This is a genomic window from Acinetobacter soli (assembly GCF_000760595.1).
GTDB lineage: Bacteria > Pseudomonadota > Gammaproteobacteria > Pseudomonadales > Moraxellaceae > Acinetobacter > Acinetobacter soli.
In genome coordinates, this window is the sequence record NZ_BBNM01000011.1 from 1 (window position 1) to 56,359 (window position 56,359).

69 protein-coding genes and 3 pseudogenes are annotated in these 56,359 nt (G+C 39.5%); 24 read left to right on the plus strand and 48 right to left on the minus strand.

Annotated elements, in window-relative coordinates; translation table 11 throughout:
* The 28 genes and pseudogenes from Aso01_RS12425 to Aso01_RS12560 form a co-directional block, all read right to left on the minus strand.
* Positions 1–190, minus strand: a pseudogene (locus tag Aso01_RS12425) (CotH kinase family protein); the annotation flags it as partial.
* 59 nt (positions 191–249) lie between these two features.
* Positions 250–1,107: a phage/gene transfer agent baseplate hub protein gene (locus Aso01_RS12430; protein WP_004938175.1), complete on the minus strand. Its 858-nt coding sequence runs from the start codon at positions 1,105–1,107 to the stop codon at positions 250–252.
* On the minus strand, positions 1,104–1,745 hold the full coding sequence (locus tag Aso01_RS12435; protein ID WP_004938180.1) for a DUF2460 domain-containing protein: 642 nt from the start codon (positions 1,743–1,745) through the stop codon (positions 1,104–1,106). Before Aso01_RS12435 ends, Aso01_RS12430 begins: the two co-directional genes overlap by 4 nt.
* Before the next feature lie 9 nt (positions 1,746–1,754).
* A complete protein-coding gene (locus Aso01_RS12440; protein WP_004938184.1) occupies positions 1,755–4,727 on the minus strand; it encodes a hypothetical protein in 2,973 nt (990 codons plus the stop codon).
* Positions 4,728–4,854: 127 nt separating this feature from the next.
* On the minus strand, positions 4,855–5,160 hold the full coding sequence (locus Aso01_RS16085) for an NINE protein (RefSeq protein ID WP_004938186.1): 306 nt from the start codon (positions 5,158–5,160) through the stop codon (positions 4,855–4,857).
* A 242-nt stretch (positions 5,161–5,402) separates the two neighbouring features.
* A complete protein-coding gene (locus Aso01_RS12450) occupies positions 5,403–5,594 on the minus strand; it encodes a hypothetical protein (RefSeq protein WP_306386472.1) in 192 nt (63 codons plus the stop codon).
* Between the two features lie 68 nt (positions 5,595–5,662).
* A complete protein-coding gene (locus Aso01_RS12455) occupies positions 5,663–5,974 on the minus strand; it encodes a hypothetical protein (RefSeq protein WP_004938189.1) in 312 nt (103 codons plus the stop codon).
* 5 nt (positions 5,975–5,979) lie between these two features.
* Positions 5,980–6,747 carry a hypothetical protein gene (locus Aso01_RS12460; protein WP_004938191.1) on the minus strand — a complete coding sequence of 256 codons (768 nt, stop codon included), beginning with the start codon at positions 6,745–6,747 and terminating at the stop codon, positions 5,980–5,982.
* Positions 6,748–6,804: 57 nt separating this feature from the next.
* Positions 6,805–7,248: a hypothetical protein gene (locus Aso01_RS12465; RefSeq protein ID WP_004938194.1), complete on the minus strand. Its 444-nt coding sequence runs from the start codon at positions 7,246–7,248 to the stop codon at positions 6,805–6,807.
* Positions 7,238–7,720 carry a phage virion morphogenesis protein gene (locus Aso01_RS12470; protein ID WP_004938196.1) on the minus strand — a complete coding sequence of 161 codons (483 nt, stop codon included), beginning with the start codon at positions 7,718–7,720 and terminating at the stop codon, positions 7,238–7,240. The genes Aso01_RS12465 and Aso01_RS12470 overlap by 11 nt, the downstream gene beginning before the upstream one ends.
* Before the next feature lie 7 nt (positions 7,721–7,727).
* Positions 7,728–7,922 carry a hypothetical protein gene (locus Aso01_RS12475; protein WP_004938198.1) on the minus strand — a complete coding sequence of 65 codons (195 nt, stop codon included), beginning with the start codon at positions 7,920–7,922 and terminating at the stop codon, positions 7,728–7,730.
* A gap of 9 nt (positions 7,923–7,931) precedes the next feature.
* Positions 7,932–8,312 carry a DUF4054 domain-containing protein gene (locus Aso01_RS12480; RefSeq protein ID WP_004938201.1) on the minus strand — a complete coding sequence of 127 codons (381 nt, stop codon included), beginning with the start codon at positions 8,310–8,312 and terminating at the stop codon, positions 7,932–7,934.
* 7 nt (positions 8,313–8,319) lie between these two features.
* On the minus strand, positions 8,320–8,700 hold the full coding sequence (locus Aso01_RS12485) for a hypothetical protein (RefSeq protein ID WP_004938203.1): 381 nt from the start codon (positions 8,698–8,700) through the stop codon (positions 8,320–8,322).
* A gap of 13 nt (positions 8,701–8,713) precedes the next feature.
* Entirely contained in the window at positions 8,714–9,688 is a 975-nt protein-coding gene (locus tag Aso01_RS12490) for a DUF2184 domain-containing protein (protein ID WP_004927709.1), read from the minus strand.
* Between the two features lie 6 nt (positions 9,689–9,694).
* A complete protein-coding gene (locus tag Aso01_RS12495) occupies positions 9,695–10,168 on the minus strand; it encodes a structural cement protein Gp24 (RefSeq protein ID WP_004938205.1) in 474 nt (157 codons plus the stop codon).
* An 11-nt stretch (positions 10,169–10,179) separates the two neighbouring features.
* On the minus strand, positions 10,180–11,391 hold the full coding sequence (locus Aso01_RS12500) for a DUF2213 domain-containing protein (RefSeq protein WP_004938208.1): 1,212 nt from the start codon (positions 11,389–11,391) through the stop codon (positions 10,180–10,182).
* Positions 11,392–11,448: 57 nt separating this feature from the next.
* Entirely contained in the window at positions 11,449–12,063 is a 615-nt protein-coding gene (locus Aso01_RS12505; protein ID WP_004938211.1) for a RipA family octameric membrane protein, read from the minus strand.
* A 38-nt stretch (positions 12,064–12,101) separates the two neighbouring features.
* A complete protein-coding gene (locus Aso01_RS12510) occupies positions 12,102–12,914 on the minus strand; it encodes a phage head morphogenesis protein (RefSeq protein WP_039909954.1) in 813 nt (270 codons plus the stop codon).
* A complete protein-coding gene (locus tag Aso01_RS12515; RefSeq protein WP_004938216.1) occupies positions 12,865–14,196 on the minus strand; it encodes a DUF1073 domain-containing protein in 1,332 nt (443 codons plus the stop codon). The genes Aso01_RS12510 and Aso01_RS12515 overlap by 50 nt, the downstream gene beginning before the upstream one ends.
* A gap of 8 nt (positions 14,197–14,204) precedes the next feature.
* Complete coding sequence (gene terL, locus Aso01_RS12520; RefSeq protein WP_004938218.1) at positions 14,205–15,731, minus strand: phage terminase large subunit; 1,527 nt, start codon at positions 15,729–15,731, stop codon at positions 14,205–14,207.
* The gene (locus Aso01_RS12525; protein WP_004938221.1) at positions 15,709–16,185 is read right to left on the minus strand and encodes a DUF2280 domain-containing protein; all 477 of its coding nucleotides are present in this window, start codon (positions 16,183–16,185) and stop codon (positions 15,709–15,711) included. Before Aso01_RS12525 ends, terL begins: the two co-directional genes overlap by 23 nt.
* A 60-nt stretch (positions 16,186–16,245) precedes the next feature.
* Positions 16,246–16,887: a putative metallopeptidase gene (locus Aso01_RS12530; RefSeq protein ID WP_004938225.1), complete on the minus strand. Its 642-nt coding sequence runs from the start codon at positions 16,885–16,887 to the stop codon at positions 16,246–16,248.
* A complete protein-coding gene (locus Aso01_RS12535; protein WP_039910072.1) occupies positions 16,856–17,323 on the minus strand; it encodes a hypothetical protein in 468 nt (155 codons plus the stop codon). Before Aso01_RS12535 ends, Aso01_RS12530 begins: the two co-directional genes overlap by 32 nt.
* 42 nt (positions 17,324–17,365) lie before the next feature.
* Positions 17,366–17,632, minus strand: coding sequence for a DUF6953 family protein (locus Aso01_RS12540; RefSeq protein WP_004938229.1), 267 nt, complete (start codon positions 17,630–17,632; stop codon positions 17,366–17,368).
* Between the two features lie 3 nt (positions 17,633–17,635).
* Positions 17,636–17,839 carry a YodC family protein gene (locus Aso01_RS12545; protein ID WP_004938232.1) on the minus strand — a complete coding sequence of 68 codons (204 nt, stop codon included), beginning with the start codon at positions 17,837–17,839 and terminating at the stop codon, positions 17,636–17,638.
* Positions 17,840–17,978: 139 nt separating this feature from the next.
* The gene (locus Aso01_RS12550) at positions 17,979–18,635 is read right to left on the minus strand and encodes a hypothetical protein (RefSeq protein WP_004938236.1); all 657 of its coding nucleotides are present in this window, start codon (positions 18,633–18,635) and stop codon (positions 17,979–17,981) included.
* A 233-nt stretch (positions 18,636–18,868) separates the two neighbouring features.
* Entirely contained in the window at positions 18,869–19,108 is a 240-nt protein-coding gene (locus tag Aso01_RS12555) for a hypothetical protein (protein WP_004938239.1), read from the minus strand.
* Positions 19,109–19,184: 76 nt separating this feature from the next.
* Positions 19,185–19,478 carry a hypothetical protein gene (locus Aso01_RS12560; protein ID WP_004938242.1) on the minus strand — a complete coding sequence of 98 codons (294 nt, stop codon included), beginning with the start codon at positions 19,476–19,478 and terminating at the stop codon, positions 19,185–19,187.
* 358 nt (positions 19,479–19,836) lie between these two features.
* On the opposite strand from Aso01_RS12560, the gene xseA reads away from it, so the two are divergent.
* From xseA to Aso01_RS12575, 3 genes are read left to right on the plus strand one after another with little or no spacing between them, the layout of a single operon-like run.
* Complete coding sequence (gene xseA / locus Aso01_RS12565; RefSeq protein ID WP_039909956.1) at positions 19,837–21,099, plus strand: exodeoxyribonuclease VII large subunit; 1,263 nt, start codon at positions 19,837–19,839, stop codon at positions 21,097–21,099.
* On the plus strand, positions 21,092–21,289 hold the full coding sequence (gene xseB / locus Aso01_RS12570; protein ID WP_004938247.1) for an exodeoxyribonuclease VII small subunit: 198 nt from the start codon (positions 21,092–21,094) through the stop codon (positions 21,287–21,289). The genes xseA and xseB overlap by 8 nt, the downstream gene beginning before the upstream one ends.
* Before the next feature lie 18 nt (positions 21,290–21,307).
* Entirely contained in the window at positions 21,308–22,306 is a 999-nt protein-coding gene (locus Aso01_RS12575; RefSeq protein ID WP_004938250.1) for a hypothetical protein, read from the plus strand.
* 4 nt (positions 22,307–22,310) lie between these two features.
* Here the strand turns inward: Aso01_RS12575 and Aso01_RS12580 are convergent, their stop codons facing one another.
* Genes Aso01_RS12580 through Aso01_RS12600 form a run of 5 tightly spaced genes read right to left on the minus strand, consistent with a single transcriptional unit; the run spans position 22,311 to position 24,843 of the window.
* Positions 22,311–22,829, minus strand: coding sequence for a hypothetical protein (locus tag Aso01_RS12580; protein ID WP_039909957.1), 519 nt, complete (start codon positions 22,827–22,829; stop codon positions 22,311–22,313).
* Entirely contained in the window at positions 22,810–23,226 is a 417-nt protein-coding gene (locus tag Aso01_RS12585) for a DUF559 domain-containing protein (RefSeq protein ID WP_004938254.1), read from the minus strand. The genes Aso01_RS12580 and Aso01_RS12585 overlap by 20 nt, the downstream gene beginning before the upstream one ends.
* Positions 23,223–24,158: a helix-turn-helix domain-containing protein gene (locus Aso01_RS12590; RefSeq protein ID WP_004938258.1), complete on the minus strand. Its 936-nt coding sequence runs from the start codon at positions 24,156–24,158 to the stop codon at positions 23,223–23,225. The genes Aso01_RS12585 and Aso01_RS12590 overlap by 4 nt, the downstream gene beginning before the upstream one ends.
* A 10-nt stretch (positions 24,159–24,168) precedes the next feature.
* On the minus strand, positions 24,169–24,618 hold the full coding sequence (locus Aso01_RS12595) for a phage regulatory CII family protein (RefSeq protein WP_004938261.1): 450 nt from the start codon (positions 24,616–24,618) through the stop codon (positions 24,169–24,171).
* Between the two features lie 39 nt (positions 24,619–24,657).
* Positions 24,658–24,843: a Cro/CI family transcriptional regulator gene (locus Aso01_RS12600; protein ID WP_039909959.1), complete on the minus strand. Its 186-nt coding sequence runs from the start codon at positions 24,841–24,843 to the stop codon at positions 24,658–24,660.
* A 102-nt stretch (positions 24,844–24,945) separates the two neighbouring features.
* On the opposite strand from Aso01_RS12600, the gene Aso01_RS12605 reads away from it, so the two are divergent.
* From Aso01_RS12605 to Aso01_RS12650, 11 genes are all read left to right on the plus strand, one after another.
* Positions 24,946–25,593, plus strand: a complete 648-nt coding sequence (locus Aso01_RS12605) for a LexA family protein (RefSeq protein ID WP_004938262.1) — start codon at positions 24,946–24,948, stop codon at positions 25,591–25,593.
* 49 nt (positions 25,594–25,642) lie between these two features.
* Positions 25,643–26,791, plus strand: a complete 1,149-nt coding sequence (locus Aso01_RS12610; RefSeq protein WP_004938264.1) for an ABC-three component system protein — start codon at positions 25,643–25,645, stop codon at positions 26,789–26,791.
* A 10-nt stretch (positions 26,792–26,801) separates the two neighbouring features.
* On the plus strand, positions 26,802–27,284 hold the full coding sequence (locus Aso01_RS12615) for a three component ABC system middle component (RefSeq protein ID WP_004938269.1): 483 nt from the start codon (positions 26,802–26,804) through the stop codon (positions 27,282–27,284).
* A complete protein-coding gene (locus Aso01_RS12620; RefSeq protein WP_004938272.1) occupies positions 27,281–29,191 on the plus strand; it encodes a DUF3732 domain-containing protein in 1,911 nt (636 codons plus the stop codon). The genes Aso01_RS12615 and Aso01_RS12620 overlap by 4 nt, the downstream gene beginning before the upstream one ends.
* A 112-nt stretch (positions 29,192–29,303) precedes the next feature.
* Positions 29,304–29,489, plus strand: coding sequence for a hypothetical protein (locus Aso01_RS12625; protein ID WP_081401052.1), 186 nt, complete (start codon positions 29,304–29,306; stop codon positions 29,487–29,489).
* 6 nt (positions 29,490–29,495) lie between these two features.
* Complete coding sequence (locus tag Aso01_RS16050; RefSeq protein WP_004938275.1) at positions 29,496–30,089, plus strand: hypothetical protein; 594 nt, start codon at positions 29,496–29,498, stop codon at positions 30,087–30,089.
* Positions 30,090–30,100: 11 nt separating this feature from the next.
* Positions 30,101–30,817: an ERF family protein gene (locus tag Aso01_RS12635; RefSeq protein WP_039909962.1), complete on the plus strand. Its 717-nt coding sequence runs from the start codon at positions 30,101–30,103 to the stop codon at positions 30,815–30,817.
* A gap of 196 nt (positions 30,818–31,013) precedes the next feature.
* Positions 31,014–31,157 (plus strand): hypothetical protein, encoded by a 144-nt coding sequence (locus Aso01_RS15890; protein ID WP_169740420.1) that lies wholly within the window; start codon positions 31,014–31,016, stop codon positions 31,155–31,157.
* Positions 31,158–31,263: 106 nt separating this feature from the next.
* Positions 31,264–31,560, plus strand: a complete 297-nt coding sequence (locus tag Aso01_RS12640) for a hypothetical protein (RefSeq protein ID WP_004938280.1) — start codon at positions 31,264–31,266, stop codon at positions 31,558–31,560.
* Positions 31,561–31,730: 170 nt separating this feature from the next.
* Positions 31,731–33,593 (plus strand): DEAD/DEAH box helicase, encoded by a 1,863-nt coding sequence (locus Aso01_RS12645; protein WP_004938283.1) that lies wholly within the window; start codon positions 31,731–31,733, stop codon positions 33,591–33,593.
* The gene (locus tag Aso01_RS12650) at positions 33,590–34,024 is read left to right on the plus strand and encodes a hypothetical protein (protein WP_004938286.1); all 435 of its coding nucleotides are present in this window, start codon (positions 33,590–33,592) and stop codon (positions 34,022–34,024) included. The genes Aso01_RS12645 and Aso01_RS12650 overlap by 4 nt, the downstream gene beginning before the upstream one ends.
* Before the next feature lie 536 nt (positions 34,025–34,560).
* Here Aso01_RS12650 and Aso01_RS12655 read toward each other — a convergent pair.
* Positions 34,561–34,770, minus strand: coding sequence for a cold-shock protein (locus Aso01_RS12655; RefSeq protein WP_004938289.1), 210 nt, complete (start codon positions 34,768–34,770; stop codon positions 34,561–34,563).
* A gap of 509 nt (positions 34,771–35,279) precedes the next feature.
* Here Aso01_RS12655 and Aso01_RS12660 point away from each other — a divergent pair.
* Positions 35,280–35,555 carry a hypothetical protein gene (locus tag Aso01_RS12660; protein WP_004938290.1) on the plus strand — a complete coding sequence of 92 codons (276 nt, stop codon included), beginning with the start codon at positions 35,280–35,282 and terminating at the stop codon, positions 35,553–35,555.
* Between the two features lie 51 nt (positions 35,556–35,606).
* On the opposite strand, the gene Aso01_RS12665 is transcribed toward Aso01_RS12660, so the two are convergent.
* The 5 genes and pseudogenes from Aso01_RS12665 to Aso01_RS12685 form a co-directional block, all read right to left on the minus strand.
* On the minus strand, positions 35,607–35,801 hold the full coding sequence (locus Aso01_RS12665) for a hypothetical protein (protein ID WP_004938292.1): 195 nt from the start codon (positions 35,799–35,801) through the stop codon (positions 35,607–35,609).
* A gap of 23 nt (positions 35,802–35,824) precedes the next feature.
* Positions 35,825–36,070, minus strand: a complete 246-nt coding sequence (locus Aso01_RS12670; RefSeq protein ID WP_004938295.1) for a hypothetical protein — start codon at positions 36,068–36,070, stop codon at positions 35,825–35,827.
* Positions 36,071–36,585: 515 nt separating this feature from the next.
* Positions 36,586–36,831 carry a hypothetical protein gene (locus Aso01_RS12675; RefSeq protein ID WP_004938298.1) on the minus strand — a complete coding sequence of 82 codons (246 nt, stop codon included), beginning with the start codon at positions 36,829–36,831 and terminating at the stop codon, positions 36,586–36,588.
* Positions 36,832–37,189: 358 nt separating this feature from the next.
* Positions 37,190–37,699 (minus strand): DMT family transporter, encoded by a 510-nt coding sequence (locus Aso01_RS12680; protein ID WP_042065501.1) that lies wholly within the window; start codon positions 37,697–37,699, stop codon positions 37,190–37,192.
* An 8-nt stretch (positions 37,700–37,707) separates the two neighbouring features.
* Positions 37,708–37,875 (minus strand): annotated as a pseudogene (locus tag Aso01_RS12685) (DMT family transporter); the annotation flags it as partial.
* On the opposite strand from Aso01_RS12685, the pseudogene Aso01_RS12690 reads away from it, so the two are divergent.
* Positions 37,876–38,463: pseudogene (locus Aso01_RS12690) on the plus strand (substrate binding domain-containing protein); the annotation flags it as partial. It lies immediately after the preceding pseudogene.
* A 61-nt stretch (positions 38,464–38,524) separates the two neighbouring features.
* Here the strand turns inward: Aso01_RS12690 and Aso01_RS12695 are convergent.
* Both Aso01_RS12695 and Aso01_RS12700 read right to left on the minus strand, forming a co-directional pair.
* Entirely contained in the window at positions 38,525–38,959 is a 435-nt protein-coding gene (locus Aso01_RS12695) for a hypothetical protein (protein ID WP_004938312.1), read from the minus strand.
* A 130-nt stretch (positions 38,960–39,089) separates the two neighbouring features.
* A complete protein-coding gene (locus Aso01_RS12700) occupies positions 39,090–39,590 on the minus strand; it encodes a hypothetical protein (protein WP_004938316.1) in 501 nt (166 codons plus the stop codon).
* Between the two features lie 540 nt (positions 39,591–40,130).
* On the opposite strand from Aso01_RS12700, the gene Aso01_RS12705 reads away from it, so the two are divergent.
* Entirely contained in the window at positions 40,131–41,801 is a 1,671-nt protein-coding gene (locus Aso01_RS12705; RefSeq protein WP_004938318.1) for an OFA family MFS transporter, read from the plus strand.
* Between the two features lie 52 nt (positions 41,802–41,853).
* Here the strand turns inward: Aso01_RS12705 and Aso01_RS12710 are convergent, their stop codons facing one another.
* A complete protein-coding gene (locus tag Aso01_RS12710; protein ID WP_004938320.1) occupies positions 41,854–42,963 on the minus strand; it encodes a beta-ketoacyl-ACP synthase III in 1,110 nt (369 codons plus the stop codon).
* Positions 42,964–42,990: 27 nt separating this feature from the next.
* Complete coding sequence (hrpA, locus tag Aso01_RS12715; RefSeq protein ID WP_370736356.1) at positions 42,991–46,818, minus strand: ATP-dependent RNA helicase HrpA; 3,828 nt, start codon at positions 46,816–46,818, stop codon at positions 42,991–42,993.
* A 378-nt stretch (positions 46,819–47,196) separates the two neighbouring features.
* On the opposite strand from hrpA, the gene ahpC reads away from it, so the two are divergent.
* A complete protein-coding gene (ahpC, locus tag Aso01_RS12720) occupies positions 47,197–47,760 on the plus strand; it encodes an alkyl hydroperoxide reductase subunit C (protein WP_004938324.1) in 564 nt (187 codons plus the stop codon).
* A gap of 418 nt (positions 47,761–48,178) precedes the next feature.
* On the opposite strand, the gene Aso01_RS12725 is transcribed toward ahpC, so the two are convergent.
* The 4 genes from Aso01_RS12725 to Aso01_RS12740 are packed head-to-tail and all read right to left on the minus strand — an operon-like array spanning position 48,179 to position 51,770.
* A complete protein-coding gene (locus Aso01_RS12725) occupies positions 48,179–48,961 on the minus strand; it encodes an SDR family oxidoreductase (protein WP_004938326.1) in 783 nt (260 codons plus the stop codon).
* 16 nt (positions 48,962–48,977) lie between these two features.
* Positions 48,978–49,646 carry an iron-containing redox enzyme family protein gene (locus tag Aso01_RS12730; protein ID WP_004938329.1) on the minus strand — a complete coding sequence of 223 codons (669 nt, stop codon included), beginning with the start codon at positions 49,644–49,646 and terminating at the stop codon, positions 48,978–48,980.
* 11 nt (positions 49,647–49,657) lie between these two features.
* Positions 49,658–51,109: an AMP-binding protein gene (locus Aso01_RS12735; RefSeq protein WP_004938330.1), complete on the minus strand. Its 1,452-nt coding sequence runs from the start codon at positions 51,107–51,109 to the stop codon at positions 49,658–49,660.
* A complete protein-coding gene (locus tag Aso01_RS12740) occupies positions 51,099–51,770 on the minus strand; it encodes a thermostable hemolysin (protein WP_004938333.1) in 672 nt (223 codons plus the stop codon). The genes Aso01_RS12735 and Aso01_RS12740 overlap by 11 nt, the downstream gene beginning before the upstream one ends.
* Positions 51,771–52,126: 356 nt before the next feature.
* On the opposite strand from Aso01_RS12740, the gene Aso01_RS12745 reads away from it, so the two are divergent.
* Positions 52,127–52,489 (plus strand): cupin domain-containing protein, encoded by a 363-nt coding sequence (locus Aso01_RS12745; protein ID WP_004938336.1) that lies wholly within the window; start codon positions 52,127–52,129, stop codon positions 52,487–52,489.
* A gap of 263 nt (positions 52,490–52,752) precedes the next feature.
* On the opposite strand, the gene Aso01_RS12750 is transcribed toward Aso01_RS12745, so the two are convergent.
* On the minus strand, positions 52,753–53,187 hold the full coding sequence (locus Aso01_RS12750) for a hypothetical protein (RefSeq protein WP_228127981.1): 435 nt from the start codon (positions 53,185–53,187) through the stop codon (positions 52,753–52,755).
* 206 nt (positions 53,188–53,393) lie between these two features.
* Between Aso01_RS12750 and Aso01_RS12755 the strand changes: the two genes are divergently transcribed.
* From Aso01_RS12755 to Aso01_RS12775, 5 genes are all read left to right on the plus strand, one after another.
* On the plus strand, positions 53,394–53,705 hold the full coding sequence (locus Aso01_RS12755) for a hypothetical protein (RefSeq protein WP_004938341.1): 312 nt from the start codon (positions 53,394–53,396) through the stop codon (positions 53,703–53,705).
* The gene (locus tag Aso01_RS12760) at positions 53,702–54,346 is read left to right on the plus strand and encodes a hypothetical protein (protein WP_004938344.1); all 645 of its coding nucleotides are present in this window, start codon (positions 53,702–53,704) and stop codon (positions 54,344–54,346) included. Before Aso01_RS12755 ends, Aso01_RS12760 begins: the two co-directional genes overlap by 4 nt.
* A gap of 161 nt (positions 54,347–54,507) precedes the next feature.
* Positions 54,508–54,807, plus strand: coding sequence for a hypothetical protein (locus Aso01_RS12765; protein ID WP_370736355.1), 300 nt, complete (start codon positions 54,508–54,510; stop codon positions 54,805–54,807).
* 15 nt (positions 54,808–54,822) lie between these two features.
* Entirely contained in the window at positions 54,823–55,200 is a 378-nt protein-coding gene (locus tag Aso01_RS12770; RefSeq protein WP_004938347.1) for a hypothetical protein, read from the plus strand.
* A 602-nt stretch (positions 55,201–55,802) separates the two neighbouring features.
* On the plus strand, positions 55,803–56,093 hold the full coding sequence (locus Aso01_RS12775) for a hypothetical protein (protein ID WP_004938349.1): 291 nt from the start codon (positions 55,803–55,805) through the stop codon (positions 56,091–56,093).
* The last annotated feature ends 266 nt before the right edge of the window (positions 56,094–56,359 follow it).

Sequence of the window (56,359 nt, forward strand, 5' to 3'; positions counted from 1 at the left end):
AATTTGCTGGCACATTGGTTTTGTCTGCATCAAATAAGGCCATGGTTGCATAACTATAGTTGCCGCCTTGGGCCTCAATTAAATCAATCGACATTTGGCGAATATGGGTTAACAAAACAGTTAATGCATTTTTAAACTGTGATTCGGTGATGGTGTTCCCGATAAAATCGTAATCGCTCGGTACAGTCATTGGGTTACCCTCAAGAACAAAAAACCCCGCGAATGCGAGGCTTAGAAAGTTAAAATTTATTAAACAGACGTTTCCGGAATCGGAATAAACGGCGCACCACGGAAACGGGAAAAGTTATTAAAGCGGTTCTGGCAAGTTTCCAGACGCTTGTCGCAACCCGGATAAACCTTGATTCTCTGCCCCACCTCAGGATTTTCAAGTAATGGCAATGTAAGAAGCAGCACATCAAGCTCATGCAAACGAATCGTTCGTTTAAGGCCCTTATTACCACCTTCTAAAAATTCGATCACGCCTTGAGTGAACCAGCCCTGCGGCTGGTTGATATCACATAGAATCCGCGATGCTGTACTGCCAGCAGCAATCGTAGTTTCAAGCGCATAATTTTCACGATTCAAACCACAGGCGTGATCAAACAGTGTATTGCTGCAGCTTGGCTGGTATAGATTACGCGGCATCTGCACGTTCAGTTCATCCAGATCTGATGCAACACTGGCTTGTATCGTATTGCGATCAAACTCAGGTTCAATAATCCGGCCTTCAAACAACTTGATCGTTCCTGCACTGGTATCAGTAGGTGTGGATGCATCCATAAAAATACGTTCAAGCTTGAAACGTGCACCATCCATCTGACCATTGTGAAAAGCCTGAACAATACGCAGACTTTCAAAAGTTTCTTCATCAGTAACGTCAATGGTTACAGACAGATTATCCACTTCCACACCCAATGATAATGTGATGCCATCCCGACTAATGATGGGACCATCAGAATGATAAAGCTCACCCGCAACAATGAGATCAAAGTCATAATTGGTGTATCTATAGATATCATTCTGGATCGTCGTGATCGTATATAGATCAGCCATCACGAACTGATTAGCATCAAGTAACGCGATCAGTTTTTCCGAAGCTGCTCTCATACTTTATTCCCCAGTGAGCCTACCATCTCAACTTTTCCCGCTTTCCAGAGTTTGCTCATAAAATTGGTGTACTGCTGTTCATCATCTGCAAAGCGGCAGCGATAATAATAGGTGCCGGTGATTGTGATAGATTCACCTGCAGCTAACGGAATAGGCATTTGCAGCAAACCATTATTAGTAATACCAAACTGAAGTAACCACATTTGATCATCAGGATCTGACCACATCGGTTTTGATGCAACTTCATCCCACATCAATGGATCTTTACTCTGTTCCGCTTGCGTATGTTGCAAAGGGATCTGAGTGATATTGATCTGCTTATAAAGCTGGAATGACGTTTGAACACCATCGCCAATGAATGTGCACTGAAATTCATTGTCCTCAGGCATCTTGAAAAGGAATGAACCAAATGAGCCACGGCGTTCAAGAAAAAAACCCTCAAGCTGCTGGAATTCTTTACGTCCTTTGCTTTCACGAAGGAATGCAAAGGACATGCTGATTTGATACTTGGGCACTGCTTGATAGCTAGCCCGTAGCTCGCGGCCGTTTACGGACTGCATGATCTTGGTATTGAACATTGGGGTTTTGGTGAGATCCCACTCCAAACCCGGCAATTCAGGAAACAATACGTCTGACATGAATCCTCCTTATTTACCAAAATTTCGGCTATAACCTTTCAAGCTGTTTGCTACAGCTTTACCGTTTCTCTTCAGCCATCGATCAGCGCCTTTGGTGTCTAAAAATCCAAGATTAAAGTGATACGAATCACCACCAGATGCAGCAGCAGGATCAGCAAAACCACCATTGGCCATAGATTTACCCAACGCACGAATTGTATTGGCATGCTGTTTCGGCAATACCATTTCTTCTTCGTGCAATTGCGTCATAGGGTTCACACCAGCTGGAATATCGTAACCGCCACGTGCAGAGGCCACCTTACCAACCAATGCAGCTACGCCCGCAAAAGCAGCAACACCCAAGGCAATATTCACAGGGAATGGAATGGATGCCATAGTTTTGGCCATAGCCTCCCATGCCGACATCATGATCGATTTGATGGTTTCCATGATTTTTAAACCAATACGCGCAAAGACACCAACACTGGTCGCAGCAGTCTTGGCTCCTTCACCAGCTACAACAGCACCGGTCTGTGCAGCTTGGCCAGCAACCTCGGCAGCCGTTTCAGTCTGAATGAAACCCATTTTAATGGCCATTCTTCTGGATAGACCGATCATGTACTCACGTAGCGGCTCAGTTACCATTTTCTGAATAAAGAAGCCGGCCATCTCAGTCATGATTGCATTGCTTGCGTTTCGCCAAGTCAAAGTACCATTCATCATCGATTGAATGCCTTTGTCCCATAGGCTTGAAATACGATCAGTAAGGCCACCAAACTTTTTCTCGAAATCCTTCATCTGGGCTTCAGACATGAGATTAAACGATTGCGTATTGGCGACCTTCTGATCAGTATCCAGATTTGCAATATCATTGGTGATACGGCTCTGATTGCCACCTTTACCCGAGATCGATGAGTACTGCTCCTCAAGTTTTAAACGCTCTTCCAGACCATTGCGCTTGATTGCCCGAAGCTGATCCTCAAGTTGCTTCTCCATCTGAACTTTTTGAGCGTTCGAGATTTTATTTGCATCTAAAAGTGCCTGAATACGGGCTTTTTCAATATCAAAGATGCGCTGCGCTTGTTCAATTGCGTTTGCAATTTCCTGCTCACGAATCTCTTTAATTTTCTCGAACTGTTCTGTACGCAAAGCCTTGATCTTGTCGCTGGCCACTTTCTCAGCCTTGATTCTTAGCTGTGCTTTTTCAGCATCGGGAATTTTGGCCTTCTCGATATCCTCCAAGGCTTTTTTTAGATCTAGCTGGATTTTTTCCTCTTCAGTAGCATACTTGTAGCGGATATCAGCGATTGCCTTGGCTTCCCGCTCGGCCTCACGTTCTGCATCAGATTTCCCTTTCTTCGGTTTTTTCTCCTTCTCATCCTTTTTACCCGTACCTATGCCACGATTTGCATTGAAAGTTGGTAATGGGCTGGGTTTTGGGCTTTCATCTGTTGCATTTGGATCTTTGAGAAAAAGCAACTGAAGTTTTTTACCCCCCTTTTCAGACGCACCTGATATATTTTCCCAAGCAGTCTTCCAGGATGTTCCTGCTTTTGTTGCAGCTTCATTCCATGCATGCCTTACCTCAAAAGCGCGATCTCTCATTTTAGTGGTGTACTGGTCTGTGATTGATCCAATTTTTGCAAGACCATTATTCCAATTGGCTGATGCACCAGAGAAATCAAAGCTCAAGATACTTTTAACAGTGTTCCCGAATGTCTGAAACTTAATGCTTAAAACATCAAGACCATACTGAATCGTATCTCTAAAACCACCAAAAGCATTTAAGGCAACATTGATTGATACAGCAATAGCCTGGCATACAGTCGATATCACAGCACGAATTCCTTCAAATGCAATATTAATTCCAACCTGTAAGCCGACTGCAGCGGCACCGAAACCTTTAAGTGCCCCTGATACCAGATCCATAAAACCAATCTGCTCAAGACTGCCATCACCGATGTCAGAAGTTAAATCACTCCAGATCCCGCCTACTGTTGCAAATAGATCCTGCGAAATCTGTGCCCAACTCACAAAAATCGTGATAATTGCAGTTACAGAATCATCGATTCCATCTCTGGATCTAACTGCAAAATCTAAAAAATCATTTGCTAGTTTTGTAAGAAACGGCGCTGCTTGAGCTGCCATACGAGTGAATACACCCTGCATGGTTGCCTGTATGGTCTCAAGTGAATTATTAAATTCTTTGGTTTTAGCAATTGCATCCTGATCCATGATTACACCCAGATCATGAGCCTGCTTAGCATATTCTTTTAATTTTTCACCATTGTTTTCAAGCAACGGGGCTAGCAGCATTGCATCATTGGCAATCGCTTCCATATAAAATGTCATTTCAGCTTGCGATACGTTAGCCTTCTTCAGTGTGTCATAGTATTTCCCGAGAATCTGAGGACCAGATAAGCTTTGAAATTCTTTTGCAGTCACACCGACTTTTGGTGCAATCTTCTCGAAGAAATCTTTCATTTCTCCGCCACCTGTCTGCATGAAATCACCGAACTTATCGTTCACGTCTTTCATAATGTCAGAGAGCTTATCCTGTTCTACACTTACACTTTTTGATGCAAAAGCCCATTCTTGAAATTCGGTTGTGGTTGCATTGGCCAGACGGGCCTGATTTTCAATTTGCTTTGCCGTTTCACCTACCTTAGTGACAATATCTGGTAATGCTGCAATACCATCTGCAACGCCACGGGCAATCTGCTCACCAATCCCTAAAAAGAATCCACCTCTAACTAGAGACAAGCTACTGGTTAATGACTTGGATAAATTGTCACCAACATTGCGAGCTTTACGTTGTATATCATTTGCAAAGTTATCAAACTGAGATTTCACGCCAGAAAAATCAAAAGTAAACTTCATATTTTTTGTAGAAGCTTCGATCCCTTTAACTGATTTATCTACAATTTTTTCAGCATCATTCATACCAGATTTAAGCTCTGAGGTCTTAGCACTGACATGAACTTCGATTTTGTTATTTGCCATTCTCTTTTCCTCAGGCGTAAAAAAACCACCCGAAGGTGGTTGATATTATTTATTTGATGGTATGACTTACTAGCTAAAACTACTCTTCAAAACTTTAATATTTTTGAACTCAAATTAACTTAATGGATTATCCATACTTTTTAGCAAAGTTTTCATCTGATGTACAAAAATAAATTATTGCCTCAAAGAATGCGATAATAGCTGGTATAAATGTCCAAAAAAATAATAAATACAAAATACCCTGACCAACTTTACCAAGATAAAATTTATGGACTCCAAATCCACCTAGAAACAAAGCTAAAACACCAGCAGCAATTTTACTTTTATTACCAGTAACTTTAACATCTGTTTGTCTTACACCACATTTGGGGCATATTTCAGCGCGAGTATCAATTTGCTGACCACACGCAAAGCAAAATTTTGTTGCAACCATTTAAAGCTACCTTTTAAATTTATTTTCTTTTAAAAAATTATATGGCTTTTTAGTTAGGAAAAAATACTGCATTATCTTGATTTAAATCTTTATTAATAACAAAAAAGATTTTTATAGTGTTATCAAAACAACTTCACTAACTATCCAAACTGCCAAACTCAATACATAATTTACTACAATTTTTATTTTTTATAAAAATTTTATCTGAATCCAATTGGAATCATAAATCAATCAGGGCAGCCTTAACCACCCTGTGGGAAATTCATAAGATCATCCATCATTTTGTCATCATTGGATTCAATATCATCAAAACTCGGGTTATCTTCAATCCCCATGAATGCTTCAAGAATCCGACATAGACGCTGGATACCGACTTCGGCGGGAGGATACTGTTTTTGATACGCATTCAGAGCATTTAATCTCGGAAAATCCAACTCGTTAAGAACGTAGTCATAGTCTTTACCGAGCGTAAGTACTAAATGCGCATACAGCTCCTCCCAGTTTATTCCCCCGATGACTCACCAGCATCCGCTTTACCAGCAAGACCCGATACAGTCATGACCGCGCCCATGACTTCTTGAAGCTGGTCCATGTAAAGCATATCTGCTACATCTTCGCGTGTGATGTCAGGATAATTACGCTTAAGAGACTTATGTGCCACATCAATCACTGTCCCAACATCACTTGGCTGAAAGCCCTGTAATGCCGGTAAGAGTTTTTCGACTGCACCAAGCGACAACGGCGCGAAAACAAAAGGCTGGCCATCAATAATAATGGTCGTACCACGCGGGTTTTCTACTTGTTTAAATTGCATGTGTGTTACTCCGAAGTGGTCCATTTAAATACGCGGTTCAGGTCATCGGCCATTGGCTGAAATTCAAATTCAGGCAGATCGTAGTCGTCCTGTTTTGAACTGAACGCCAGCTTGTTGCTCACGCAGCGGAAGAACTCCATTCCAAAGAACTTGCCCTTGTAGTCGCGCATCAGATCGACAGCAAACTCTGGCGTATACCCCATATCCAGATTTGTTACCGTTCCTGACTTGGCACCCGCCACACTGGTAGAGTACTTAAAGCTGATAAATACCGTCTTGTTGGCATCGGCAGTGGCAAACGTATATACGCCTGTTGTTTCATTGACGCTGTACTGACCTGCTACCGGTGCGCTGGCCACACGCTTGAGCGGAATTGCCTTGCCATCGGTGACGCCCAGATCTTTTTTGAAAGTACCGCTGTTAGGAACAGTTGGCGTTACAGATCCACCAGAAGAAATGACTTCACCATTAATCGTTTGCGTAACCACATCAAGACCACCTTCGGCAATAATCCCACCAAAGAAGATCGAGTTAAGTAACGCACCATTGATACGGCCAAAGGTGGCTTTGCACTTAATAGAGCCTTTACCGCGTGCAGCATCAACCGCAAACTGACCACGGCCAAACAGTTCTTTTAAATCGTAACTGATATCAACCGATACAGACTGCATCACACCTACTTCAACCGGGGTGGCATTACTGATCGGCTGCCCATAGACATCCTGAATTGGCGTAGCAAATACTTTGCCTGCACCAAATAAATATTGAGCCATAACGACCTCTTAAAAATGAAAAACCGCCATTCAGGCGGTCATAAAGTAGTTGAGAAACTATTGGGTGGTTAATATCCGGATCGGGATAATGGCAATGCCTTGATCATCAAGCATGTTTTCAACCGCCTCATAAACTTCAATCGTTCCATCGATCCAGCAATGCTCAACCAGACCACCAAGCGTCTGGTATTCGGACATTTCAGGAAACTCAGGCTTAATTGCCTGTCTGAGCTTATCAATGTACAGATTAAGCTGAGTCGAAGGCGGTACGGCGCTATCAGATTCACTGATGTAAAGATAAATCTCAGCAGCCAGTTCAACCTTTGCATTCAGTCCATGTACAGCCATTTCCTGCTGATTGCCCTGAGTAATAAAGAGCGCTGGACGTTGTTCCACTGGTACGTTGTTAAAATGCCGTAAACGGCGGCTGATCGTAACCACACCATCCATCTTGGACTTAAGCCGCTCAAACAAAGCGGCATATATTGCTTCACTGTCCATTCAGACCTCGCTCAATTGCTGCATCGATATTTCTTGGAAGAATTTTGGCAATCAGATCCAGCGAATCACGCATGTAGCGCCGTTCTCTTAGATTGACCTTACGTGAATGAGCCTTCACATTGACCTGTGTCGGTGTAATTGATTTGCCAAAGGCCTGCTTGATCATTCTCAGATGAGCCTTGATCCCCACGGAACCTGTTAATCCAAACTCATGTACAAATGCATACGGAACCAAGGCACCGCCAGCGCCCACAGTGCCCTCGATCCAGTCCTTACCCTCTTCAACTCTGGATGAGATTGAGCCACGTAACCGACCTGATTGAACGTTGAGCCGCTGACCGGTCAGCATATCTTCCTGAACAGTGCACTGTAACTTTAACGTCAAGGCATTAATCGTGCGTCTGATTTCAAACCGGATACGATCATTCATATCGTTAAAATTGACGTTTACATCAACTCGGGTATCGCTCATGGCTCACCTATTCGGCTATTGCTTTGGTCGTGGGCTTCTTTGTTTCTGGCTGCTCGATGAAACGCTCGAAACCCAGTGGCTTAAGCATGTGAATGATGTCTGTATCAGTCGTGATTAAACCGTTCGATAACTCGAATGTCTGTCCACCGATTTCAATCGAGGTGGCTTTGTAGCCAGCCGGTGCCTGATATTTAAAAAGCATATGTCTCTCCTAAACCACAAATGCACCAACACTCAATGAATTAGGGTTGGTACCATCTGCAGTGGGAATTGAATTTTTTAGCGCCAGATAGCGCTGGCCATAAATGCTCTGGTTATAAAATGTTTCAGTGTTAGAGCGCGAATAACTCACGCTCTGACCTGCAATCGACATACTTGAAGCATCTGAAAAGCCGTTACCTGACTTGGTTTTGAGTGCAACTTTTAGGATATGTGCTGCATAAAGACCCGCAGCACGCTCTTTCAGCTCACCAAATTCAACCGAACTCACCACCAGATCTGCTTCTTCGAGTGCATCTGCAATCTCTGCATCTGGCAAATTTAGCAGTGCTGTGTCGTATTTAAATTTCTGTTTAAATGCTTGCGGGTCCATACATCACCTATTCTTTTGCTTGAGATAGTTTTGCCTGTAACTGCTCCAGGCTTTCGTCCTCGCTAAAGGTAATACCTAAACCAGTCAATTCAGACTTTACGGCGGCCAGAGCTGTTTCACCGGCTGCTTTGGCTGCATCCGTTGCAGCATTGTTTTGTTTGCCCCCTTTACCACCACGGCCAGATTTAGGCGCTGCTTTAGGCTCATCATCGGCGATCTCCTCGACTTCAAGCTCACCGGTTTCAAGCAAATGCTTGGCAAACTTGTTCTTTTGAAGTTGCTTGTGCACATCTTCATCCACCAGTGCCGCAACACCGTTGGAAAAAGTGGCAAGGCCAGAAAAAACAAAAGCGGCATTAGAGCCGCTATAGAGATAAGAATATTTCATGATGATTCAAGCCTTATACATGATCCAGATAGCGAAGCGAATCGACACGCTTCAACCAAACACCCTGATATTTATAGTGACCAGGTACTTTTACATCCAGCCCATCTGGTTGTGCCGCAAGGAAAGACACATCGTCACACTTCATCTGGATACATGAAGGATCACGGCGGTAAATAATCGAGCGGTCTGCACCTGCAGTGCCCTTGCCATTGGAACGGCCTAAACCGCGAATGGTGAGCGGCTTTGACTGTGTAGCAAAGATATTGTTTTCTTCAATAAATTTCAGGAAAGTTTTACCGCCTGAATCTGGTACCACTCGATTCGATAAGCTTGAGTACTGATTCGAAGCCATCAGATACGTATCAGGCTGTACCGAGATATCGCCGTCAAATAGATCTTCTGAATCGGACAAACTGGCATTAAAGTCAGACAGGATCTGTTCAATGGTTGCCGTGGCCCAGTCGTGCTGTGCTGTGACCACCGTGACACCGGTCTGGTTCAGAAAGCCTTTCACTCCCGTCAAGCTGTTGCCATACCATGCAATCTGGCTTAGGTGCTTTTCAGCAGCCAGTCGTGCTGCCTGCACCTTGTCACCTTCGAGCTGAATTCCCATTTGCTGGGCTGCTGCAACTTCCATAATCGAATACTGGTACGAGATGACACCCACTTTAATTGGCAACGAAACCGTATCGTATTCAACTTCAGCGAGCGGTAGATCACCACCTGTGCCCGAATAATCTTTACCAATGCCAACGCCCCATTTACGTGACAGTACTTCACCGCCACCAAATACACCGTTCACATTGGTGACCGGAATATATTTGGCATAGTCCATGACCTGCTCAAGCTGAGGTGTCATGTTGTTGGTTTCTTCGATTTTAACGAAGAGCTTTGCCAGTGAATCGAGGTTGAATGCATCCCCGATTGTGGCCTGAATCACCTGAGCTACGGGGGTTAAGCGTAGCTTCATTTGTGCAAGTTTACTCATAGCGTGTTATGCCCCACGTAAGCGAACAATGGCATGGCCCTGTTCATTAGAAATTGATTCCCAAGATGCATTGGGTAACTCGGTACCATCGGTTGCACTGGATGAAAGTGAACCTAACGGCGCGTTGGTGGTGCCATTGGCTGTTTTTACATAGACCTTGGCATTGATATTGGTAACTGGTACTGTTGTTTTTACCCAGATTGCACCAATAGTCATGACCGGCGCGACATCCGTGGCTTGGTATGCTTCATTGCCCGCAGATGTTTTACCCGATTTACCCACCCCGTGACGCACGATAATGCCAAATCGGGTGTTGCTTGCTCCTGCAACTGCTGAAACCGTTTTACCATCGGTATTGATCACCACGACATCACCGTCATTGACCAGTGTTGCACCAGAGACCGGGATGGAAAGAATGTCCTCAGGACTAACTAGCCGGGCTCGAACGCCTGGCAATGTGTCATATTGTTTGACTGACATGATTCACCGCCTTAAATGGTTTTGTATGCATCGGCTTTGCTATAAGCCTGCTGCTGTTGATTGTTATTTCCCTGACCACCTTGACCGCCCTGATCGCCAATATTTTGGCGCTGCTGATGGTCCAGCTCGTCGCCTACGGGATTACTGGCAATCTTGCCTTTTACGGCTGATAACGCACGGAATACGGTATCAATCTGCTCAGGCTTGGCATCACCCACACTGATGCTGCCCAGAACCGCACCCACCAGTGCATCACCGGCTTTGGCTGCAATCACATCACGTTTGATCTGCTCACAACTGCAACCATCCGTTTTAACTGTTGGTACCAAGGCTTTGGCATCGGCAATCACTGTTGCGCGTTCCGCTGCGGCCTGCTCCATTTTTTCAGGGGTCATCTGGTTCTTTTCCAGATCGCCGACTTTCTGCTTAAGCTGTGCATTTTCCGTCTGCAAGGTGTCTACTACTGCCTGAACCGCTGGTAATTCGTCACCGATGGCAAACTGTTTGTCACCTACTTTTAGCTTTGCGGCTTTCAGGTTTTCAAGCTGCTGTTGTTGTAGCTTCAAGGCATCCGCAAGTGGCTTGTTATCGCCAATATCAAAACGAATCCCGTTTACAATGACTTCCATTGTGTTTTCCTCTTGTGGAGTTGGTTTTTGGTCACCGATGCGGCAATCACCACCGCAGCGACCGTATTTCAACAGCGCGACATGATTGCCATAAAAATTAATAAATTTGGCCTGATACGGCGTGCCGTCTTCTGCGACACCAGGTTCAAGCACCAGATTGGCCGCATACCCCAGCGACATTTCGACACGCTCATTGCTCTGGATCAGATCAATACTGGTCTTGTCTTTAATGAGCAGATCACCGACTAGATACTCACCTTCCTGGCGAACATTCTCACAATATCCAATGTGATACTCCTTCCAGTTAGAGGCGTTAATCTCGTTTTTTGGTGGGTGATAGTCGGTTAGATCCACATCCTGAAAGCTGTTAATGCTTTCGGGTTTAAATAGCTCATCCGCTGGTGTGTAAACGTTAATGACCTGATCTGGCGTATATCCTTCGAGTGAAGGAAACTCATAGGCATAGTACTGGCGTACCTGAGGCGCTTTGGCCAGACGTACATTTACACACTTTAGATAGCCTTCTTGTGTAAATGAGCGGGATGACTCGCTGGGTGCAAAGTCACCAATCTTGATGTGATAGATAATTTTCATAAATTGGGCTCATAAAAAAACCGCCTTAAAGGCGGTTAATATCTATATAGAGATACTTCATTTTTGAGGAGTAAAATAATGTCCATCTAGTATTTTAATGCTACTTACAGTTGAACCTAATGAACTCCAATGGATGGTGCTTAGAAACAAAACAGTCCATGTGAGCATAAGGATTAGCCCACTTCTGATTGGCACGCGACTTACAGAGTATTTTCTTAATATGAGCATATTGATGATAGAATCGATCAATCCTGAACTTTTATTTATCTTAGCTATTACTTTATTACTCTGCTCCTTATGATTTATTTCATTGTCAAGATCGAAAAGAGAAATAAAATGATCAACCCCCATAGCATTCTTTAATTGTTCTTCAATTTCACTAGTCTTCAACTCCCACCATTCTTGCCAATATTTAGCTCCAGCTGCTACACCAACCTGATGCCAAGAAATGAAAATTCCTGTCAAACAAATAACAAATTCAACAAATGGTTTACTAGCTTGATTACTAAATACGGCAGCTAAAAGCACACCCTGAAATAACATAAAAAAATTATTTCTATTAATTAATTGATGGATTTCAAAATTCCTAGTTTCAATTGCTAATTTATAAACAGCTTTTAATTCAGAAAAGTTATCTGGCTTATTTTCAGCTTCACACATTTTTTGATTCATAATTGTTTCATTAATTCAATAATATTAAATAAGAAAAATTATTCAACCAAAATATCTTCATAATTTGGCAACGCCGTGCATCGACATCGAATGGGTTCACCTGGATGACCACCAGTTGGCGGATCATCCCAACGAAAAGTTTTACCCTGTTTATGCTGATGATCCTTCCGCACCCGTTCATCTTTGGCAGTTTGCCAGACATACGTCTCAACACCCATGGAAAGCTGACGCGCTTTATTGATCTGGCCATTTATCTTCCCCATCTGATCAGCAGCAATCAGCCGAGCGCGTGAATCTGTGCTTTGCCCTAGTTGAGCAATCGCCTTGGCTAGATCTTCATTAGTCTGCCCTGTTTGAAAGGCATTCATAACCAGTGCTTCAAGCTTGTCCACATACTGATTTGGAATAGATTTGATCAGGGCAACGTTTGCCGCAATGTTGGTGTCTACAATATCCTGAATGTCAGAAGCCCGATAAAACGGCGTAAGATCCACACCAATGATCGATTTGGTATGCTCTGCAATCTGGGCATCCACTTCCTTTTGTGAATCTTGCACCACTTTAGTTGCTAGCGGTCGTGAAACCTGTGTGGTGTACTTCACCAGCTTCTCACGAAGTTTGGCAAAGATATCGGTAATCCAGCTATCTCCGATATTCTGGCCAACAGTGGGTAGTACGATTTTCTTGGTCTGATCCTGACAGTATTTTGAAATAACCAGAAGCTGGCGCGTGTAGTACAACTCAAGACGGCGATTTACTTTTACAGATCTCGGCTTGGTTGCCTTACGTCCCCGCTTACGCTTATTCGCTTCCTGCAGGTGGGGTTTTAACATCTGGATTATTGTTGTCATCGATATTCACCATAATTTCCAGTTCCTTGATATGCTGGTCATCAATCACCGAGTAAACCCCATCAATCACAAGCTGCTTGGCAATCTGAGGCTCAGTCAAAATACCCATATTGAGATACTTCTCATCACGCTCAGCATTAAATTTCTCAACCTCGGCCCGTATCTTGCCACTGAGTTGCCAGAGTGGGTTAAAGACCACGTTTAGATCAGAAAACTGGCGACCAAACGTAACCTGACAGATCACGGCGAGAAACTTCATTAAAATAGGTTTAAGGTGCCATTCTTGCTTGGTGGCAATACTGTCGTAATAGTTACGTGTATCGTGCTCACCTGTGGCATTCATACCGGCTGGCGATTGACCAAACAAAATCGTGTAAGGAATTTCAGCAGCGCCCGCCGTCTGTATAGAAAACTCACTCATCAAGTCAGGTAGTCCGGCAAAGTTATACGTCTTCGAGTCATATTCTTCATCCTTGTCGAGTACCAGCATGCCGTTTAGGCCTTTGAGTAAACCCACGCTTAGAAAACGCTCAACAACTGCCTTCACATCTTCTTTGATTTTATCGACCAGATTTGGCGTTCTGATCACATCAATCTTGGATTCATGAACCAGACTAGCAGTGCCTTTTTTTACTGCGGCATGATCAAGTAGATCTTCATAAACTTCCTGCAAAATGCTTTGCGGTTCTTCATTCACTACATCGGCATAGCGAAATGCTATGAGGCGTGTGTAGTGAATCTTCTTCGCTGCTTTGCCGTCATTTAACTGTAGATCGTAAAACTCAGGCTGCTTGAGCAATCCATTCGATTCAGACAAAGATAGATAAGTATTTTTATCTGCTCTCAGGTATTTCTTTTTGAGCACAGTGAAGAATTCAAGCCGCCCAGTTCCAAGTTTAGTGATATCCAAAGGCTGGTTCAGATCATTACCGTCAGTGGTACCCAGCAAAACGTAAGCTTCACCGTATAGACGCGATAGAATCAAACCAGACAGCAAGATGTCATTAAGACGGAATTTCTTGCACGCCTCTTGAAGCTTCTTTAAATCACCATCCTGAATGCCTTCATAAAACCAGCCAGCACGCAGCATGTCGCTTGCTGGGCGGTTCACAATACGTTTTGCCAGCCAGTGCTGATATACGGCTTCAAGCTGATCATCTGGTATGTCACGGCGAACAAAGTGCCCATGGGCTGCTTTATCTCTCGATGTGCCAATATTTGACACAAAATTGGTATATGCCCCCGCATCGCCGATTGCATCGGGCTTTTGAGTTTCAGCCATAATTTTTCCTAATCAAATACAGTCGGCTTTTTGGCCACAGTGTCATTGATTGCGTCAATTGTTGGGTCCCACTGGTCGTCATGATCATGTGTCATGTCTGCGGTGAGTCCTTCAATCTCTTCAATGTAGTTCAGTAGCCACGGTGCTTCCGCTGGTAGCATGACCATCTGGTCTTCAACATAAAACACTACATCCATGGTCCGCGTAAGCTTGTCAGTGCTTCGCTGGATTGCACGGATCGGTAATGTAGTTTGTCTAGAAATGGTCTGGATGAGCGTGGTACCTGAGAACTTATCCTCAATAGCCATATAGCGCAGCTTGCCGATTTCGGTATTGCTTTCCTTGTGCCTGTTGATGAATAACTTGGCTTGTTTGATCAGTTCCGGCGCTTCCCACTTACCACGCTTCACATCGATAATGTAAAGCTTGCCGTCATATCCTAGTCCACCACATAAGAACACAGAGTAATCATTATGCTCTTTGGTCTTTTGCGCAGTATCGACCCAGATTGCACGCCATTTGAGTACCGGTAGTTTAATGTATCGTCCGAACCACTCAGCCTTGACCAGATCCCCACCTAGCTTTTTCGGTGCCTGCTGGTACTGACTGCTAAATGTATAACGTGATACTGTAGCGCCGTCTTTGTCCTGACCACCCTTCTCTAACTGTAGTAAAGATTGAAGTGATTCCTTCAGTGGCCAGTAGCTTTGACGTCCTTTCTCGTCTCGCTCTACGTTACGCGGTACCTTACGGCGTATATGCTCAGGCAGCGTATTGATGTAAGCATCATCAATCAGTGCCGGTATCGAGATCTGATGCCAGTTACCTGGTACATTACCGGTCATCACAAAGTTGGTCGGATCTTCAACGTGTAAACGCTGCATGATCAGGATGATCGGTGTAGATGACTTGGCCTTACGGGAGTTGACCGTATTCAGTATCTTACGGTTTGCCTTGTTACGTGCCGTTTTACTAAATGCATCCTCGGGCTTGAGCGGATCGTCCAGAATAATCGCACCGGTAAATCCGGTATCAGCCAGTGTGCCTGCACGGCGGCCTGTAACCTGACCACCCATCGAGGCACTATATACATGCCCCGCTTCATATCCATCTACAGTGGTTTTCCAGCTTGCCTTTGCATCGGTACTGGTCGATATCTTCACAGGCCATAAGCCCTGAAAATCCTCTGATTTCACGATGTTTCGCGCCGTGGATGACACATCCTCAACGAGCGATTGAGAAAATGACAAATACAGAAATCTTGAACGCTGGTTTCGTGCGATGCCACGCGCAATCAGATTGGTCAGTAACTCAGTTTTACCGCTGCCTGGTGGAACGTTTATGACCAGATTATCGATCCGGCCTGCAATCACCTCGTCAATCGCCCAGGCAATGTATTCATGATGCCAATTGACTGAAAATTTAAAGCCCATACGAGGCATGAAAAAACGCCGTGTAAAGAACAAGTGTTCTTGCTCACATTTCTCACGTTCTAACTGCATTTCAAGCAGGCTAGTACTTACCTTCGAGTTCATTTAACACCTGCCTTATCTGCTCAGGCGTTGCAACAACATGGGTGACTGGTTCGGGGTTGAGTGGATCTCCCCCTGCGCCAGTAAGCTCAGTTTTGTTTGTATACTTCCCGCCTACATCCTCTGCCGCTTGCCGCAGAATATTTAAAGCGGCTACCCGATTTTTACTGTGCTTCTGGTATTGATTTTCTAAGCGCTGCAACCGTACAGCTAAATTTGCGATTGGGATTGCCTCGGGCTTACCCAGAAACATCTCACGAGTTTTTTCAAAATCATTTTTTAATTCTTCACTTAGATTCTCACCAGCCCGTTTAGTAGGGTCGTATTTTTCACACTGCTGCTTGGTAACTTTTATGCCGTATTCTTGGTTGACGAGTTCAGCAGTTTCAGTGGGTGTATTAAATACGGCAAGTGAGCGAACTATAAAGAGTTTTACCTCTTTTTTTAGAGCCGCCATATCCTTAGTCCTGTCAACCTACGTCAACCTAAATAGTCAAAAAAAAAGAGCCCGAAGGCTCTACTTAATTAAACACGTCCCACAGCACGCAGCTATATTCTTTTCTGAAACAAACGGCGCCTGCTTCGCAACTTCGACCAGACGTTTAATGTCATCACTTGCGCCCCAGCGTTTAACTACGCCCACAAACTCCTCAACATCGTGACCAGCCAAATAATGTTTAGGTAAGCCTGTATGGTCGCTATAGACAATCTCTCCGTCTCCATCACGCTCAACACCAATATGATAGAGCTCATGTTCAATCAGAGCACAAAACTCTCGATCACTCGCTTGCTCGCAAAAGCCAGCATCAATCGTTATGAGATAAACAGGTACAAAGCCGAACCAGTCGCGCATCTGTTGTTCTTGCCGTGCCTTTTTCCATCCGCCTTGGTTGAACATGACTTTCTCACATTGGCCCAACACCATGCGCTTAGCCCGTGTAAATGCAGATGATGCCCATGCAAAGGCTAGAAAAGTCTCGTCATCGTGAAGCAATTCAGCAATGTGGTCATGATCCGGATTATGCAGTTCACCGCCCAGCGTTAAGAAATTCTCAATCACCCAATCTTTTAATTCTGGCGCCGCAATGATGCGAATGGCTTCCTCTTCTTCCGCTTGGTCGATAAAGTCAGTCTGGGGAAATGGTCTGTATTGGTCCATTGAATGTTTGCCCCTTTAACCTTTTAAGCCATGAAACGGCGAAGTTTGATTCGATCTGTAATGGTCCAGAATCATCAATCTTGTATCTATTAGCCGACTCGATACGAACAACTGAATAACCCAATTCATAAGCGCGATCGTAACGCTCCATGCTCCAAGCTTTTGTTGCAAGCTTGCCACCGCGTCCACCAGACCAAGGCCCGCCAGATATCTCGACTAGAATCTTGTGCTCAATCAGATGAAAATCAAAACGCCAATGCTTTGTAGACAAAAACTGAAATTTTTTCTCGTACTTGATGCCGAGTATGTTCAAGGCTTTTTCAAAGTCTTCTTCGGCTTCTTCGTAGCTAATTTTAGCCTTAGGCAGCGATCTGGTTCTTGGTTTTCTTTTAATTTCGGTTTTTTGGGTGAGTTGTTTATATTTATCAAGATCCATAATATAACCCATAAAAAAGCCACCAATTTGGCAGCTTTATTTTTAACCTCTAGCCTCTCGACCAGGCTCATCTTCAAGAACTCTATAACGCCAGTAACGATCAGATTTAACCCAGACTACATTTTCAAGTGTTGCTTTCTTAAATGCAGTTAAAACTTTAGAACCGATTACCAAATTTCCATCTACATTTTCTTTCAAAAAATCAATTTGGTTTTTCTTAACCAGGTAATCAACCACATCATCTTGGTAAAGGCAGTGATCTTTTCCTAACTTTACAAGCATCCACTCAATCACATCATCAAGCTTCATTTTTTATGGTTCTTCTATCTGAATTAGACTAGCTTCTGGAAAATCTCCACTATCCAACTTTTTTCCAGCAAACCATTGGCAACGATATTGACCAGTAAAAATGTCATCACGATTCGTGGAAATAGATTTGACAGCCATATCAGGCCCACCTACGTTAAGTTTTACTTTATCGCCAATCTTGTATTTTGGTATACGATCTTCGCTCATTTATTTTCCCTAAAGTAATAAGAGTAAACTTAGTATATTGGGAATAATTTTGATCTTTCAAGTACATATTTAAAAGTAAAAACCCCGCCAATAATCGATATTTAGCGGGGTTTCATGAGCCGTAATAGAGTCGGCTAATCTAAATAAAAGGCTCTATAATATTTTTATAAAAACCTGATCCAAACTCTGTTCGCATATATCTGGTAACTTTTGCTTGTGGATTATTTTCATCTGCTTCAGCACTTGCAAATGTACCTTCATGAATCTCAAACATTAAGCCCAGCCCCTCCATTAAAGAAAAAACTCCACCTTTAAAAATTTTTTCATCTAGGCTTTCATATACTGCTCGTAGATTTTCAAAAAGATAACAATTTAAGTTTTTTGAAACATGACAATAATTAAAATATGTTGTTTCATCTATCTCACCCAACACTAATAAATAGTGTGCTCGTCCAATCATTTTTGCAGCCAAAGGCATTTCGATCTTATTTAATACCAGAATCGCTTGTTCGCCAAATTCCTGAATATTTTTCTTTGAATGCTTATTATAAAATTTCATTTTCTGATCAGGTGTCAAACATTTCAATTCATCAGAAAATGTTTCAAAGGCTTTGGTAAATAGATGATCATTTATAATTTTCGCACCTTGAGCAAAGGAAGCCGCAAGTCCATATAACCCTACTTCTTCTAAACTTGATGGAACCACCAAACCCAGCACCTCAAGATGTTCACCTTTTATGTTTTGGTCTAAAACTTTCTCAGCTAATTTGCTCACTTCATTAAATGCATTTTTCATTCTTATTAAGTTCTAAAATTAATTACCTAAAGCATGATAAAAAATGAAACCATCTTAATCAATCTCTTTCAAACAATCCCGACATTCTTTCTTGTCGTCGCTTATCTCAGTCACACCATGCAGGCCGAATAAACAGAACAAGAATTGGAGCACGACCTTTCTCTTGGCATAAAAAAAGCTCCACCAGTGGCAAGGCATAAAAGAAGACCTCCCGAAGGAGATCTATTTGAAGATTAGAGTTTTTTTACTTTTAACTCATAATGTGGCAATACATTTGTAAAGGCCGCAACATCAAGAATTTGATATTTTTCCTCTTGACCGCTTGGAAGCAGCCTAACAAGAACATCACCCACATTAACCACAGCCTTAATATCTTTGCTAAATACATTCCCGGGCTGGACAGTACATTGGTTTAATTCTTTTTCTTCACCGTTTGAAGAGCTAATTAATTTTAATGTCTCTGTGTTAAACATTTTTTATCCTCTTATTGTTGGAGATAAATTTATATCACAGAAACGCAAAAATCCCATCGGTTGGATGAGCCTATCTTCAATCTATTAGCTTGGTTAACTGACTTTTCAAATATTCCAAGTACAGCTCTCGATCTTCATAATCCGGAATTTCAAAAACCCAGAACGTATAACTTTTGGATCTAAACTTGAACTTAATAAAAACCGTTTTAACTTCAATAATTGCCTGTTCTTTGCGCATCTCAACAAATAACTTTAGAACCAAGTCAAAAAATCTAAGTTTGTTATCGATTTCATATTCAGACGGTTTAAATTGCTCTAATGCTACAGCAAATATTAACTCACACCACTCGTAACCATCTTCATCATCCATTTAGTCTCATTTGATTATTTAAAATAGATAACGGAATCGACTTATAGCACAGGAGACAATCTTTAACTGTTATTAAAGCCAATATAAAAAATTAAGCCACCAAATAACAACAAAGCCCGCATATGCGGGCTTCAGTTCTGGCCATTTAAATGTACTTTGGCCACTATAAGATAAAAATAGCACATGCCCTGCGCAGGGTCAATCCTTTCCTGATTCAACATTTAAAGTTTTTTTGAAAAAATTGAATACTTAAAGCCTGTGATTGATGCTTTGAAAAGTTAATACAGAAACTGGCTGCTGTTTATTCTTTCACCCTTAGGTTTTATACTGCTTTTTCAGTCAATCACTATAACGATTAATGTCAGATCACCCTTTATCACTTAACGAGTATCTTGCCTCAGTAAGGGAAGTCATACAAATGACTTTCGATGAGCCTGTATGGGTAAAGGCCGAGATACGTAACCTGACTATTAAGGGCGGCCACTACTATCTTGAGCTTGCCGAAAAAGAAGAAGATACAGATAAGATCATTGCAAGCTGTAAGGCAACAATCTGGAAGTTTACTGCCGCCAAAGTTGTTTTGAAGTTTGAACGGGAAAGCGGTATTGAGCTTTCTAAAGATCTCAACGTACTGATCCGTATTAAGGCACGTTTTGATCCACAGTATGGCTTTTCAGTAAATGTCGAGGATATCGATTCAAGTTATACACTGGGCGATATTGCCAAACGTTATCAGCAAATTGTTGAACGCTTAAACAAAGAAGGCCTTCTTCATAAAAACAGATCTTTGCCTGCACCTTTCGATATTAAAAACGTTCTGGTTATTGCTCCACTCAATGCGGCAGGTCTGGGTGACTTCAAGAAAGATGCCGATGTACTGGATCAGGCCGGTGTATGCCATTTTGTTTACCACAGTGCTACCTTTCAGGGTAATACCGCACCTGAGAGTGTTATAAGTTCTTTAAGTTCTGGTTTAAGGCAATGGGCAAGTGATTATAAGGATCCGCCAGATCTGATTGTGATCATACGTGGCGGTGGTGCAGTAAATGATCTGGCCTATCTGAATGACTATGATCTGGCCGCCCTGCTCTGCAAGCGCTCAGTACCAGTATGGGTTGGTATTGGCCATGAGAAAGACCGGACCATTCTGGACGAGATTGCACACCGCTCTTTCGATACACCCAGCAAGGTAATCGGTGGTATTCGCAATCTGATTCAGGAACGTGCACGTGAAGTTATGGATCATCTGCAGACGATCAAGTTACTTTCTCAAAATCAGATCAGTGCTTATCAGAGTCAGAATGATCAGTACATGAACATGATTAAAACGCTGGCCACCAGCCGGATCAGTGAAGCTCATAAAAATATTGATACTCTAATGGAAAGTACACGCTACTTTGCCCAGTACCAGCTTAAACTGGCATCTTCGCATGTCGAGAGCCTGATCAGGGAAACACTGATTCAAAACCCCAAACATGTACTGGGTAAAGGTTATGCCATTGTCCGCAGCAACAATCTTGCTATTCGTTCTATTCAAGAGATCACTGATTCATCCATTGAGGTTGAGCTTCAGGATGGATTTATTCATGCAGACGTCAAAAAGGTAATTCCACATGACTAAAAAAGAGCTTTCATTCAAGGATGGCTACGACATTTTGAAGAAAAATGCCGAGCTGCTGGAGTCTCAGGAAGAGCCGGACATTGATAACCTGATGAAGATTGTCGAGGAATCAATGACGGCGTATAAAGCCTGCAAAGCCAGAATTGATGCAGTTCAGCAGGCTTTAAACGAGACATTTAACAACCCTTAAAATATTTACTTTATAAACATGATGAAACATACTGATATAAAAATTGATTTAGCCTTTATCACTACAATATATTTAGGATATCTTTACTTAAGTGGCAGAATATTTATCGATGGAGCAATCTATAAAACAGGTAATGAAACCACAAATATTGGTTTCGATTTCACAGATTATGTTTATGAAGGATTCCTGATAAATCTAGGTATTCCTCAATACATAATTTTAGCTGTATGCATAATTTATTTTATAGCAAGACTTAAAGTTAATAAAAAAGAGTATGAAATATCCTATTTATTGTTTTGTGAATTCTTAAATAATCCTTCAGATTTTAATAAAAACAACTTCAAAGGCACCAAAAATAGAGTATTACGAAAATATATACTCGATTCGAGAAGAAAAAAGAAAGTTGGTTTATTTCATGGTTTTCATAACGACCTTTTAATTTCATATCTATTAATGATAACTCTATTAATCTCACTTATGCTTTTTTTTCTTAGATTGTCAGACTTCTCAGTTCAGGGACAAGAAGCCTCACTGTCTAGAGTCTTAAATAGCAGTGTTTATATATTAAAAGATAAAGAAAAAATGTATCAGCTAGCTTGTGGAAAAGATAAATGTATTTATGCAAATAAAATATTTAGTAATTTTATAGCATTAAAAGAAGATGAAAAGAAAACATATATACTTGAGGAAATACCAAGTTTCAGTAGCAAATACAATACAACTGCTTTTATCTTAAGTTCAAAAAAGAGTAAAAAAACTCAAGAAATTATTATTCAAATAAACATGCACTCTAGAAAAGAACCCATACCATATAAATACGATGTAAAATTAACAACATCAACAGATCACCATAATAAAAAAATCTATAGTGATCAGCCTAATGATTTCTCAGATAAATTAAACAGCATTCAATTTGTTAAAGAAAAAAGTATTCCTTATTTTGCTTATTTCAAAATTCCATCCGATGAAAGTATTGTAAGTATATCAATACAAAATTTACCAGAGATATATGATTAATCTTTTAGAGATTAACCATATACCCAATAAACCCATACTTACAATGCAACACTGCCAGACCGCACTTTACGTCCTGTCTGGCATCGTTCTGGGTACGTTCATCGTTTGCCATTTCTGACCACGATTGCCCGCGAAAGTAACGGTCAACCAAAGCGTCCATCCAGTCGTCCATAATTTCACTCTGGCCAGTCAGATCTAGAATCAGGCGCTGTACCGCACGTGCTTCATTGTCATCGATCATGCACTTGATTCTGGACTTATGCTTTCGGTACGGTTCGCTCTCACTTGCAAAGTAACTGGCAATGATCTCACGTTGTTTTTTCTTACCCAGCCGTTTTAAACGCCGCTGCTTTTCTGCCTGTATCATGGCCGATGCTATCGGATTACTGTATACGCCACTGGGAACGCCGGTAAAACTTTTCTGATCCAGCCATGCGCCAAACTGGTACAGCCAGCCTTCCAGATCAAATCGGGACCAGTCCACCGTTTGCATAATATGCTTCTTATCGATCATTAATGTCATTGAATCCCCCAATCATTTTTTCTATCTGCTGTACCGCTAAACCTGATTTAACTTGTGCTGTACTGAACCGTAAAACTGTAAAACCCATCATTGCCGCTGCGTTGTATTTTTCCATATCCCCGATATAACCTTTGCCTCGTGTATGGCGTCCGCCGCTCCAGATCCCGCCCTCAACTTCTACCAAAATTTTTGTACCTGTAATCCAAAAATCTGCCCGCCACTTTCGTTTTGTATGGAATCTATATTCCTGCTCAAAGCTGATTCTGCATGCTCTCAGGTGTGTTGCCAGTACATTCTCGCCTTCACTTGGCTGTCTGGTACCTTGCTTTGATGAACGGCGTTTTGTTCTTTTCACTGGAAATAATTCACGGTATTCAGCAAGGCTCATGGATGTCATGCCGCCCCCTGCAACGAGCCCTTAAACCCGACCTGCTTGAGATACCGCTCCCATTGTTTGGCCTGTGCTGGATCTGAGAGCTTCATGGCAATTCGTGCCGCCAGTTGTTCGTAGCTTTCGCCAGCATGGGCAAAGAACCCTGCAAACTCGGGATGGTGAGCCAATTTTTGGGAAAAAGCCGTGATTTGTTTGTCGGTGAGCTGGTTAGCTACACTCTGCTGGCGTCTAACCTGCTTGTCGTAATTTGTGGTTTGCTCACGTATTTGATACTTGGCGTGTGCATTAAGCAACCAGTCGGCAAAGTGATAGATCATCAGTTCATCACAGAGATTCTTTGGCGCATTAAACCGCTCGAATGCATTTTGCTCGCGTTCGAACCAGTTAGCTTGTATCAGCTCATCGGGTTGTATCTCGGGATTGGCTTGTGAAATTTCTTCACGAAGTTTTTTTAAGCAAAGCCATGTTTTTTTATTTTTAGATTCTATTGACTGGTTCCTTGATAGGTTCTGTGTCCCAAAATTGGTACTGGTCGCGGTACCGTTTTTGGGACTGGTAGGTGTCCCGTTTTTGGTACTAGTACCGTTTTTGGAACCAGTACCTAAATTGGAACTGGTTCCGTTTTTGGGACTAGTACCATTTTTGGTACTGGTTACCGAATCATCTTCCCGACCAGTTACACCCGTGAGCAGGTAAACCTTTACTCCGTTTCCACTGATCTCTCCTGTATCTTTGATAAAACCAGATGCCTCAAGCTCATCCAGTACCTTGATGATGGTTTTACGGTTAAGCTTGGTGTCTTTCTCCATGCGCTTGATACTTGGATAGCAGCGGTGTGTTTCCCCTGCACGGTCTGCCAGTGTGAGTAACACGAGTCGCTGGCTTGAATTTTTGACTTGAGCCTTCCACGCCCAAATACTTGCGTCTAAGCTCATAAGCTTTTCCTTATTTGTTCATGCATGACTGCACCTGCTTGTCGAGTTTGGCCAGCGCCACATGCATTTCATGAATGACCCGTGACATATCCAGCGCCTCGCCCTGCGTAATCCGGCCATCGGCCATCATTTCCCTAAAAGCTTTAGATACATTGCCCTTGTGTATGGCCAGATATAAAAAGGTGTCCATCAGGCTGGTATCGCGTTTGCTCTCGGGGATATCTGGTAGGTCGATTGCCACCTTGCCCAGTCGGGCGCACATTTCCTGCAAGATCCGAAAGTCCCCTGTAATCTCCATCAGCTTGACTGCCTCAAGCAGTGTGATGTGATGGGTATGCGTGTTTGGGTTGACCTTACTATTCAGCACGGCGGGACTTTTGATACCCATACGCGATGCAAGTGCAGATGCACCACCGAGAAAGTCATGAACGGTGTGATAGGCAGCATCTAATATGTTCATAGCAGGTTCCTTTGAACGTGTTTTTAAATTTGATGAGGCTTAATTTATTGATGTACTTCTTTTTAATGGTAATAAGCCTTTGGCCAAATCTCTTATTTGATATTCACGCACAAGTGGAATTTTATTTTCGGGCCATTGACTGATTGCTTGAGAGCTAATTCCTAGCTTCAAAGCTAAGTCTGTAATATTGCAATTCAAAAGCTCTAAGGCTTCTTGTTTTGTCATTAACTACACCCAAATAGGTAACTTTTCTTACCTTTATTAAATAACATAAAACTTACCTAGTCAAATGGTAAGATTCCTTACATTGAAAATGGGCAAAAATTTATGGAAACTTTAGGAACTCGCCTGAAAGAACTAAGAAAAAATAAAAAAATTACGCAACAACAAATTGCTGATGCAATAGGTGTATCTAAAACATCCGTCATTTATTGGGAAAAAGGCGATAATCTTCCTAAACATGATAGCTTAATGGCACTAGCACAAGTACTTAACGTATCTTCTGCATATTTATTAAATGGGGAGGAAAATGATAAGTCTGACTCAAATGTATCCATGCCTTTTCAAATTTCAGGGCGGTTAATTCCTGTGATTTCATGGGTTCAAGCTGGTACTTGGACTAGTGTAGAGGCTGTACCTGCGGGTACACAGTTTGATAAATGGTTGCCACCAAACCCGAAATGTGGCAAACATGGATACGGACTAGAAGTATCAGGTGAGTCAATGCTTCCAGACTTTCGCCCTGGTGATAAGATATATGTGAATCCAGATTTTCAAGTAAGTGACTTAAAAACTGGAGATCTAGTCATTGTTTCTAGTGAAAGTGGTAAAGCTGCTACTTTCAAGAAGCTAATTGTAGAGACTGACAATATGTATTTACAGCCGCTAAATCCTGAATGGTCGGAAAAAGCTATAGCGTTAGAAGATGGATGTAAATTGGTCGGAAAAGTTGTAGGCCTTTATAGAGATGTCTAATTATAATTTATAAAGTTGTCATATTATAATTCACAGAGGGGAAAATATTTTGAAAAATAATCCTTATGCTGCTGCTGCATCAAGTATTGGTTACGATTACCAAATAAGATTAGCTCTTCTCAAGTCATTTAAAATCAATGAGGAGAGTGAAGTTCATATTGAAGCATTAGATGATATAGAGCTTAATACAAAGGATGGGAAACAGTTACTATCATTAAAGCATAAACAGATTAATGATACTCTTACAGACCTTTCAGTTGATTTCTGGAAATCAGTCAATATCTGGATCGATAGAATAAAAACTATCACTACTCCCATAAATTTCTTATTGTGTACAACAGCTGAGGTATCTGATAGTTCATTTTTAAAAATCATCACAGATGGAAGTAAGACAACCATTGAGTTAGAGGATATAACTCAAATTGAACAAATTTTAGATACTTCAACTAACAAAATTATAATTCCTATAAGAGAAAAATTTAAAGCACTAGAAGATTCTAAAAAAATTGAATTATTCAACAGGATTACAATTATAGATAAATCAATAAGAATCAATGATATACCCAGTAACATTATGGATGATTATTTTAGAACTGTGAACCAACAATACAGAAATAATGTATACGAAGCATTAGAAGGATGGTGGTTTTCTAAAGTAATTGAAAGAATGACAGGCAGTTTAAAAGATCCTTTAATTGTTAGAGATATAAGTGCCAAACTTCAACAAATAAGTGAGCAATATTTTGTAGATAATCTTCCTATAACATTTGATGAATTGACACAAGATCAAGTTGATATAACGAGTTATTTGGACAATGATTTTCTTTTTGTACAAAAAATGAAACATATACGCATAAGAGATACCCAACTTCAACGCTCTATTTTCGACTTCTTCCGCGCGTATAATCAAAGAGTTGAATGGCTAAAATCCAATTTAGTAACATCTGAAGAAATATCAAAATTTGAAAAAAAACTAATAGATGAATGGGAACGCTTTAAAGATGATCAATATTTTGATGATCAAGAAATTACACAACCTGAGTTGTTAAAAATTGGACGTGCAATATTTAGTTGGGCTCAGAACACAAATATATTTATCAGACCCAAAGTTACAGAACAATATGTAACCAGAGGAAGTTTTCATATCTTAGCTGACAAAGAAGACGACTTAATCTATTGGCTACCAAAACTTCCTTGATAGGTATAAAATGACCGATTTTAAGAAACAACCAAGTGAATCAAGAGCTTTATTTTCGCCATCTTATTGTGCGCTGATTATTGCAAATTTCATTGATCATTATCAAAAAAAATCTGGTAAATCTATCCCACCAGCATTGATACATATAATTCTCCCATTAATACTTAATGAAGACTATGCATCATGTTTTCTAAATAATAGTAGAAAAAATTTTTTCCATATAGTTGAATCTAATAGAAATATTTACTCATCATTCCCATTAAACTACTTTAACTCAATTGAGATCACTAACAATGCCTTACTTTTCCTTGCCGAAGCTAAAATTTTGTCGGTACAAAACGGCACAATTGAATTGAATGATAAATTTCTAAATAAAAGTTACTTTAAAACCAATCTCAAATATGAATTCCAAACTTCTAATACTATTTCTAACTCTATTTCAAAAATAGATGATGTAACTGGTATATTTATTACGCTAGGTATTAATCCATGAAAATTAAATCCATACATATATATAGTCACAATGGTGAGGTTAGAAGTATTAACTTCAAAATTAATGGACTAAATATTATTACAGGATTAAGCTCTACTGGAAAATCTTCAATTATCAATATTGTTGAATATTGCTTAGGAAAATCAGATTGTTTAATTGCAGAAGGGGTTATCACGTCTAAGGTCTCATGGGTTAGTGTAATCTATGCTTTAGGCGAGCAAGATATATTGATTGCAAAGAAACTACCAGAAAATGGAAAAGCTAGCTGTAGCCAGTTAATGTTAAAAAGAGGTGTAGATCTCACTGCTTGTGATTTCAAAGAGTTAGAAAATAACTCTAATGATGATACTTTAACCTTGTTATTTAATAATTTACTAAATATTCCAAATGAATTCACGAATGTTGATTCTAATCAAACACGTACTTCATTTAATATAAACTTATCTCATACTAAATTTTATTTATTTCAGCCTCAATCTTTAATAGCAAATAAAGATAGTTTGTTCTACAGACAATCAGAAAGTTTTATACCTCAAGCCATTAAAGATACTTTCCCAATTATCGTTAAAGCGGAATCTTTAGAATATAGAATAATCTTTGAAAAAATCAAACAGTTATCAAAAGATATAAATTTGATTCAAAAAAGAATTGAAAATGAACAAAATGATGGCAGCTATTTGATATTTGATCATCTAAAAAATGAAGCATCAAATTTAAAAATAGACATTTCAAATGTATTATCACCGGAAAAACTCTTAAGTTTAGTAAAACTAAAAACTAATGAAGCTAATCTTCAAGAAGATTATTCTGAAGCAATCGTTAGTATCCAAAGAAAAATACTTGAGCTCCGAAAGGAAAAAAGTAAATTAATTACTGAACAATCTCTTCTAGAAAAATTTTTCTCAGAGAAAGACACCTATTTTACAAATCAAAAACTATTAGAATCTAGACTATCTACAATAAATGCTTTCAAAAATATAGAATTATCAGATAGTCAAAGTTTCAATGAAATTATTAAGTTAGTTAAATCAGACTTGGTAAGTATTAGTAAAAAACTAAAAACTTACAATAAGATTTCCGATGATCATAATAAAGTTAAAGCTTTTGATGAGTTATCAAAGAGAGTAAATGATATAGATAAAAATATCATCAACCTAAATCATCAACTTGCAGATCTCAATGAAGCCAACAATACATATTTAAATGATTCATTCGATCTTGCAAACTATTATATTTTAATTGGAAAAATTAAAAGTTTCATCGAAAATATAAATATTAAATCTTCTGAAACCCTTCAAGAAGAATTGATTCAAAAACAGCTCAAACTTTCATATCTAAAAACAGCCCTTGAAGAATATGATAGTATTTCTGAGAAATTAGATTCAATTATTTTTCAGATTTCTTTAAAAATTACCGAGTATTTGAAACTATTAAATTATGAACATGGTACTTCTACAACCAGATTCGATTTAAAAAATTTAACTTTAATTACCACCAGATCTTCTGGAAAATCTATACCTATGAATAAAATAGGTAGTGGTGCTAATCATCTGGCTTTACACATTTCTGCTCTTTTAGCATTTCATTATTATTTTCAAAATTATAGTTGCCCAGTTCCATCTTTCATAATTTTCGATCAACCAAGTCAAGTATATTTTCCTCAATTAGGATTAGAAGCCAAAACTGATTTACAAATTAATAAACACTATAATAGAGATGATATACAGGCTGTTAAAAACCTGTTCAAGTTCCTAATTAATTTTATAAATGAGGAAGTACCTAATTTTCAAATTATTGTTACAGAGCATGCACTGTTCAATGAACAATGGTTTACAGATTGTATGATTGAACCATTTTGGGCACCTCCACACGCACTTGTACCTGAAAATTGGCCCGTCAAAAAGTAAGTTAAATTACTATTTGACATTACAAGTAAGTTAACTTACCTTTATCTCGTACACAATAAAAAGCACCCTTGCCTTCGAACTCATGGGTGCTTTGCAATTAAGCGAGATAAGTATGAAGCAAAAACCTATACAGAGTCAAACCACCTCTATCCTATACCAGCAGCCCACTGCCAGTGAGCAACGCCCATCACGCTGGAAATCTATCTACACCACTGCCAAAGAGTTCTGCCTCTTTGCCCTGCTCTCATTTGTACTTTGGGCCATTATCCATCTTTGCTACATCGCTGTTGCGGGGTGAATTATCATGACCTATAAAGCATTTTTAAACACTCAGAAACGTACATTTCCTGTTCAACCACAGCGCAAAATATACCCGACAAGTTATGGCGCACACACACCTGAAAGCCCTGTAAATACTGGTGTTTCGGCACCATCTATACAGGGTGGTAGCCATAAGTGTGTAGATCATTTTGCAAGCGCTTCCACATCCGTCGAAACAACCCCGTTTGTGGAGCATGTGATGAACAAGAAACGTTTTACCACCCCGTTTCAGCAGTATTTATATCAGGACACCAACGGCTACTTTAACGTCCGTTTGGGCCCAAAAATCTATCTGGTCAAAGTTTCTTTAGATTACACCCCAAACTTTGACAACGAATTTTTAGGTGGCAAAGAGGCACCAGCGTTTAACTGGAACAGCATACTAGTCAAAGACACACCGGAGAGCCAGCCGCGCCCCATTACCCAAGATGAACTCACACTGTACTGGTTTAAGCCAAACATTAAAAAGGTTGTGAATTATCAGCGTGCCATCAAGCGGCGCGCCAGATCGCAGTCACCGCGCTACAGCAAAGAGCAGCGCATCGCCTACCGCAATAACCAGTACAACAACGCCTGAGGAATAACATGATGAACGTCGCAGTAAATACACAAGCCATGGCCGCTATAAATGCCTCAAGTACCTTGCAACTGATTCAGCTTGAGCTTAAAGCGCCAAAAAGCAAATTCAACAAATTTGGTAATTTCCATTACCGTAGCTGTGAAGATATTTTAGAAGCCGTTAAGCCGCTACTGCACAAGTACGGCGCTACCCTTGTGGTGAGCGATGAAGTGCAGCAGGTTGGCCCACTGGTCGTGATCACGGCCAAGGCTATCTTTACCGAAGCAGATGGCAAACAGACCGTGATTACTGCCCATGCAGGAGTCGATATCGACAAAAAAGGCATGGACGTTGCGCAGACCTTCGGGGCTTCAAGCTCTTATGCGCGCAAATATGCCCTAAATGGTTTGTTCCTGATCGATGATACCCAAGATCCAGATACCGATGCATTTCAAGAGCAGCAAAAAGCACCGGCTCAAAACCAGTCACGCCAGCAAAATCAGCCGCGCCAGCAAAACAAGCCGGCTCAGCAGCAGGCAAATGCACAGCAGCAGAACCCTGCATTACAGCAAAATCCACAGTCACAATTGACACGGGATTTTCAGGCGGCCCTAAAAGACATTCAGTTTGCCAAAGAAGAAACCGCGTTGAAGCCAATTTACCAGTACTTCAAGGGCACGCACTTTGAGCAGCAGATTGTAAAGGCCTGCAAGGCAAAAAAGGATCTGGAGGGCTGGAGTGCGTAAAGACCTACATCTTCAGGTATGTGGCCAAGCTTCATGGCAAAGGCAACTTACGTGGACGTGTAGAGGCACCTACAGCTCTCCAGGCAAAACAGCAGATCTTGCGGGGAAATGAACTCATTAAAGAAGTATCAGTTTCCCTATTAACCAACCAGAAGGCTGCCAGCCAGCAGTCTTATGAAAAGTTTAAGGGCCATATATGAGTTTTCGTTATTCATCACGCTACCGCACCCTTGTGGTGATCGGTAGCAAAATGAACCACTATTTTGACAATGTAAATGCATCGGAAATATACCAGCTCATCGAAGACGCAAAATTTAAAGAAGCGTGCTGGAGAAAATAAAACCGTCTTGAGCTGCGATGTTCTGCATGAGTGACCATATTGCTGACCCTCTGTGGTCACTCTTGAGAACATTGCAGTATTTGGGGAAATTTTGAAGGGTAAGGTTATGGAAAAATATATATTTGTCATTGAAGCAGACAAACCGCCTCAGGTATTTATCAATGAGGTGATTCCCAATATTGGCAAAGTCATTGAAATGAAAGCCGAGGCACTACCTAACCGCGTGCCAGTTGCTTGGGTTTTAGAGCGTTACCCTTTTTCCAGAAAAACCATAGTTGATAGTTTAAGAGCGTTCAACAAAGGCCGCGATGGTAAACATCTTTACGATCCTAAAGACGTCGTTCCTATACTAGAAAATATGACGGCAGAAAAAACTGCAAGACAATCGAGACGTAAGAGTTAACAAGGCGCTTTAAGCGCCTTTGCTCATTAGTAGAAATGATGTTTACAATTACTCAATCATAAGATATATATTTTACTTAACTCATCATATTTTCTTATTTAATACGAAAAAGATCGAATATAAATTCATTTATTTTTGGCTAATTAGACGTAAATATCACGGGGGTGACAATGTCTTATTTTAAAGATACTACAGCCAATATTGTAGGTAACAATAGACTCAGATCACCTCAAATAGAAGCCTATCTAAAAATCCAAGATTATTTTGAAGAAAATCCTAAAGGTGAAGCATTAGTAGTATTGCCAACTGGTACAGGCAAATCTGGTCTTATATCTATAGCACCATTTGGAGTTTGTAATGGACGTGTATTAATTATTACTCCTGGTTTGGTTACAAAAGATAGTATTAGCAAAACTCAGGAATCATTAAGAGATAACTTTTGGATTAACTTCGATATCATTTTTGGAGTAAATAATTTACCCATAGTCAGTGAGTTTACTTCTGATATCTCTGATGAGCATCTCCATGGCAGTAATATAATTTACGCTAATATTCAAAAAGTTATCAGCCAATCAGAAAATTGCTTAAAAAATAGAGTTCCACCTGACTTTTTTGATATGGTTATCATTGATGAATCTCATCACTCTGCTGCGCATAGTTGGGAGGAAATACTTACCTATTTCAGTTCTGCAAAAAAACTCCATGTTACAGGAACTCCTTTTAGAGGAGATGGTCAAGCCATTCCAGGTGAAAGAATTCACGAGACCCCTCTATCAGAAGTTATGCGTGATCGATACGTTAAATATTTAAAAAAAGAAACGGTAAATGCTCATCATTTATATTTTAGTACTCCAGAATTTCCTGATGAAAAGCTCACCGTTGAACAGGTGTTACGTTTTAAAGATTCTGAATGGATACAAAAATGTGTGGCTTTATCTAAAGATTGCTCAATGGATGTTATAAATCAGAGTATTGTAAAGCTGAAAGAATTAAGGGAATTATCACCAGAAGTTCCACATAAAATACTTGCTGTTGGCTGCAGTATTGAACATGCCATAGACTTAGAAAAATGGTATAAAGAATTAGGCTTCAGAACTGTACTAATTCATAGCAATATGGACAAAGCCTCACAAAAAACAAAATTTACATCTATAGAAAACAACGAATGTGATGTAGTGGTTTCTGTAAATATGCTTATGGAAGGTTATGATCACAAGTACTTGACAATATTGTCGATTTTTAGACCTTATAAAAGTTTAAATGCATTTGCACAAGTTATTGGGCGTGTTTTACGAGCAATACCAGAAGAAGAAATTAGTGCTTTTGAGATAGATAATAATGCTACCGTTATCTATCATGAAGAAACTGGACTAAATGATTTGTGGCAAGATTTTCAAAAAGAAGTGGAACGAGCAAAGAATGATCGGATTAAAGATTACTCCCTTAAGGAATTGACCAAAGATTATCAGCGTAAAGCTCAATCATTAGGTGAGGTAGGCTCTGAGGCTGCATTTATTAGTGATCAAGATTCATTTTTACCTGACATAGACTTCAATGAATTATTTGAAAATAAAAGAAAAGAAGTAAATAATAAAGTTCAAGAAACGCTAAGAAAGCTTTCAGCTATTGAAGGTCTAGATGAAGATATTCTAAAAAGTCTAGAACAAAAACTTATAGATAAAGAAAGCAAAACTATATCTGATGACTACATTGATCCTGAGCTACTACAAAAAAGACCTACTGCTGCTCGAGAACAATTAAGAAAGCTAATTAAGAAAAAAGCTGAGGATGAGGTTACTAACCTATTGGTAGACAAAGGTTATGATCCCAAAGGGACTGAATTAGCAAGCTCATTTTCTAAACACGCGCCAACCATCAAGGCAGGCATTGCAAATGATGCGGCTTTGGTGATGTATATTAATTTCAAACTTTATGATAAATTTCGCTCTATTGCAGAAAGGGATAACCAAACCCTGATTAAATCATTGAAGGTAATTCCTTCCATCATTGATGAAGTAAGGAAAATGATATGAACCAAGTTATTAAAGATATTACAGAATCTCTAATCAACCTCCATATGTTCAAAGGAATTCAGCCATCTGAATTAGCAGATTCTATTTTTGAAGATTGCTACCTGGGCATGTCCACTAAGAAAAATGCTGACATTATTGAAGTAGTTATTTCATTTACTGAAATGTGTGAAATGACTGGTAAAATTTTTACTCACCATATGAAGTATATCTACAATCGAGAGAGTTTTCTTTTAAAGATTGAAGAAGCTGTTAACTCTAAAAGCTATAAGCTTGTATGGGACAGAAACTTCTTAGTTAAGCGTAAAATTGAAGCTTTGAGCGTGAAACTAAAGGAGTTAGCCTATAGAGAAGCTCAAATTAAAGAAATTTTGAACACTATCCCAAGAAGATTCAAACAAGAAATTCAAGCTGAATTAAAGTTAGTATGTTAAAAAACTTCTATCTTTGAAATGGTATTTAGCCTGATTAAAAATACAACAATTAGTGTAAAAAATTATTCGACACCACTCCGACACCACAGTTTTATAAATAACTGTTTTTTATTGATTATTACAACCTTGCCAAGGTTGGGGTCGCGAGTTCGAGTCTCGTTTCCCGCTCCAAAATTTTTAAATTTGGATTTACAGGTCATATAACATTCAATGTTGTATGACTTTTTTTTGTCTAAGAATTTTATATACGCACTGATAATAAAATTGCTGCCAAGTTGGCTTAAAGAGTTTAATTAATTTCTATGATATAGAGTATAAACTTGACAACACTTCCCTCATAAACAGTATTTCTTAATAAACTGTCTTGTAAAATTCTAAGCAACCAAATCATCAGTGTTTCAATGAATAGCTTTGTTAATGATGAAATGATATGGATTCAGAATACACAAAGGACTGAGTTAGCATCATCTGATCGAGAAAAAGTCTAAAATTCAGCAATAAAAAAAGCACCCGAAAGTGCTTTTTTTAATTGTTACTTATTGAGCAACAATATTGACAGCGCTTGGACCTTTCTGGCCTTCAACGATGCTAAATGATACACGCTGACCTTCATGAAGCGTTTTGAAACCTGAGCTTGCAATTTCTTTGAAATGTGCAAAAACGTCAGGACCAGAATCTGGTTGAATAAAGCCAAAACCTTTAGTTTCGTTAAACCATTTAACGGTTCCAGTAACTGTGTTAGACATAATCTTACCCTATATTTTTAATAGTAAATTGCCAAATAAAATTTGACCGATATAACTTTGAAAATTTAACAAATTAAGCTCAAGAATCTAAAAAACGGAGGATTATGAATAAAACTTCGATACTTTAAAAGGTTTAACTAATTGTGTCATTTCTCTAGCTAGACTCTATACTACCCTAAAAACCACATCAAGTATATGCTTATTTGATATATATACTTACAAAAATAAAATGCGATTACTCAAAAACCGATGAAAATTAGAACCTTAAAAATATCATTAAAAAAATATTTTCTATCACATTAACAATTATATGTTATAGTCGAATTTTAAAATGCATTAATTTAATATTTATTTTCGGATGATTCCTCATCCGAATTTCAATGTAAAATAATTTTCTTATCACCTTCCTATTTTTTAATTAACTAATTAAGTTATAAATATTTTAATTGAAATAAATTTAACTATTTAAATAAATTAATTAATCTCAATTTAGGCCAAAAGGATACCTTATGTCTAGGTCTACCATGATTAATTATAAAATCACGATTCAAGATGCAAATAATTTCATCAGAAAAATCATCAAAGTAAAAGATATTCAATTTAATAAAGAACTTCTTTACGAAACAAATGAATGGTTATGGATTTTTGAAGACAATAATGAGTTTTGTCCATTTGAGCTCTGGAGTTTTATGGATCGCGTAAAAGTACATGATGGACTCATTTTTAATCATAAAATATATAAAGTCATTGAGGTCACTAAAATGAATAAAATAAGATATATATAATAAAAAAGCTCATATTATGAGCTTCTTATCTATTTTTTAACCATACAGCTATCATTTGGTTTTTAATATTTTTACAGCAGTACCAGGCTCATGGTTGTTTAATGCGAGCCAGAGCACTTTACTGTTATCTACATGCCCTTTAGTCATGACACTTGCAATATCTACCTCAAAATTTTGCAAAACGTCATTTGCATAGTAAACGAGATTAAATACTGATTTTACTTCAATGGCTTGTTTATTGATCATCACATTCAACTTTCACTATTTTTTCATATAGAAAAATTAGATTGTAATTTATAGAGTTTATTAAATTCGGTGTAGAAAGACTTTCCATCTAAATTTAATGCCAGAACCGTACCAGATTCTAATTCAACTTGCTTCGTCACCTCAACCAAGGTCTGACCATGCAAGTTACTTTGGACTTTTTTTAATGGTACAATATTCACGCGAATAATGTCGCCATTTACTGCTTTGGCTGTTGTCCAGCCGTTCATAATATTCATTATAAAACCCATACTTATGAGCTTTTGTAATCAGAAAAGATTAATTTACATGTATCCAACTTGGATAGTGATAAGTTAAAGGCATCTCGCCTAAGATCTATAACAGTTACATCAGCTTTAATGACACATAGGTGTCGATTGATCATATTTAGTTTGATTCAACATAGCAGCCTGATTTGCTCAAACTGCTATTCACCGGTGTACCTTTTAGGTACACAATGCGTTAAAGATTTGAATTCGTATAAAATAATAATTACTTTTATAAAATGTGGGAGCGCAAGTCCATTAACAACTCAAATCTACTTGTTCTGAATCGGAACAATTTCGGCTAAAGTTATAGTAACACCATTTCTCAGTAATACCTAATTTAAGTCGCTTTCAGATACAACTCTCATTCGTTTTAATTGCTTTATAATTCGGCTTAATATTTAGCAAATTAGAGCGAAATTGTAGCATATAAGTCATATCTGGAAATTTTGAAGACAATTGAAAAATAAGAATAAATAATATATTTCACATGGCGTTATTTATCGCAAGTTTTGAAACATTGAAAACGTAATAGCTTTACCTTTCATGTCATTAAAATCTCTATACAACGTATTGTTTTTAATAAATAAGTTGAAGTATTTATTTTCAGATAACGCTTTATCATCTTCTAACGAAAAAATAGTGATACCAGCTTTTGAAAATAGATCATCTAAATTTTCAAAAGTCGTATTCTTTTGAAAGAAATTCTCAGAAAGTATTCTTCTGATATTTACTTTTACTGTCATTTTGAACCTCACAAACGAAACAATTCTTTCAAGCATACATATTCAAATGATGCCATGAGTAAAATAATTATTTTGTTACAATATTTCAATAAAATCAAGATTTTGATGCTTTTAAATTATTAAGCTACTGTTTCATATAACTGACTAAATTATCCGCAAATTACAAGTGTAAATCTTAGGTTTCATCCCAAGTTTAATACTCATTTTTATAAATTTTTTCATTCAATTTTCGTAAATTTTTCTATTTTAATTACCTTTTAAAAAATCCCTTTCGGGGTTTTTGCATCTTCTAACTTATGTCTAGTTATAGATGATTCAAATAAGAGACGAAACATATGATAAACATAAAATTCATCAATCAATATCTGATATCTTTTCGCAACTTAAGAGGCTTTAGGTCTGATACTTTTTCGGCCTTAGGTTGCATCGTCTTACTGCTTGAATAGATAAAGTAAAGCGCTATACCCAGACAAATTAATGCCGCGAATCGTTCAATAGAAAAAGGCAAAGCTTTATTATTCAACCAGCCAAAATTATCGATCAACATACTCATGAGCAACTGACCAAAAATCACAGCAACTGTTGCAACAGCGGTCCCGATACGCTGTACAGCCAGCACCATAACAACAATATATGGCACACCACAAAAAGCACCTAATAATTGCCATTTAGGTACATCAAGCAAAGTCAGTGAATGTCTGGGTTCGAAATAAAAAATTAATAAGGCAGTAATTAATGCGCCAACCGAAAAGGTTAAAAACGCACTTTTAAACACACCGACTTGACTTCCAAGTTGGCCATTAATTGCAGCTTGAACACTCAACATGGCACCACCAAACACTGCCAATAGAATCATAAATGTTGTGATCATATTCGCTATCCTCGTGCAACCAAAATAAGTGCAATCACAATAAAAACTAAAGCAATAAGACGTTTAGAATCGATTTTTCGATGTGATACACCCAATAGACCAAAGTGATCAATCATCAGACTTTTAAAAATCTGTCCGGCTAAAATACCAATCATGGTCATGGCTATGCCAAGTTGACAGGCCTCTGTAAGCGCTATCCAAAACTTTCGATTGAGCTGATTCAAACCGACGAATATATCGATCCATTTAGAGACAGCACCGATTTGGTTTTTCGTATAGGCGTACTCAACGATTCATCTTTACACGCGCGAGTATTTGGTGCACAAAAATATTATCTTGCGGCATCACCTGAATATTTATGCAGATACGGACAACCTCAACAACCTGCGCAGTTGTTAGAGCATAAAGCGCTTGTTTATAAAGGGTTTGAAGGACCAAATCGCTGGTTAATTAAAGAAGCAGACGGCGCATGGACTCAATTACCAGTCCATGCACTCATGACATCGAATAATGCTGAGAGCCTTATGCGTGCAGCACTTGATGGTCTGGGTATTGTCATGTTCCCAGATTGGCTCATTGGAGAAGCGTTAAAGTCAGGTGATTTAGTTCAATTACTTCAACCGCATGAAGTCTCGATTAAATCCCAACCTCAATACATTGCTGCAATTTATCCAAATGCACGCCATCCACCCCTGAATGTTCGTGCAGTCATCGATTACTTTAGCGAGATTTATGGCACCCCACTTTACTGGCAGTATTAATCACTCAGTAAAATTAACATTGAACTGAACTCATTTAATGAGCTACCAGTGCCGTGCCAAGCTACTTACATACAATTCCAGAACCTTCTTTATAGTAATCCGTCGCGGTTTTGAGCTCTGCCAACAATTTGGTTTCATTAAACTGATTTGGCTTTAAATGAACCAGCGCCGGTATGTATTCAGATTTATAAACATTGGGCCAATCGACGCACAAAATCTGGACGCGCTGGGTTTGCGAAGTATTGGGATTGTCGAGTAAGTCCATAAAATGACTAATTTGTTTGTCCGATTGTTCAAACTGGGCCTGATAGTTAATTGCTTTTGGCGCCTTTTGTGCTTGAACAGCTTCGGAGCTGTGCATCGGTGCAGAGGCCGAATGCACTGCGCTCGATACATGATCTGCCGATGTCTTTGGCTCAGGTTGTTCTGGTGAACGATCACATGCAGTAAGCGATAAACTAAGGAGCAAAAGCGCGAGACTATGACGTTTCATCATGATGTGAGTGGCTTAAAAGCTTGAGTATAAGATGACTTTTCATCTAACACTACTCGATTTATAGCAACTTGTTTAAACAACTCTCAATTGATTCATAAAAAAATACCCGCTCGAAGGCGGGTATCTTGTATCAGTTTAGTTTGGTAGAACGTGCCATCACCTGTTCAGGCACATTTTGTTTTAAAATCACTGCAAGTGTTTTTTCATTTTTTGCAGTATCAATGCCATTACTTGCCAATACTGCATTCACATCTTTAGGGCTTAAAGTAAACATGGCGCCAGTCATTGGATCTACAACCAAGATTCCAATCAGACCACCAAAAATAATATTACCGAAATACCAACCATTTAAGCGTGACTTGACTTGCATGGTTTGAGTTTGATATCCATCTTTAGAAAATGAGACTTGATAGTTTTCAGGCTGGAAAAAACCGGCGCTTTTTTTCAGAGTTACAGTCGCAGGAGTTTGTCCCATATGCACTTTTTCACCTTTTTTATTGGTGATCGTGATCGTTGCAATTTCTGGTACGCTTTTAAATGACATCGTTTGGGTTGAACCCGTAATAATGGTTGCACATCCTGTGAACGTTGCAGTGACTGCCAATAAAGACGCAATTAATGTTTTTTTCATTTCCAACTCAATGATTACATGTTGTAAAAATTTAGAAACAAAACTTTACACTTTGTTGTTATATTGTCAATTTTTTCTTCATAATTTCATTGAGTTAGTTGCTTTTTTAGGCAAATTAGATACTTTATTCATTTAGAATGATGCCTTAATTGTGGGATGATGAGTTAAGTAAGGAAAATCGACATCATTTGGGTTTAGCGGTACTCATTTCACTACGCCGCGATATTCATCATTGTTTTTTTGATTATTCTTGATCTAATTTTTATATCTTGATAAAAAAAATAGTTTAAGACATTAATTTATAATAATTTTGATGAATTCTTACGACTCTAAATAGAATCACATTCTCAATATTTTTAAGATTCCTTATTTTTAAACTCCCTGTATGATGGAAAAATCGTCTACTCCATGTCTGCGCCAAAAAATTTTAAGATTTGTCGATACTAACAACCAGATTTTCAATCAGATCTCAATAAATAATCATCGACAAAGGCCAAACTATGACGTATATCGAAGCAAATAAAATAGGGAAATCACGTTATGGCAACAACAGATTCAACCTCTGGCGCTCAGCCCCCCTTTCTTTCTAAGCAAAGAATCATTGCAAAGCCAGATTTTAATCGCTGGCTCGTCCCTCCTGCCGCTCTTGCCATTCATCTGTGTATTGGTATGGCCTATGGATTTTCGGTATTCTGGCTACCGCTCTCCAAAGCAATTGGAATTGAAGATCCTGTCGCTTGTGCTGCCGATGTCGGCTTTTTTCAGCAATTGTTTATTACCACTTGTGACTGGAAAATCTCGACGCTCGGCTGGATGTATACGCTGTTTTTTGTTTTGCTGGGGAGCTCCGCTGCAATTTGGGGGGGATGGTTGGAGCGCGTTGGCCCACGAAAGGCTGGACTGATTAGTGCGCTGTGCTGGTGTGGCGGCATGCTGATTTCTGCACTCGGCATTCATTTACATCAGTTCTGGTTGATGCTTTTAGGATCAGGCGTGATTGGCGGAATTGGCTTGGGTTTGGGTTATATCTCTCCCGTCAGTACACTAATTAAATGGTTCCCCGACCGCCGCGGTTTGGCAACAGGCTTGGCGATTATGGGCTTTGGTGGCGGTGCCATGATTGGTTCACCTCTTGCAGTCGAATTAATGGCACACTTTTCAACACCAACCAATGTGGGCGTGGCAGCGACTTTTGTTTGCATGGCGCTGATCTATTTTGTATTTATGGTTGCGGGTGCTCTAACTTACCGAATTCCGGCACAAAACTGGAAACCTGCAGGTTGGGAACCGAGCGCCAAAATGCAGCAAAATGCATTTATTACCAAACAACATGTGCATGTTAAAAAGATCTGGGGCATCCCTCAGTTCTGGCTGGTCTGGGCGGTACTCTGCATGAACGTTTCCGCGGGGATTGGCGTGATTGGCATGGCTTCACCCATGCTTCAGGAGGTTTTTGCGGGTCAGTTAATTAGGCTACCTTTAAAATTTTCAGAACTTAGTCAAGATCAGCTCAAAACTATTGCAGCAATCGCTGCCGGCTTCACTGCATTGCTGAGTCTATTTAATATTGGGGGTCGGATTGCGTGGGCCAGTTTATCCGATCGTATCGGGCGTAAAGCCACCTATAGCGTATTTTTTATTTTAGGTGCGGCTTTATACGCTTTTGTACCGTTTGCAGCGCAAATGGAAAGTAAGCTGTTATTTGTTGGGGCGATCTGTATCATCATCAGTATGTACGGAGGTGGATTTGCTACAGTTCCGGCTTATCTGGCCGATTTATTCGGCACCCAAATGGTTGGCGCAATTCATGGTCGATTACTCACCGCATGGGCTACCGCCGGTATTTTAGGGCCTGTGATTGTGAATAATATGCGTGACTATCAACTTGGTTTAGGCCTTGCAGCGAGCCAAGTCTATAACCAGACCATGTTTATTTTGGCAGGCTTATTAATTGTGGGTTTAATTTGTAACCTATGTATTCGTCCGGTCAATCCCAAGTATTTCATGACGCCAGCCGAACTTGAAGCAGAGCAAAAAAGTGCCGAAAAACATCATGAAAATCAACAAGTATCCAGTGCGATTCTGACTGAATCGAGTACTGCAAGTAACAATCACCTGTTACTGGTGGTATTGGCATGGCTAGCGGTGGGTATTCCATTACTCTGGGGCATTTATCGTACACTCATCAGCGTTAAAGCTTTTATTCAGTAACGCTTAGCGCATAAAAAATCCCGCATCGGCGGGATTTTTTATGCGCTAATAATTAGCTTGCTAGTCGCTTTTGAACCAAGATCGATCCAACAGAATAACCCGCACCAAATGAACAGATTACGCCATATTCATCTGATTCGACCTCATGACCCGTACGATGCAGCGCAATCATTACTCCCGCAGATGACGTGTTGGCAAATTCATCTAAGATAATAGGTGTGCGCTCAGGTTCAGCATCTTTACCCAATACCAGTTTGGCAATCAGCTGATTCATGTTCAGATTAGCCTGATGCAACCAGAAACGCTTGATCGACTCAGCTTCAATTTGGTTTTTTTCAAGTTGTGTACTGATGATTTTTGCCACCAAAGGACACACTTCCTTAAATACTTTACGGCCATCTTGTCGGAACTGCTTGTCATCACGTACCGCATCTTCGCTTCGATTTAAAAAGCCGAAGTTGTTGCGAATATTATTGGAAAACTGGGTAAACAAATGGATATCTAAAATTTCAAACCCATTTTTAGTTTCGGTGTCCTCAATAATCGATGCCGTAGCAACATCACCAAAAATAAAGTGACAATCGCGTGAACGATAGTCGGTATGGCCTGAAGTAATTTCAACATTGACCAGTAGCACACGGCGCGCGCCAGACTTAATGGCATCATATGCCTGTTTTAAGCCAAACGTTGCCGCCGAACATGCCACATTCATATCATAGGCATATCCTTCGATCCCGAGCGCCGTCTGTATTTCTACAGCAACTGCCGGATAGGCACGCTGCAAATTAGAGCATGCCAAAATCACGACATCGATATCTTCCGGAGCTACCCCCGCATTGGTCATGGCATCCTTTGCTGCCCACACGCCCCATTCGGCTTGAATCGAAAGCTCGTCATCGGTACGTTCTTCAAGGCGTGGGCGCAAGCGTGATGGATCAAGTACACCTGATTTTTCAATCACGTAACGGCGCTGAATCCCTGATGCTTTCTCAATAAACTCAGCACTTGAGCCTAAACGCTCTGGCAACTCACCCGCAGCGATTTTCTCAGCATTGTCCTGATTGTACTGTTCTACATAGGCATTAAGACTTTCGACCAGTTCTTGATTACTAATCGATTCGGCTGGATGGTACAAACCTGTACCGGTAATACGTACGCCCATGTAAAACTCCTTATGAGAATGCGGGGATTATTGAATTCCTAAACGCTGCCAAGCTTTTTGCAGACGTGATGATGACACTGGCATCTTGGTTTTCATAGGTTGTGAAAACAATGAGATTCTCAGTTCTTCAACCATAAAATAAATCTCTTTAAGTTCAGGTTTGTGCTTAAACTTAAAGAGCTTATCCATCCAAGGGTCAACATCGGCAATGGCCGACTCATCACGCTTTAAATTATTGGGTAAACGATCTAAACGCATTAATAATGCTTTTAAATAACGTGGATATTCAAGCCAAACCTCTGACCCTTGCGTATACACAAAGTCGCTAAGCTGCATTAAATCCAGCTGATCTTCAATATCGTCAATGCTACGACCAAAAATATCGCCATCCAGCATCATCAGTTGACGACGAATGTCTTGCCACTGAACAAAGATATCGGAAATCACTTCTAAAGCCTGCTGTCCATGCGTTAAGAACTGCTGTTTGACCTGTTTAAGCAGTGCTTCAAACTCAGCCTTATTGACTGGTAAGGTATCGATGCTGAGCTGAAGTGTCGCATACACCAGCATTTGCTCGAGTTTGGCTTTTTCACCCAAAGGTGAATAGGCCAAGAAAAGCGGTTTGGAAATCTGCTTTTTCAACTGGCGAGTTAAATCCCCCAACTGCATATGAATCAGGCGAATCACACCTTCACGATGCTGCTTAATCGCTTCATGCTGATCGTTAAAGGTTTGAATGACCACGCCAGATTCATCTTTTTGCTCAAGTGCGCTAAATGCTTTAGCAGGTACCAAGGCCTGATACTGCTTTACCACCACACCCGTCACTTTCTGCGATGCTTCAAATACGAAGTTGTCAGGAAATTGTTGAAACTCGCCTTTCAACTGTTTCACCGGACGATGAGTTTCGGTACGACAACGCGCTTTGAGTTCAACAAGGTCGCGTCCTTTTTCAAGGATACGCCCTTTTTCATCGGTCACCACAATAAACGGCACCAGATACTGCTCAATTCGCTCAAAAGAGAAATCTTTTTCGCTGATCTCTTCGCCACGAAGTGCAAAAGCCAAAAATTTAAAAATATGCTGATTTAAATGGACAGCATCAACTGATTGCATCAGTTTTTTGGCTGTATCGGGAATGGGAACCAAATGACGACGCTTGTCTTTAGGCAAAGATTTAAGCAAAGCTTCGATTAAATCCAGACGCCAACCCGGGATCCCCCAAGACCAACGATTTTCATCCACTTGTGGCAGTGCCTGTACTGGAATTTTAACCGTTGCACCGTCTTCATCATGACTCGGATCGAAACGATAACTGGTAGCGAGACGGAGTTCACCATTTTGCAAATAATCCGGAAATTGTTGCGTGGTTGGTCGATCATTTTGCCAGAGCGCATCGTCATCAATAAATAAATAACGGGGCTGTTTGGGTTCAACCGTTGCACGCCAGTCTTCAAAACTACGTCGACTTGCTATTTCGGCAGGAACACGTTCGGCATAAAATTGATAGACTGTTTCTTCATCAACCACTAAATCACGGCGACGCAATTTGTCTTCAACTCGCTCAACTTCTTCGAGTTTAAGCAAATTATGCTTTAAAAATGGTGGTGTGATACCTAAATTGCCAGTCGTGAGCGCATCACGTAGAAAAATTTCACGCGCGGCAGGATGGTCGACTTTTTCGAAATTGACCAGTCGCTTTGGTTCTACAATCAGGCCAAACAGCGAAATTTGCGCATAAGCTTGCACCAAGCCTGTTTTTTTCGACCAGTGTGGCTCGTAGTAGTGATATTTCAGTAAATCTCGTGCCGCAAGCAATATCCATTCCGGATCGATTTTGGCCAAAGTTCTTAAATACACCTGTGAGGTTTCGACCATTTCGAAGGCCATGACCCATGCCGTATTCGATTTGTGCAGCGTACTCGCTGGAAACACTTTGGCTTTTTGCTGGCGCACAGCCATATAAATGTTTCGTTCATCGGTTTTATTGGCAATAAACGACAGCAAGCCTGTTAGCAGTGCGCGATGCAAATTTTCATAGGTGGCAGTTTTTTCATTAAAAGATAAATTTAAGCCTTTTGCCAGATCGACCAACTGTGCATGGGTTTGCTTCCACTCGCGCAAACGTAACCAGCTCAAAAAATGCTGACGAGCAAAATGACGACGTTTATTTTCACTCGATGTTTCCGGGCTATTTTTTAAGGTATCCCAGAGTTTAAGATAAAACAAAAAGTCAGAGTCAGCTTCACGAAACAACGCATGTTTCTGATCGGCTTGCACTTGTTTGTCGGCAGGACGCTCACGCGGATCTTGTACCGCAAGGGCACTCACCACCACCAAAATTTCGTTCAACACGCCAAAGTGAGAACCGCCGACAATCATACGCGCCAAACGCGGATCGATCGGCATGCGTGCCATGATTTGCCCAACTTGAGTCAGTGTGGCTTTTTGTTCATTAAACGCGCCCAGCTCGACCAACAGCTTGCGTCCGTCATTGACTAAACGATGGTCTGGCGGTTCAATAAAGTCAAATTCTTCAACGCGCCCCAAGCCCAAGCTTTGCATCTGTAAAATAACCGAAGCCAAATTGGTTCGTTTAATTTCAGGCTCAGTAAAGGCCGGACGGCTAGTAAAATCTTCTTCGCTGTATAGACGAATACATACACCCGGCGCAATACGACCACAGCGTCCTTTACGCTGACTTGCTGCGGCTTGTGAAATGGCTTCTATGGGTAAGCGCTGTACACGAGAGCGATAGTTATAGCGCGAAATTCGCGCAAAACCGCTATCGATGACATAGCGAATATTGGGTACGGTCAGCGCGGTTTCGGCAACGTTGGTCGAAATGATAATTCGACGGCCTTTATTTCCCGGCGTAAAAATCTTTTGTTGTTCGCTTAAACCCAAACGAGCGTATAGCGGCAAAATTTCGGTATGCTTCGGGCCATATTTTTCTAATGTTTCTTGTAACTCTCGAATTTCCTGTTCAGTACTTGAAAAAATCAGGATATCTGCATGCTGTGGATGGCCTTTTTCTTCGGCATCGGCAAAGCATTCTTCGACTGCCTGTACCACTGCACGCGGTAAATTCTCTTCAAAATCATCAAACTCATCGTCATCACTACTGCCAATACTTAGCTCAGAAATTGGGCGATAACGGACTTCAACCGGAAAGCTTCGACCTTCCACTTCAAAAATGGGTGCATGATTAAAATAAGCACTAAAACGGTTTACATCTAGTGTTGCCGAAGTAATGATGACTTTTAGGTCTGGGCGTTTGCTCAAAATTTGTTTGAGATAACCCATAATAAAGTCGATATTCAATGAACGCTCATGCGCTTCATCGATGATGATGGTGTCGTATTTATTTAAAAAGCGGTCATGTCCTAACTCAGCCAGTAAGATACCGTCCGTCATGAGGCGCACGATGGAATCATTCGAACCTTGCTCATTGAACCGCACTTTAAAACCGATTGATTCGCCTAGCTTTTCGCCCACTTCTTCTGCAATACGCTGAGATACGCTACGTGCTGCCAAACGACGCGGCTGCGTATGACCAATCATGCCAGTAAGACCACGACCAGCCAGCATAGCAATTTGAGGTAACTGTGTGGTTTTTCCTGAGCCGGTTTCACCCGCTACAATAATCACCTGATGTTTTTGAATTGCTGCAATCAATTGGTCTGCATATTGGGTAACTGGCAGATCCTGATTCAGTTTAATGTTGGGTAAACGTGCTAGGCGTGCTTTGACTTGAGCATTGGATTTCTCAAATAAAGACTGATATTGCTCTGGATTTTTATCTTTACCCTTGCCTAGTCGATTTAAGCGATGTCGGTCACGCACCATAACCATTTGATCTACATCTAAACCACTATGCACAGATAAGTATTCCTAATCATTTTCAATAGATCGTCCATTTTACGCGGGAATATGCATGAACGAAAGTCATTCAGTCTATTTCTTTTTTTGTGAATGCGCTTGAAATTAATCACATACGCCTCAATACAAACAAGATGCGGCGTGCTGAAGGCTGTCATATAACGATCATACAACTTGCCTAGAGTTGTAATACCGATCGGATGGAGAAATCTTAGGCAATTGTATACTCAATTCATTTTTCCGATATTGTTTATGCAAAAATACTATTTCCCCAATAAGTCAAAGTTCTTTATTCTATTTTAAGTTTTAAAGTTAACGATAACATCTCATTCATGATATATGGAGAAATTGATGAGCTTAATTAATACTGAAGTTAAACCATTTAAAGCAACAGCTTACCATCAAGGTCAATTTGTTGAAGTCACTGAAGCCGATCTTAAAGGCAAATGGTCTGTTGTATTCTTCTATCCTGCAGACTTTACTTTTGTTTGCCCAACAGAATTAGAAGATTTGGCTGACAACTACGAAGCATTCAAAAACCTTGGTGTTGAAATTTATGGTGTTTCTACTGACACGCATTTCACACACAAAGCTTGGCACGACACTTCAGAAGCAATCAAAAAAATCCAATACCCATTAGTCGGCGATCCAACTTGGACGCTTTCTAAAAACTTTGACGTGTTAATCGAATCTGCTGGTCTTGCTGACCGCGGTACATTCGTGATCGACCCAGAAGGTAAAATCCAAATCGTTGAAATCAACGCAGGTGGTATCGGTCGTGACGCTCAAGAACTTCTTCGTAAAGTAAAAGCAGCGCAATACGTTCACGCTCACCCAGGTGAAGTATGCCCAGCTAAATGGAAAGAAGGCGAAGCAACACTTGCTCCTTCTATCGACCTTGTTGGTAAAATCTAATTTACCCACAGAAAAAGCCGCCCATTTGGGCGGTTTTTTTATTTAAAATATTTAAAAAAAACCATTAAAAAAGCCCGCTTAACGGGCTTTTCAGCAACATGTAATATCAGCGTTACGGCGCTAATATTCTGATGTTTAACGCAGTCGTATTCAGGCTTGCATATCTGTGTTCACCTGACTAAGTTATCCTTGAAGTCAGGAAGAATATGTTGGCCTTGAACTAACATTAGCACTGAAATACAAAACGGTCAATATTTAATCATTTTAATGTCCTTTTTAAGTACCAATCAATCATATTAAATTTCAATTACTTAGTATTTAATCGTTTTAAAAATAACATTCCATCGCAATTTTTAACAATTGAGTAAAACAAAAAAGGTTTTGTTTGATCACAAGACCTTGAGTGCCTATATATAACTTAGTGTCCTAATTGATGAATCAACGTGAGATGCTTACGCACGCCCTGATCAATCACATGCGGCATGATCGAATTCATCATGACAAAACCACGTTCAGGCCAACCAATGTAGATGGTTTGTTTGTCTTGCAAAATGGATTGCACGATCACTTTAGCCACCAGTTCTGGACTGTCTGCCTTGCTTCCCATCGCCTTCATCAAATCCATAGCTGCCTGACTGTTCATGGTGGTCTGGGTCGCGCGTGGCGCCACATAAAGTACCTGAATATTGCTATCTGCAAGCTCTCGTCTAAGTGCTTCCGAGAAGCCTCTTAAGGCAAATTTAGTGGCACAATAAGTGGTGTATCCTGCAAAACCCAATGAGCCATAGATGGAACCAACATTGACAATCTTGGCCTGACCACCTGCATTTAATTTTGAAATCAAACCTGCTGTTAAGCTCATGGGCGCAGTGACATTTAAATGCACCAGTTTCTGAATTTGCTCAGGTGTTTGATGATCTAAAGTAGCAAAGCAATTTACTCCCGCGGCATTGATTAGCAGATTTAAGCCATCAATTTGCTGAGCAGTCTGAATGACCTTGTTTAGATCTTCAAAATTGAGTAAATCTGCACGCAGGACTTTGATTTGCCCCGTATATTTTTGCTGCAAAGACGATAAAGCCTGGGTATTTCGCGCAATCGCCAAAACTTTAGCGCCTTCTTTACAAAGTGCATCACAGAGGGCAAGTCCGATTCCCCCACTTGCACCGGTTAGTACCACATGTGCATTCGATAATTGCATCCCTGTCACTCCTCTTTTATGCAGCAAATCGCAGACCGAGCGCTGGAACTTGCTCGTACATCTGGGTATATAACGAGAACACGACTTTTGAACAATGAATAATGTCTTGTTGATCTTTTTCGTCGGTCACACTGTTCATGAGTTTTTCAAAATTTTGCATGTGCGAAATATCCAGACTACCATGCGACTTTAAGTAGCTAAATGCTTTATTCGGTAAGTTTAAATGTTGCTGAATTTTCTCTGCTGCTTCGGTGGCCACTGACACACTAGTGCCTTCAAGCACATTAACCATGCCAAACAGCGCAATAGGGTTGACGCGTCTAACCTGATCAAATAAAAATGCCACCATCAATTCGATTGGCTGGCACGGGCGGCTATTTTTGACAATCTCTGGATCTACACCGCAAGCTTTGAGGTCATTTAAAATCCACTGCTCGTGTCCTGCTTCTTCTTCAATATATTCGCAAATGGCAGGTTGCAACCAAGATAGACGCTCTGGAAGTTGTGCGCCTGCGGCCATCATGAGGGGTACTGTAAAGCGCACATGATGATAGGCCTGGCTTAAAAATGCACAGTACTGTTCAAGTGACAAACGGCTATTTAACGCATCTTCAATCAGGGAGGTTGAAAAAAGTTTCTGTCTTTCCTGAGCGGTTGCATTTTGAAGTTGTTGAAAAAATTGCATAGTAGATTCCTTTAAGCAGAAAAAACATGTTGAAAACGACGTGCGATTTCATCGCGACGCAATCGGCCATTTGCAGTGGCAAGTTGATTGTTGGGACTAAAGGGTTCTGTAAGCCGAACCCAGTGTTTGACCTGAGCGTAATCAGGCAACTGATGATTGGCATGTTGAATAATCTGATCGATCTGTTCGTTGGTAATGGCTGTATTCACCGGCCATAGCAGCGCGTAGTTTTCTGGTAAAGCTTCGCCATAAACAAAAGCTTGCCCCACGACGCCCGTCTGGCTTAAAAGTGCTTCGACCCATTCAGGATTAACATTACGACCGAAACTGGTAATAAACTGATGTTTTTTACGACCACGAATGTATAAAAAGCCATCTTGGTCAAGATGTCCTAAATCACCTGTCGGCCAGTATGGGTCTGGCATTTGTGGATGATTCAGATAGCCAAGGCAGCGGTTATTGGCCACTAAAATTTCGCCGTCTTCAGCAATTTTGACCTGTACATGCGGTAAGGGTTTACCCACGCTCCCTGCACGATTCGCTTCTGGTGTATTTAACGCCACGACTGAAGCACACTCTGAAAGTCCGTAGCCTTGATAGACAGGTAATTGAAGTTTATTGGCTTTCTTGAGCAATTCTGGATTGACATGCCCACCGCCAACCGCAATAAACCGAAAGCATTCAGCACGAATGAGTTTGGTGGAAACGGCTTCGACCAGCAAAGCAAGAAACTGAGGAACTAAAATCAGACTCTGTGGCTGTGAACTTTGAATAAATTTTGCGAAAGTTTGTATATCAACACTACTTGCGCCGCGTAATCCTAGTTCGGCTGCTTTGGCCAACTGGATGCTGCCGCCACGCATTAAAATGGCATAGCAGCCGATATTTTCAAGTAACACCGCTAGCGGCATTAGGGCTAAATGTGTTTCAGGCTGAGATGAAGCAATCGCATGGCAGAGTGATTGCGCGACTGTTAGAATTTGTTCACTTCCTAAACACACAGCTTTGGGTTGACCCGTAGTGCCCGACGTAAAGGTTAATTTTTGAGTTGTTTCTGGTAAAGCAATGTGTAGAGGTGCTTTTAAACGCCAGTACCCCTGCTGTTTTTCATAGCTCGTATGACCCTCTAAAATAAAATCAGACTGAGTAATAATTAAATCGGCTTGAGAAATTTCAAGACAATATTGCAGTTGTGAATGGGTAAAAAATGGAGGCAATAATATGGTAGGAATATCAGCAAAAAGTAAAGCTAAATCCCAGAGTAATAAATCGACTGAGTTTTCTAAAAACAAAGCCACCATACGAGTTGACAGCTGTGTCAATTGTGTTTGTCTGGCTTGAATTTCCGACCAAAGCATTTTATAGGTGATCTCTTGATCCTGATCACGAAGTGCAACCACATTTGGAGCACTCAAGCTCAATTGCTGCAATCTGGATTTAAACTCGGTTAGTTTAGGCAACATGATCGATATCCTCACGAAGTGCTTCCAAACCCATTGCATTAAAGATGTTGAGCTGATTTAAATTAAACGCACATTGCATAACATCTGCTGCAAATACATGCGGATGATGGCTGTAATAACTTCCCCAGTGCTCATAACCATCTTCCAGTCGCTCGGGGTCGGCATCTCTTAAATCAAGTAAAGATAGACCCAACTTTTTGAAGCTGTTAATGAGATGGTGATGCCCTGTAAAACTCACCCATTTAAAATGATTCTGTGCCAGTATCCATGTGAGAAAGCCGATAATTAAACGCGAACTACCATGATGGATACCCGACAAATTCCCAACTTCAATTACCTGCTCACGCGTAAACACACGACCAGTTTTGTCATTGATCATTTGCTCGATTGGTTTATCTAAGTATTGCTCCAGAAAGAGTGTGTGAGTCGCAGCTAATCGAATTCCTACGACAGCTTGACAGTGCATATTGCAATCAAACACTGCCAAAAAGACTGGCATGAACTGATAAATTTCAGCTGCATAAATGGCACGAAAGCGATCTTGTACAAACAGTTCACACTGTGATCTGAGTGGATGAGCTTCGTCCACACAAAACATATTGAGTTGTGCTTTTTTATCTTTCACTTCAATTGGAAAGTGTTCTTTAAATACTAGGCTCATTTGAATATTCCAAATATTCGATAAACTTAGTATCAAAATGAAAAATGAAGAGATTCTTAGGAAAACTTAAAAAATACTCAGTGTGATTATATTTTTTTGTAATTAAGCTAATTTTAAGATAAATAATATTTCATAAAAATTAAATACTTAAATAAAATATGATTTTAAAACCTTGTTAACGATTCATCATATTTTAATTAAAAATCATTATAAAATGAGAACGCATACCATTTAAAATTATCATCGTGATATTTTAGTTATGATAATATTAAACTAATTTTAATTGAATATTCAAAAATAATAATCAGACCGTATCAATTAGACGTATAATTTCAAAAATTTCTTTGGGGAACGTTATGTCATCTATTTATTTGGCAGGCTCTGGCCAAACTGTTGCTAATGTAAGTGTAGACTATCCGCGACCTGACCGTTTAGTCAGTGGCAATCCGAAGCGCCTAACCTATGCTCTTTATCAACATCCCGCAATGAACTGTGGTATCTGGGAATGTGAAGTTGGGTCATGGAATATTCAGTTCAGTCCGCATAAACAAGAATTTTTTAGCGTTATTCACGGAAAAGTACGCATTCATGATGCTCAATCAGAGCAATTTATCGAGGTTGCTGCCGGTGAAGCGGGCATTATTCCCCCAAACTTTCAGGGTCGTTTTGAAGTGGTAGAGCAAGTCAAAAAGTATTTCGTGATTGTGGATGTAAGTTAAAGATTTTTATTGAGTATTCATAATGAACTCCCTCTTATATGGGGGAGATTAAGAATTTTTAAATCTAAAATCAATAATAAGAGCACTACGTTGACATCGTAGAGGTCTAAAAGTTATTTAACTTTAAAATCCTCACTTAGATTTATTCAAAAATAATATCTGAGAATTCCTAACTCAACAGATTCAAAGTTCTGAATTATTGACAGAAATTAATACACCTTTACCTGTAGCTGTATTTTGAATAAATAAGTCAAAAGAGGATGTTATGGATTCATCAAATCGTTTTGCCTTGAAAAAAAATATTTGATGAGTTCAATGTGATAATTAAAAAAATCCTCTCTACTTAAGAACTGATCAGGTTTCTTAAGAGAGTTCACAAATAGTTGATAAATGGGATCATTTGGACGACTGGCATATAGAGAAAAATGTGCATGCATGGGTTCAATTACTTCATATTCAATCAAATGTTCTTTAATTGAAACATGAACGATTTCGACTTTATTCAGCGTATAAATTGAAATAAAAGCTGTACCTGTAGCAGGCTGAGTTGTTTTATTATTCTGAAAGTAAAAACATCTGGCCTCTTGTGCCATTTGCAAAAAATCCCAACAGTTTTGCTTGGCATGCGCTTGTAAAATAACAAAGAAATAATGCATAAGCATCACATCACCAGATACGGTAATAGCGCCATATTCCAAGTATTTTATTTTCTTGTAATGATCGATATAGGTTTTAGGTGGAAGATTGGTTTCCGGAGCACACTCGATCGTTAAGCGTTAATCACTCGCTAAAAACATGTAATCTTGTACATTTATGGCAACAGTCAATGCCATTTTTATCGTTGAGTTTGCTAAAATTAGAGTTTGAATAATTATCACATAATAAACAATTCAAAGGCTTAAAAATGAGCGGAAAATTTGAAGTAAAGGCCGGTCAACATCAGTTCTTATCGGGCCAGCAAGTCGTTGCTGATATCCCATATATACCAACCTTTAATAAAGATGGTTATATTCTGGAGTTTGATGTCAGGCATAAGATTGATAACGAGCTTCTTGAGAAGGCACCAACTTACAGTTTAATTGACTCAAAAGGTACTGTACGTACGGGAGACGTTCCAAAAGACGGTATAATCCGGATAACCTCAGCCGATAGAGAAGAAAAATATACCTTGATGGTGCATAAATATGATGCTGAGTCTACGGAGCAGAACGAATGACGTATACAGCAAGATTAAAAGTCTTCTGCAATGATAAAAACATCTTATCTAACTTGAGATACAACTATAACAACACATCATCAAATTATACCCATGGAGGAAAATTAGATTCCAACGGGTGTACCAAAGTTTATCAATGCAATAAGCTTGATCTTATCTTTGTAGAGCTGACATTTAATAATCATAAACTTGCACGAATTCGAATACCAGCACTCGAAAATGGAGAGTTCAATCAATCGACATTTAAATTAAAATCAACAAGTGGAACAACAAAAAAGGCTGAGTCAAACAAAGTTCCTGTAAGAATTAAAAATGAACTCGAAATTGCCTTAGACAATTTAAACGGAACAGCAGTTTATTTTGGCAATAATTTTTTGATTCACGATGCCAATCTACATACTGCATACATGCGTGAAATTAAAAAAATGAGTAATGGTTATCTAGAAGCCGTTAAGCAGGGCAAGATAAGCGTTAAAGAGGCTGCACTTGAAGCAACAGAACTCAGCAATCAAATTTTAGATGCAACGCGTAAAAATAACTCAGCCTTTGGACTGGCCATCTCTCAAAAAGAAAAGGCTGCCGGAAAAACTCTAGAGCAAATTTTAGAATATTACGCAATGGAGATTAAAGATCCAAATTAATTCAAAGCACTTAGACCAAATTGTAGCGCAATAGACAAACACATTAAAAACTGCATACAGTCAACTTTGATAAATTATCTGAAGTGGATAGGAATAGGGTTTATTACTGTGTCCTCAAGGGATCGGGAAAATCAAATAAATCGTTTAATGGAAAAATCAAATTGATGCGTGCATCTGGTCGTGTTCTGGTTGTTGTCTTATTTGCTTATGCCGGTTATGAAATTTATAACGCAGACAATAAAGAAAAGGAAATATACAAACAAGGTGCCACATTGGGTGCGGGTATTGCTGGCGGTGCAGCGGGAGGAGCAATTGCAGGAGGGATCTGTGGGCCAGGTTCCCCTATTTGTTCGACAGTAGGTGTCATCATTGGCGGAGCAATTGGCGGAATCACAGCGTATCAACTGGTCGAGGTATTTGACGAAAAACTTGAAGCTTTTACAAAATGGACCTTATTTTAAGTCTTGGAATTAAATATGTTTAATGTATTAAAAAAAATTTTTAGAAAAAAAGAGAATAATATTGAAATAAAAGAAACAAAAATCATTAGATTCGAGTTCGATAATGAAAGAATGATTGCTGAATATGACACGATAGACACACGGAAAATTTATTACAGAGACTTAAAATCTATATTCATTATTTTCTATGATGAATACTTGCCTATTCCATTGTGGAATTTTGTATCTGATGAGTATTATATTAGCATTTCAAATGATTATGCTACTGACATACAAAGCCTTATTGATATTCTATCGAATCAGTTAGAAGGCTTTGATGAGCAATCTCATCAAGAAATCATAAATGCAATGGGTGCAACAAGTGGACTTTTTCACATATGGAGTAAAAGATAATAAAAAGTTGAATAGCATTTTAATTTTTTTTGAAATAACTTATTTTAATAAACCTAGATCTAATTGATAGGCTTTATCATCAAAAAAATATTTGTGGATGAGATTTCCTTAAAACACTAAAAATTATATATAAATATATAGTTGATTTAATTCAGTAAAATTATCTAACATAGCTATATATATGAACTTCATGATCAACTTCATAAAAATACTAAGTTTCATTTTTTATTTTACATAACATCTTACTTAAAAGTTGATAATGCATAATCACTTAGTACTATTGAACATCACTGCTCGAGTTTGAGATTTAGATTAGTAGATTAAACAATCGCTACATCCCCTTATTTTTTGAAGTCACTTTATTTTAAGACTTAATTTAATTTAAATTTAAGTGATCCAAATTGACTATTCTTATAAAAGTGTGACTTTATTATCGATTAAACAAATTAACCGTAAAACATTAACCAATTATTTAAATAAAAAATTAATGAGATTTTAGTCACATATTATTCAATTTTTTTTCTAAAATTAATTTTTATATTGTTTTTAAATAAAATTTACTGTATCTCTAATATTAACTATTTAATAAATAGGTATATAAAATGAAAAATAATATATTTAAATTTATGATCATAGTGGTAACTTCTATTTCACCACTATTGTGTCATGCAGATAACACAATAACATTTAAAGGAAATATTGTTGAAGACACATGCTCTACATCAAATATTGAAAAAGAGTGTACTCAAATCAATACTCTCAATATAACTATCGATACTCAATTTTTAAATCAAGACAATATTTTAAACTTGGCAGAACATACTGAAAAAATGGATACAAGTATTGAAACAATAACTGCTAATAAAAAAGTAGTAGTTCTAAGTTATCACTAAAATGATTAGTCTAGGTTTGTAGCTCTTGGTGAAGTGCTCAACACATGAATCATTAAAAATTGTTTGTAGTTCAATCAAAACGATAAATAATTCCACTTTTCTTGTGAAAAATGATAAATTTGTCACATTTTTTCAAAAAATAGATAATTTTTCTTGTATAATTTTAAAATATATCTTGTTTCTGTCATTTTTGTATGTAGTTTTCCTACATATTAATTAAAATCTAAATATTATTTCAAAACATATAGTTAGATCAAGGTTAAAAT

Coding starts and splice junctions, on each gene's coding strand:
- Aso01_RS12430 (WP_004938175.1), bottom strand. CDS start 1,107: ATGAGAGCAGCTTCGGAAAAACTGATCGCGTTACTTGATGCTAATCAG.
- Aso01_RS12435 (WP_004938180.1), bottom strand. CDS start 1,745: ATGTCAGACGTATTGTTTCCTGAATTGCCGGGTTTGGAGTGGGATCTC.
- Aso01_RS12440 (WP_004938184.1), bottom strand. CDS start 4,727: ATGGCAAATAACAAAATCGAAGTTCATGTCAGTGCTAAGACCTCAGAG.
- Aso01_RS16085 (WP_004938186.1), bottom strand. CDS start 5,160: ATGGTTGCAACAAAATTTTGCTTTGCGTGTGGTCAGCAAATTGATACT.
- Aso01_RS12455 (WP_004938189.1), bottom strand. CDS start 5,974: ATGCAATTTAAACAAGTAGAAAACCCGCGTGGTACGACCATTATTATT.
- Aso01_RS12460 (WP_004938191.1), bottom strand. CDS start 6,747: ATGGCTCAATATTTATTTGGTGCAGGCAAAGTATTTGCTACGCCAATT.
- Aso01_RS12465 (WP_004938194.1), bottom strand. CDS start 7,248: ATGGACAGTGAAGCAATATATGCCGCTTTGTTTGAGCGGCTTAAGTCC.
- Aso01_RS12470 (WP_004938196.1), bottom strand. CDS start 7,720: ATGAGCGATACCCGAGTTGATGTAAACGTCAATTTTAACGATATGAAT.
- Aso01_RS12475 (WP_004938198.1), bottom strand. CDS start 7,922: ATGCTTTTTAAATATCAGGCACCGGCTGGCTACAAAGCCACCTCGATT.
- Aso01_RS12480 (WP_004938201.1), bottom strand. CDS start 8,312: ATGGACCCGCAAGCATTTAAACAGAAATTTAAATACGACACAGCACTG.
- Aso01_RS12485 (WP_004938203.1), bottom strand. CDS start 8,700: ATGAAATATTCTTATCTCTATAGCGGCTCTAATGCCGCTTTTGTTTTT.
- Aso01_RS12490 (WP_004927709.1), bottom strand. CDS start 9,688: ATGAGTAAACTTGCACAAATGAAGCTACGCTTAACCCCCGTAGCTCAG.
- Aso01_RS12495 (WP_004938205.1), bottom strand. CDS start 10,168: ATGTCAGTCAAACAATATGACACATTGCCAGGCGTTCGAGCCCGGCTA.
- Aso01_RS12500 (WP_004938208.1), bottom strand. CDS start 11,391: ATGAAAATTATCTATCACATCAAGATTGGTGACTTTGCACCCAGCGAG.
- Aso01_RS12505 (WP_004938211.1), bottom strand. CDS start 12,063: ATGAATCAAAAAATGTGTGAAGCTGAAAATAAGCCAGATAACTTTTCT.
- Aso01_RS12510 (WP_039909954.1), bottom strand. CDS start 12,914: ATGACAACAATAATCCAGATGTTAAAACCCCACCTGCAGGAAGCGAAT.
- Aso01_RS12515 (WP_004938216.1), bottom strand. CDS start 14,196: ATGGCTGAAACTCAAAAGCCCGATGCAATCGGCGATGCGGGGGCATAT.
- terL (WP_004938218.1), bottom strand. CDS start 15,731: ATGAACTCGAAGGTAAGTACTAGCCTGCTTGAAATGCAGTTAGAACGT.
- Aso01_RS12525 (WP_004938221.1), bottom strand. CDS start 16,185: ATGGCGGCTCTAAAAAAAGAGGTAAAACTCTTTATAGTTCGCTCACTT.
- Aso01_RS12530 (WP_004938225.1), bottom strand. CDS start 16,887: ATGGACCAATACAGACCATTTCCCCAGACTGACTTTATCGACCAAGCG.
- Aso01_RS12535 (WP_039910072.1), bottom strand. CDS start 17,323: ATGGATCTTGATAAATATAAACAACTCACCCAAAAAACCGAAATTAAA.
- Aso01_RS12540 (WP_004938229.1), bottom strand. CDS start 17,632: ATGAAGCTTGATGATGTGATTGAGTGGATGCTTGTAAAGTTAGGAAAA.
- Aso01_RS12545 (WP_004938232.1), bottom strand. CDS start 17,839: ATGAGCGAAGATCGTATACCAAAATACAAGATTGGCGATAAAGTAAAA.
- Aso01_RS12550 (WP_004938236.1), bottom strand. CDS start 18,635: ATGAAAAATGCATTTAATGAAGTGAGCAAATTAGCTGAGAAAGTTTTA.
- Aso01_RS12555 (WP_004938239.1), bottom strand. CDS start 19,108: ATGTTTAACACAGAGACATTAAAATTAATTAGCTCTTCAAACGGTGAA.
- Aso01_RS12560 (WP_004938242.1), bottom strand. CDS start 19,478: ATGGATGATGAAGATGGTTACGAGTGGTGTGAGTTAATATTTGCTGTA.
- xseA (WP_039909956.1), top strand. CDS start 19,837: ATGTCAGATCACCCTTTATCACTTAACGAGTATCTTGCCTCAGTAAGG.
- xseB (WP_004938247.1), top strand. CDS start 21,092: ATGACTAAAAAAGAGCTTTCATTCAAGGATGGCTACGACATTTTGAAG.
- Aso01_RS12575 (WP_004938250.1), top strand. CDS start 21,308: ATGATGAAACATACTGATATAAAAATTGATTTAGCCTTTATCACTACA.
- Aso01_RS12580 (WP_039909957.1), bottom strand. CDS start 22,829: ATGACATTAATGATCGATAAGAAGCATATTATGCAAACGGTGGACTGG.
- Aso01_RS12585 (WP_004938254.1), bottom strand. CDS start 23,226: ATGACATCCATGAGCCTTGCTGAATACCGTGAATTATTTCCAGTGAAA.
- Aso01_RS12590 (WP_004938258.1), bottom strand. CDS start 24,158: ATGAGCTTAGACGCAAGTATTTGGGCGTGGAAGGCTCAAGTCAAAAAT.
- Aso01_RS12595 (WP_004938261.1), bottom strand. CDS start 24,618: ATGAACATATTAGATGCTGCCTATCACACCGTTCATGACTTTCTCGGT.
- Aso01_RS12600 (WP_039909959.1), bottom strand. CDS start 24,843: ATGACAAAACAAGAAGCCTTAGAGCTTTTGAATTGCAATATTACAGAC.
- Aso01_RS12605 (WP_004938262.1), top strand. CDS start 24,946: ATGGAAACTTTAGGAACTCGCCTGAAAGAACTAAGAAAAAATAAAAAA.
- Aso01_RS12615 (WP_004938269.1), top strand. CDS start 26,802: ATGACCGATTTTAAGAAACAACCAAGTGAATCAAGAGCTTTATTTTCG.
- Aso01_RS12620 (WP_004938272.1), top strand. CDS start 27,281: ATGAAAATTAAATCCATACATATATATAGTCACAATGGTGAGGTTAGA.
- Aso01_RS12625 (WP_081401052.1), top strand. CDS start 29,304: ATGAAGCAAAAACCTATACAGAGTCAAACCACCTCTATCCTATACCAG.
- Aso01_RS16050 (WP_004938275.1), top strand. CDS start 29,496: ATGACCTATAAAGCATTTTTAAACACTCAGAAACGTACATTTCCTGTT.
- Aso01_RS12635 (WP_039909962.1), top strand. CDS start 30,101: ATGAACGTCGCAGTAAATACACAAGCCATGGCCGCTATAAATGCCTCA.
- Aso01_RS15890 (WP_169740420.1), top strand. CDS start 31,014: ATGAGTTTTCGTTATTCATCACGCTACCGCACCCTTGTGGTGATCGGT.
- Aso01_RS12640 (WP_004938280.1), top strand. CDS start 31,264: ATGGAAAAATATATATTTGTCATTGAAGCAGACAAACCGCCTCAGGTA.
- Aso01_RS12645 (WP_004938283.1), top strand. CDS start 31,731: ATGTCTTATTTTAAAGATACTACAGCCAATATTGTAGGTAACAATAGA.
- Aso01_RS12650 (WP_004938286.1), top strand. CDS start 33,590: ATGAACCAAGTTATTAAAGATATTACAGAATCTCTAATCAACCTCCAT.
- Aso01_RS12655 (WP_004938289.1), bottom strand. CDS start 34,770: ATGTCTAACACAGTTACTGGAACCGTTAAATGGTTTAACGAAACTAAA.
- Aso01_RS12660 (WP_004938290.1), top strand. CDS start 35,280: ATGTCTAGGTCTACCATGATTAATTATAAAATCACGATTCAAGATGCA.
- Aso01_RS12665 (WP_004938292.1), bottom strand. CDS start 35,801: ATGATCAATAAACAAGCCATTGAAGTAAAATCAGTATTTAATCTCGTT.
- Aso01_RS12670 (WP_004938295.1), bottom strand. CDS start 36,070: ATGGGTTTTATAATGAATATTATGAACGGCTGGACAACAGCCAAAGCA.
- Aso01_RS12675 (WP_004938298.1), bottom strand. CDS start 36,831: ATGACAGTAAAAGTAAATATCAGAAGAATACTTTCTGAGAATTTCTTT.
- Aso01_RS12695 (WP_004938312.1), bottom strand. CDS start 38,959: ATGATGAAACGTCATAGTCTCGCGCTTTTGCTCCTTAGTTTATCGCTT.
- Aso01_RS12700 (WP_004938316.1), bottom strand. CDS start 39,590: ATGAAAAAAACATTAATTGCGTCTTTATTGGCAGTCACTGCAACGTTC.
- Aso01_RS12705 (WP_004938318.1), top strand. CDS start 40,131: ATGGCAACAACAGATTCAACCTCTGGCGCTCAGCCCCCCTTTCTTTCT.
- Aso01_RS12710 (WP_004938320.1), bottom strand. CDS start 42,963: ATGGGCGTACGTATTACCGGTACAGGTTTGTACCATCCAGCCGAATCG.
- hrpA (WP_370736356.1), bottom strand. CDS start 46,818: ATGGTTATGGTGCGTGACCGACATCGCTTAAATCGACTAGGCAAGGGT.
- ahpC (WP_004938324.1), top strand. CDS start 47,197: ATGAGCTTAATTAATACTGAAGTTAAACCATTTAAAGCAACAGCTTAC.
- Aso01_RS12725 (WP_004938326.1), bottom strand. CDS start 48,961: ATGCAATTATCGAATGCACATGTGGTACTAACCGGTGCAAGTGGGGGA.
- Aso01_RS12730 (WP_004938329.1), bottom strand. CDS start 49,646: ATGCAATTTTTTCAACAACTTCAAAATGCAACCGCTCAGGAAAGACAG.
- Aso01_RS12735 (WP_004938330.1), bottom strand. CDS start 51,109: ATGTTGCCTAAACTAACCGAGTTTAAATCCAGATTGCAGCAATTGAGC.
- Aso01_RS12740 (WP_004938333.1), bottom strand. CDS start 51,770: ATGAGCCTAGTATTTAAAGAACACTTTCCAATTGAAGTGAAAGATAAA.
- Aso01_RS12745 (WP_004938336.1), top strand. CDS start 52,127: ATGTCATCTATTTATTTGGCAGGCTCTGGCCAAACTGTTGCTAATGTA.
- Aso01_RS12755 (WP_004938341.1), top strand. CDS start 53,394: ATGAGCGGAAAATTTGAAGTAAAGGCCGGTCAACATCAGTTCTTATCG.
- Aso01_RS12760 (WP_004938344.1), top strand. CDS start 53,702: ATGACGTATACAGCAAGATTAAAAGTCTTCTGCAATGATAAAAACATC.
- Aso01_RS12770 (WP_004938347.1), top strand. CDS start 54,823: ATGTTTAATGTATTAAAAAAAATTTTTAGAAAAAAAGAGAATAATATT.
- Aso01_RS12775 (WP_004938349.1), top strand. CDS start 55,803: ATGAAAAATAATATATTTAAATTTATGATCATAGTGGTAACTTCTATT.